The sequence below is a fragment of the Microcoleus sp. bin38.metabat.b11b12b14.051 genome, from assembly GCF_013299165.1.
In the GTDB taxonomy this organism is placed as follows: domain Bacteria; phylum Cyanobacteriota; class Cyanobacteriia; order Cyanobacteriales; family Microcoleaceae; genus Microcoleus.
The window spans coordinates 1-40502 of the sequence record NZ_JAAFKD010000045.1; the positions used below are offsets into that span (position 1 = coordinate 1).

The 40502-nt window shown below is 47.1% G+C and carries 28 protein-coding genes; 14 read left to right on the top strand and 14 right to left on the bottom strand.

The annotated features are described in order from the left end of the window. Positions 1-136: 136 nt before the first annotated feature. Both QZW47_RS28305 and QZW47_RS28310 read right to left on the bottom strand, forming a co-directional pair. A complete protein-coding gene (locus QZW47_RS28305) occupies positions 137-1357 on the bottom strand; it encodes an anhydro-N-acetylmuramic acid kinase (RefSeq protein ID WP_293135189.1) in 1221 nt (406 codons plus the stop codon). Between the two features lie 92 nt (positions 1358-1449). Beyond that, entirely contained in the window at positions 1450-2181 is a 732-nt protein-coding gene (locus QZW47_RS28310; protein ID WP_293135192.1) for a PP2C family serine/threonine-protein phosphatase, read from the bottom strand. Positions 2182-2926: 745 nt separating this feature from the next. On the opposite strand from QZW47_RS28310, the gene QZW47_RS28315 reads away from it, so the two are divergent. From QZW47_RS28315 to QZW47_RS28320, 3 genes are all read left to right on the top strand, one after another. Continuing rightward, a complete protein-coding gene (locus QZW47_RS28315) occupies positions 2927-4153 on the top strand; it encodes an RNA-guided endonuclease TnpB family protein (RefSeq protein WP_293135269.1) in 1227 nt (408 codons plus the stop codon). Between the two features lie 6 nt (positions 4154-4159). Beyond that, positions 4160-4318, top strand: coding sequence for a helix-turn-helix domain-containing protein (locus QZW47_RS30275; RefSeq protein WP_366930941.1), 159 nt, complete (start codon positions 4160-4162; stop codon positions 4316-4318). Positions 4319-5373: 1055 nt separating this feature from the next. Further along, positions 5374-12732, top strand: coding sequence for a hypothetical protein (locus QZW47_RS28320; RefSeq protein WP_293135195.1), 7359 nt, complete (start codon positions 5374-5376; stop codon positions 12730-12732). Positions 12733-12776: 44 nt separating this feature from the next. Here QZW47_RS28320 and QZW47_RS28325 read toward each other — a convergent pair whose 3' ends face one another. The 7 genes from QZW47_RS28325 to QZW47_RS28355 form a co-directional block, all read right to left on the bottom strand. After that, entirely contained in the window at positions 12777-14054 is a 1278-nt protein-coding gene (locus tag QZW47_RS28325; RefSeq protein WP_293135198.1) for a transposase, read from the bottom strand. Between the two features lie 1097 nt (positions 14055-15151). Further along, on the bottom strand, positions 15152-16918 hold the full coding sequence (locus QZW47_RS28330) for an AarF/ABC1/UbiB kinase family protein (RefSeq protein WP_293135201.1): 1767 nt from the start codon (positions 16916-16918) through the stop codon (positions 15152-15154). Positions 16919-17073: 155 nt separating this feature from the next. Continuing rightward, positions 17074-17409, bottom strand: a complete 336-nt coding sequence (locus QZW47_RS28335) for a DUF6825 family protein (protein ID WP_293135204.1) — start codon at positions 17407-17409, stop codon at positions 17074-17076. A 649-nt stretch (positions 17410-18058) separates the two neighbouring features. Beyond that, positions 18059-19630 (bottom strand): serine/threonine protein kinase, encoded by a 1572-nt coding sequence (locus QZW47_RS28340; RefSeq protein ID WP_293135207.1) that lies wholly within the window; start codon positions 19628-19630, stop codon positions 18059-18061. A 499-nt stretch (positions 19631-20129) separates the two neighbouring features. After that, positions 20130-20264, bottom strand: coding sequence for a hypothetical protein (locus QZW47_RS28345; protein ID WP_293135211.1), 135 nt, complete (start codon positions 20262-20264; stop codon positions 20130-20132). Between the two features lie 341 nt (positions 20265-20605). Then, entirely contained in the window at positions 20606-21061 is a 456-nt protein-coding gene (locus tag QZW47_RS28350; protein WP_293135214.1) for a DUF2127 domain-containing protein, read from the bottom strand. Between the two features lie 156 nt (positions 21062-21217). Further along, positions 21218-24103: a CBS domain-containing protein gene (locus QZW47_RS28355; protein WP_293135217.1), complete on the bottom strand. Its 2886-nt coding sequence runs from the start codon at positions 24101-24103 to the stop codon at positions 21218-21220. Positions 24104-24777: 674 nt separating this feature from the next. Between QZW47_RS28355 and psbZ the strand changes: the two genes are divergently transcribed. The 5 genes from psbZ to QZW47_RS28380 all read left to right on the top strand — a co-directional run bounded on the left by psbZ (position 24778) and on the right by QZW47_RS28380 (position 30457). Continuing rightward, a complete protein-coding gene (gene psbZ, locus QZW47_RS28360) occupies positions 24778-24969 on the top strand; it encodes a photosystem II reaction center protein PsbZ (RefSeq protein ID WP_293135220.1) in 192 nt (63 codons plus the stop codon). A gap of 210 nt (positions 24970-25179) precedes the next feature. Next, the gene (ribH, locus tag QZW47_RS28365; RefSeq protein ID WP_293135223.1) at positions 25180-25767 is read left to right on the top strand and encodes a 6,7-dimethyl-8-ribityllumazine synthase; all 588 of its coding nucleotides are present in this window, start codon (positions 25180-25182) and stop codon (positions 25765-25767) included. Between the two features lie 524 nt (positions 25768-26291). Beyond that, positions 26292-27614: a 30S ribosomal protein S12 methylthiotransferase RimO gene (gene rimO / locus QZW47_RS28370; RefSeq protein ID WP_293135226.1), complete on the top strand. Its 1323-nt coding sequence runs from the start codon at positions 26292-26294 to the stop codon at positions 27612-27614. Between the two features lie 986 nt (positions 27615-28600). Continuing rightward, positions 28601-30073, top strand: coding sequence for a DEAD/DEAH box helicase (locus QZW47_RS28375; protein WP_293135229.1), 1473 nt, complete (start codon positions 28601-28603; stop codon positions 30071-30073). 162 nt (positions 30074-30235) lie between these two features. Next, on the top strand, positions 30236-30457 hold the full coding sequence (locus QZW47_RS28380; RefSeq protein WP_293135232.1) for a hypothetical protein: 222 nt from the start codon (positions 30236-30238) through the stop codon (positions 30455-30457). A 501-nt stretch (positions 30458-30958) separates the two neighbouring features. Here QZW47_RS28380 and QZW47_RS28385 read toward each other — a convergent pair. After that, entirely contained in the window at positions 30959-31519 is a 561-nt protein-coding gene (locus tag QZW47_RS28385) for a hypothetical protein (RefSeq protein WP_293135235.1), read from the bottom strand. Between the two features lie 136 nt (positions 31520-31655). Beyond that, on the bottom strand, positions 31656-31823 hold the full coding sequence (locus tag QZW47_RS28390) for a hypothetical protein (protein WP_293135238.1): 168 nt from the start codon (positions 31821-31823) through the stop codon (positions 31656-31658). Between the two features lie 16 nt (positions 31824-31839). Here QZW47_RS28390 and QZW47_RS28395 point away from each other — a divergent pair, with 16 nt between their 5' ends. After that, complete coding sequence (locus QZW47_RS28395; RefSeq protein ID WP_293135241.1) at positions 31840-33042, top strand: Coenzyme F420 hydrogenase/dehydrogenase, beta subunit C-terminal domain; 1203 nt, start codon at positions 31840-31842, stop codon at positions 33040-33042. Between the two features lie 509 nt (positions 33043-33551). Here the strand turns inward: QZW47_RS28395 and QZW47_RS28400 are convergent. Next, entirely contained in the window at positions 33552-33923 is a 372-nt protein-coding gene (locus QZW47_RS28400; protein ID WP_293135244.1) for a DUF2237 domain-containing protein, read from the bottom strand. A gap of 53 nt (positions 33924-33976) precedes the next feature. Next, complete coding sequence (locus tag QZW47_RS28405; RefSeq protein ID WP_293135247.1) at positions 33977-34438, bottom strand: GNAT family N-acetyltransferase; 462 nt, start codon at positions 34436-34438, stop codon at positions 33977-33979. A gap of 328 nt (positions 34439-34766) precedes the next feature. Here QZW47_RS28405 and QZW47_RS28410 point away from each other — a divergent pair, with 328 nt between their 5' ends. From QZW47_RS28410 to QZW47_RS28430, 5 genes are all read left to right on the top strand, one after another. Then, on the top strand, positions 34767-35351 hold the full coding sequence (locus QZW47_RS28410) for a TetR/AcrR family transcriptional regulator (RefSeq protein ID WP_293135250.1): 585 nt from the start codon (positions 34767-34769) through the stop codon (positions 35349-35351). A gap of 7 nt (positions 35352-35358) precedes the next feature. Beyond that, positions 35359-36861, top strand: a complete 1503-nt coding sequence (locus tag QZW47_RS28415) for an HlyD family efflux transporter periplasmic adaptor subunit (protein ID WP_293135253.1) — start codon at positions 35359-35361, stop codon at positions 36859-36861. Positions 36862-36874: 13 nt separating this feature from the next. Continuing rightward, positions 36875-37513 carry a Vat family streptogramin A O-acetyltransferase gene (locus QZW47_RS28420; RefSeq protein WP_293135256.1) on the top strand — a complete coding sequence of 213 codons (639 nt, stop codon included), beginning with the start codon at positions 36875-36877 and terminating at the stop codon, positions 37511-37513. A gap of 71 nt (positions 37514-37584) precedes the next feature. After that, the gene (gene devC, locus QZW47_RS28425; RefSeq protein ID WP_293135259.1) at positions 37585-38739 is read left to right on the top strand and encodes an ABC transporter permease DevC; all 1155 of its coding nucleotides are present in this window, start codon (positions 37585-37587) and stop codon (positions 38737-38739) included. Positions 38740-38924: 185 nt separating this feature from the next. Next, on the top strand, positions 38925-39662 hold the full coding sequence (locus QZW47_RS28430; protein ID WP_293135262.1) for a DevA family ABC transporter ATP-binding protein: 738 nt from the start codon (positions 38925-38927) through the stop codon (positions 39660-39662). 136 nt (positions 39663-39798) lie between these two features. On the opposite strand, the gene QZW47_RS28435 is transcribed toward QZW47_RS28430, so the two are convergent. Further along, on the bottom strand, positions 39799-40502 hold a 704-nt coding region (locus QZW47_RS28435; protein WP_293135266.1), incomplete at its 5' end, for a methionine gamma-lyase family protein.

A 40502-nucleotide genomic window follows, 5' to 3' on the forward strand; every position in this document is an offset into this window, starting at 1 on the left:
ATCCAACTTCCTTCGAGCGTCCATTGGCCAGATTCCATTAAAAACGTGTGAGCCACAGTGCTGTTCCTATGCTTTTCCTGCTGGCTACAATGCTGGTGCAACAACGCACAGCCGTTGTCCCTCAGAGTCTATGCTATCACGCCAAACTGTGCCAACAAGAGTTAATTTCTCCTAAAAGTACCGGAGCGATCGCACCAGTAACTTGAGGCAGATTGCCGGGAATGCCCCGCACCCGCCATTCGGCTAAAACCGCGAAAGCGATCGCCTCTTTAAAATCTACACTCAAGCCTGCCTCAGAAGTAGTCAACACTTGCACAGGATGCAATTGAGATTGCAATCGGCGTTTTAAGTAGATATTGTGGCTGCCGCCCCCGCACAGTAAAACTCGATCGGGCATAGCCGGCAAAAAATTTTGGTAACTGTTCACTATCGAGACAACAGTCAGTTCTGTCAAAGTAGCCAGGACATCAGCAGGACTGAGGTTGTAAGGCTTGGCCTCAAGCAAACACCGGTCAAAATAGTCTACACCAAATAACTCTCGCCCTGTAGATTTTGGAGGTGGTTGAGCAAAAAAATCTTGAGAAAGCCAAGTTTCGACCAAAGCTTCACAGGGAGTACCCGTTGATGCCCAAGATCCACCAGAGTCGATCGCCAAAGTGTCGCCCGAGAAGTGCTGCACTGCCAAATCTAACAGAGAATTTGCCGGGCCTGTATCCCACCCCAAGATCCCTTCTCCCAGAGTGTAAATCTCAGATTCGTCATGATTTCCCTGCTTTCGAGTAGCTGGGAGATAGGTAACATTGCCAATACCACCGAGATTTTGGATGCAGAGGCTGCGGTTGGGTTCTGCCAGCAGGCAGGCATCAACTATTGGCACTAAGGGCGCTCCTTGACCCCCTGCTGCAATGTCGGCGGGTCTAAAGTTGCTGACAGTAGTAATGCCTGTCAACTGGGCAATTAGGGCTCCCCGCCCGAGTTGCAAGCTGTAGCCCATCAACGATTTGGGGAACGGTGTTGCGCCCTCTCTGCTGTTTTCCGTATTCCGCGGGGGTCGGTGGTAGACAGTTTGGCCGTGAGAGCCGATTAATTCTGCTCGATCGTGTTCCGCTTGAATTGTCAAGGCCGCCGTCGCAAACTCTTGGGCGATCGAGTCATCTAATTCGGCGAGTTCAGCCATTGACAAAGGTGAGCCGCTGCAAACCGAGAGAATTTGCGATCGCAAAGCAGGCGGATAAGGGAAAGTCTTACCCGCCACCAAATTCACTTTCAAGTCTGTTTGGGAACCTACCACATCCACCAACGCAGCATCAATGCCATCCACTGAGGTGCCGCTGATCAAGCCGATAACGCGAACCATTCGATTTTAGATTTTAGATTTTAGATTTGAGATTTTTGGATTGGGAGATTGGGAGATTGAGAGATTTTTAGGTGTGCCAGGAGGCGAGGATATTATTTGAGGTCGATCGTCACGATCACCACCGTAATATTATCGCGTCCGCCTTTATCCTTAGCAGCTTCAATCAAAGCTGTGGTGGCGCCCTCGCAGGCGCGAATCGACTTGAGAGGCGAAGCAATCAAAGGATCGGAAAGTTCCTCAGTCAAGCCGTCACTGCACAGCAGCAAGCGATCCCCGGGCTTCACATCCACCGGCAAAATATCTATTTCGCGCAAATCGTCGCGGCCCAAACACTGAGACAAAACGTGACGCCAAGGATGAGTGCGAGCCTGTTCCGGAGTCAGCGCCTTTCGTTTGACAGCCTGAGCCACCCAAGTCTGGTCTTCAGTAATCTGCTCCAAGCGAGATCCGTGGAGGCGGTACAAGCGAGAGTCTCCGATATTAGCGCACCAAGGTCTGCCCTCATCCCTAAAGATGAGAACCACAGCCGTAGTCCCCATATCAGCACGCTCGGGGTGCTTGAGCTGATCCGTCAAAATCGCTTGATTAGCAATTAAAAAAGCCTTTTCCAATAACAGCGGAGAATCCTCCGGTTCTTCCCAATGTTCGATTAAATAAGATTGAATAGCTTGAGTCGCAATCCGACTGGCTTCTTGACCTCCGGCGTGTCCTCCCATACCGTCGGCAACTATGAAAAATCGCCCGTCAGAGTCTATGTAGTACGAATCCTGATTTACGGAACGAACTAGCCCTGTGTCTGTCTTGCCTGCGAAAGAGCGTTTCATAGATTGGGTGATTTGACTCATCGAACTTGAAAGCTTGATTTAACACGTGCAAAGTTTTCTTGCCAAACTTAACTCACGAACCGGAGTTGACATTTCTGCCGCCGACGATCGCCCGTTTGGGAAAAATTGCAGTTACTTGATCTTATATTGTAGATCGTCTGATGGTAATCCCATCTAAAAATTTCCCTAAATCAAGGATATTAAGCAGCACCTGCAAAAAACGGGATTTCGACACAAAAATCAGAGGTTGAGCAGGCGAGAAATAAACAGCAGGCTGGTTTTTAGTTAAGAGCGCGCCGCTGGTGGTGGTGTAAATTTTAGCTAAACTGCTGTTCATCCCTAGCGCCATAGAACTTTGAGGTTGGCGCGCGGATGAAAAGCAAGTGAGGCGAGGATTACACTCACCCAGTTGTCCGACAATCGCAGATATTGGCAAGTGGTGGGTGGATGGCGAGACAAACAAAATCCCTTAGCTGCTCTTGGTATTTGTGAGATTTATAGGGCGATTACTTTCGTGGTGTTAAAAGCAGTCAAAGTTAGCTAAACAGACGGGAATCCCCACACCATACCGTACTCGGTTGGTGTGGGATGAAAGGCGAGCGAAGCGACGATTCCACCCGACCAGAATCTGACAAGCGACGCTCTCAGCAAGCGGTCGGGTGGATGAGGAGATGAGCAAATCTTCACCCTTGCCTAGTTTTCGCGCCTGTGTTATCAGGGTTCTATTGGCGTGATAAAAAACATTGTGTTGAAGGCAGTCAAAGTCAGAATCTATCCCAGCGAAGAACAACAAAGCCATCTAGCGCAAGCATTTGGCTGTGTTCGGTGGGTGTGGAATCAATCATTGGCTACCATGTCCCAGACCTACAAAGAAACTGGGAAAGGAATCTCTGCCCTCACAATGAAGAAACAGATTCCGGTCTGGAAAACTGAGTTTGAATGGCTTAAAGAGTGTTACTCTCAGTGCCTTCAGTCCTCGGTACTGAATTTGTCTCAGGCGTTTATCAACTTCTTTGATGGTCGCGCCCTTTATCCAACTTTCAAGAAACGCCACGGAAAACAGTCGATTCAATTTCCGCAGAACGTTAAAGTTTTGGGCGATGATCAGATTAAGTTCCCTGGCAATCTTGGAGTAGTTAGGGCTAAAATTCATCGTGAATTGGTGGGTAGCGTGAAAACTGTTACGGTATCTAAGATGCCTGATGGTCGTTACTACGCATCGCTGTTGATGGATGATGGGGCTGATAAACCAGCCATAAAGGAGGATGGTAAGGCAATCGGTCTAGATATAGGTCTACTCGACTTTGTTGTCACATCTGAAGGCTCTAAATACCAAAATCCTCGACATCTTAAAAAGCATGAGCGGAACCTGAAACGCAAACAACGTAAGTTATCTCGCAAAAAAGATAAGACAACCGCTAAACGCCGCAAGGCTAAATTGGCTGTAGCCAAAGTCCACTCGAAAATTGCTAGAGTTCGTGAAGATTTCCGACATAAACTATCCCGTAAGATAGTCGATGAAAACCAAATCATTGTCGTAGAAAATCTGGCGGTAAAGAACATGGTGAAGAATCATTGTTTGGCTAAATCGATATCTGATGCTGGCTGGGGAATGTTCTGTACAATGCTCAAATACAAAGCAGAAGCCGAGGGTAAAGTTTACCTAGAGGTAGGTCGATTTTTTCCGTCATCACATCTTTGCTCTGAGACTTTACTGTTGCTGCCAAAAATGGATCTGTCTGTGCGTGAGTTCAATTGTCCCCACTGCTCTAAGCGGCACGACAGAGACATTAACGCAGCCATCAATATCAGAAATGAAGGCTTACGTTTATTGGCGTTGGGAACCAGCGTTACTGCCCTTGGAGGCAATGTAAGACCAAAACAGTATGGGCGTAAGTCTACTGCTGTGGCGGCGGTTGCCCTTGAATTGGGAAGCCACCAGCATATCGGTACTCCGATTGCTGGCGGGTAGTTCACAATGTATCCCAGCCAAAAACAAGAAAGTCATGTAGCGCCAGCTTGCGATCGTGTCCGTTGGGTATGGAATCAGTCATTTGCTATTATTTCCTCAACCTACAAAGAGGCTGGGAAAAGTATTTCTGCTTTCCGTTGTAATGTCTTGAGTCGATGGTTCTAAAGACCAAAACCCTTCTCGGTGAGAGGCACTAAACCGCAGCGGCAAACTTGTTCAGTGCTTCCACGCAGTCTTTACAAAGCTTTACCAAAAAAAAGTTGAGTTTTGCATAAAACTACCGAGTCGCCCTGATAAGTAAATGAGGACTGACGCACCAAGCTCAAGAAACCGGGTTTTTAGCCTAATCTCTTGGTAACAGCGAATAATTTTCGTAAAAACCCGGTTTCTGGCCACCCGCGCATCAGTCCTAACCTCTGTTTCGATGCTTTCACGGAGTCTTTACAAAGCTTTACCAAAAAAAAGTTGAGTTTTGCATAAAACTACCGAGTCCGCCCTGATAAGTAAATGAGGACTGACGCACCAAGCTCAAGAAACCGGGTTTTTAGCCTAATCTCCTGCTAACAGCGAATAATTTTCGTAAAAACCCGGTTTCTGGCCACCCGCGCATCAGTCCTAACCTCTGTTTCTGTGCTTCCACGGAGTCTTTACAAAGCTTTACCAAAAAAAAGTTGAGTTTTGCATAAAACTACCGAGTCAGCCCTGATAAGTAAATGTAAGCAACAGTTAGGCGGTTGCGGCGATCGCCCTTCAACTCCCAAAACAGCTCTTTTCGGTGCTTTCACGGAGTCTTTGCAGAACTTTCTCAAAATAAATTGAGATTTTGCATAAAACTACGGAGTCAGCCCTGATAAGTAAATGTAAGCGACAGTTAGGCGGTTGGGGCGATCGCGCTTCAACATTGAATTTATTAATTTCGGGGGTGTTTTGGGTATGTTTGACGATTTTTCGATGTTTTTCGATGTTTACGCACGAGCACTCAGTATGTTTTGCGTAGATATACGGGTTTTAAGCTAATCCGGTTTTAGCGGTTGTCTGCGGTTGTTGCGGGCGATCGAGCTTTTTAACAATACCTTAACTGACTTGAAATGACTTGAAGGGCGATCGACCCTAATTTTCAGGCGAGCAAATTCGGTAAATGTGACACGTCTGTGCGTGTCGGCGGAGTCTTTTTGTCAATTTTCAGCACACTTTGTATCTACTACGAGAGGACAATAATCATGGCTACTAATTCAAACGATTACACCTGGAATGCTGATGCGGTTTTGAAAAATCTTATTGAGGAACGTGGGAAAACAAGAGTTTACTTTGTTAATGGTATATGGACAGATGCAGATGGTTTCAAAAAGCAAAAAAACAACGTATCTAACACCTTTTCTCTAGACTATTTAAATCTAGGCATCCCCAGTTCAATTGATAATTATGTAGCAACACATAATAATACCAAAGACCAAGTAACAGATGGATGGGATCAAGGCGTGGATGAAGTTTTAGATAATTTTCAGAATTTGAGAAACGTTCTCTCGCCAATTTTATATGATACCGCTCTTCAAGGTTTTAGAAGTTTTTGGGATTCTTTACCTCCTATAAATGGTAAAAAGCCTTCTATAGACGACGACCCATTCCTTGGTGTTGGTTACAATGCTCCTGATTTTGCAGCACATCACAATATCTCAGATTCATATGAAGGCTATAAAGGAGTAAAATTTCTTAATGAGGATGGTAAAAATTTAACTCTCCTTAACGGGAATACTATTGCTCCCATAGCAGATTTTCTGAATCTTTATGGAAAGCTGGATGACTTAGTTACAAGGTTAGGCAAAGATCCAGCTAGCGATCTCGCTGAAGCTCTTAGCCAATTCTGGGAAGATAAAAAGGACTCTCCAGCTAGTCCCAAGGTCAACGAATTATGGTTAGATAATGTCGGAACTCTAACAGGTGCAACTAATTGGTTAGGAAATAATAACCAATCAGTAATATTTGTTGGCCACTCTCAGGGTAACTTTTTTATTGAGGATGGGCTGCGTAATTTAAACCAAGAGAAGGTAAGAATTATTTCCCTTGGATCGCCAACCAACTATTCATCCTTGTCTTTAGGAAACAACAAAATTGCTCCGTTTATTGAAGGTCAAGATCCAATTACCGATTTGCAATACAATTCTGGGCTATCAAATCGGGATAAAATGAAGAAAATATTGGATACTTTCCAGCTTGGGAACTTGAGGTCTATTGGCGACCACGACCTCAGTAAAAAATATTTGCCTAACCCGGATGTCAAAAAGAGCTTTGAGGATTTTTTCTATCAACTGCATCCCGAAGGATTTTACTTTTCTGGTCAAATCATTAATGATGGGCAATCAGGTGTGCTTATAGGCACGGATAAAGGTGATTTTCTGAAAGGGCTTTCAACTGATGATTTGTTAATTGGCAATGAAAAAAATGATGTTTTACACGGAGAATCAGGCTTAGATACTTTAGTTGGTGGCTCTGGTTACGACTTTTTGGATGGTGGATTTGGATCAGATATTGCTGATTACTCAGAAGACCCTAAAGCAATTAATGTAAGTGCAGGGACTGTAGGTGGTTCCGCTGTTTACCGGGTCACAGATGGTTATGGAAATCAAGATGTTTTAGTTGATGTTGAGGCGATCTTTGGAACCAATCATGAATCTTCCCCTTTTGTAGGGCCAGTAGCACCAGGAACCCAACGATATGCTGATACAATGCGTGGCGGTGCAGGCAATGACTACTTTTATGGACTAGGAGGTTCAGACCTTTTAGTTGGTAACGCAGGCAAAGATTATTTAGATGGCGGCAATGGTAATGACTTTATCGAAGGGGGTGATAATGAAGACACCATAATTGGAGGCGAAGGTAAAGACACGATAAATGGAGGTGAAGGTAAAGACATAATTTATTCACAAGACGGAGATGATAGCATTCACGGCGGTAACGATGACGACATCATCTATGCTGGCAAAGGCAAAGACTGGGTTTCCGGCGATAGTGGTTACGGTCACGACACCATTTACGGCGAACAGGGTGAAGATACACTCTACGGTCAAGGTGGAAGCGACATCATCTACGGTGGTGATGACAACGATATCCTCAGCGGTGGAAATGATGACGATATTCTCGATGGCGGTACAGGCGATGACATCCTAAATGGCGATGCTGGCAACGACAAACTCTACGGCCAAGCTGGCAACGACTTCATCCAAGGCAACGAAGGCGAAGACTACGCCGAAGGTGGCAGCGGCCGCGACTTAATCCAAGGCAACGAAGGCGATGACATCCTCTACGGCGGCGACGGTAGCGACACCCAACAAGGAAACACCGGCGACGATTTCATTGATGGCGGCAACGGCCAAGACTACCTCCAAGGCAACGAAGGCGATGACGAAATCTACGGACAAGCCGGCAGCGACTTAATCGAAGGCAACACCGGCAACGACTGGCTGGAAGGTGGCAATGACCAAGACACGATTTTTGGCGGGGCCGACGATGACGATATTTTCGGACAAGCTGGCGATGACTCCCTGTTTGGCGAAGACGGCAAAGACTTGATCGATGGTGGCGATGGCAAAGATACTCTGTTTGGCGGGGCCGATGACGACGTACTTTTAGGTCAAGCTGGCGAAGATACTCTCAATGGCAATGCTGGCAACGACGAACTTTACGGCGGTACTGGCAATGACTTCTTAACAGCAGAAGCAGGCGATGATTTAATTGATGGCGGTGAAGGAGTCGATCGAGTTAACTACGATAACTCACCAAACGGAGTCATTGTCAACATCGATGAAAGCCAAACCTACGAACACAACAAAAGACAACGGGCGAGACAAGCCGTAAATCCAGCCAACCCCGACCAATTTTACACCGACCTAGAACGCGACTTTGAAATCGACTCCGGCGCAGCCAAAGACGGTTTCGGCAACACGGACAAGCTAACCAATTTAGAAGACATCACTGGTACACGCTTTGATGACATCCTGATTGGCAACAGCAAAGACAATCAAATCAAAGCCTTAGCCGGAAATGACATCCTCATCGGCCACCAAGGAAATGACAGCTTTGATGGCGGAGAAGGCATAGATATTGTCAGCTACCGCCGCGACTTCAACGGTGTCACCGTCAACCTCGAAACAGGTACAGCCACCGACGGTTCCGGTGCAAATGATGCCATTACCGGAGTCGAAAACGTTGTCGGTTCCGAATTCAACGACGACATTACAGGCGACAAAAACGCCAACACTCTCACTGGCGGTAGCGGCGACGATAAAATCAAGGGCCTCGACGGCAACGACCAACTTTACGGCGAATTCGGCAATGACGAAATTTCCGGCGGTACAGGTAGCGACAGGATTTTTGGCAATCAGGGAGAAGACTCTCTCTACGGTGAAGCCGGCAACGACTTTGTGTACGGCGGCGACGGCAGCGACTTCGTAGACGCAGGTACTGGCGATGATTTTGTCTCCGGCGACAGCGGCAGCAACGACAGCAGCTACGGCAACGACACCATCTACGGCAATGCTGGCAACGACCAACTCTACGGACGCGCAGGCAATGACAACATCTACGGCGGCGAAGACAAAGACACCATCTACGGGGAAAGCGACAACGACAAACTCTACGGAGAAGGAGACACCGACCTCATATACGGTGGCACCGGCGACGACGAAATGTTCGGCGGCGACGACAAAGACACTCTCATCGGCGAAGCGGGCAACGACACCCTCAGCGGCGATGCAGGCGACGACACCCTAGATGCAGGCATCGGCAACGACTACCTCTACGGCGGCACCGGCAAAGACACCCTCAACGCAGGCCTCGGCAATGACGAACTCTACGGCGGCGACGATGCCGACATCCTCCTCGGTAAAGAAGGCGACGACAACCTCTACGGCGAAGCGGGCGACGACTCCCTCGATGCAGCAGAAGGTAACGACAAACTCTACGGTGGCGACGGCAAAGACTTCCTTGATGCTGGCATTGGTAACGACCTACTTTATGGAGGTCAAGGCGATGACACTTTACTCGGCAAAGCCGGCGATGACAACCTGTTTGGGGAAGGCGGCAACGACTCCCTCAATGCAGCAGAAGGCAATGACAATCTCTACGGTGGCGACGGCAAAGATATCCTTGATGCGGGTATTGGCAACGACCAACTTTGGGGTGGTCAAGATGATGACACTTTATTAGCCCAAGCTGGCGATGACAACCTATTTGGGGAAGCGGGCAATGACATCCTGAATGCAGGCGATGGCAATGACAGTCTCTACGGGGCCGATGGCAAAGACTTTCTTGATGCGGGCAGCGGTAATGACTTACTTTATGGTGGTCAAGACGAGGACACTTTACTCGGTAAAGCTGGCGACGACAAACTGTTTGGGGAATCTGGCAATGACATCCTGGATGCAGCCGAAGGTAATGACAGTCTCTACGGTGGCGACGGTAAAGATTTACTTGATGCTGGCAGTGGCAACGACCTACTTTATGGTGGTCAAGACAATGACACCTTATTCGCCCAAGCTGGCGATGACTACCTCTACGGCGAAAACGGCGATGACATCCTGAATGCAGGCGATGGCAATGACAGTCTCTACGGCGGGAACGATCGCGATACATTATACGGTCAAGCTGGCAGCGACTTACTAGAAGGCGGTTCCGGCGATGATTCCCTGCTGGGCGGCGAAGGAAACGATACCCTTCTCGGTCAATCTGACAGCGATACTCTCTACGGTAGCGGTGGCGATGACATCCTCGAAGGCAACTCAGGAACTGACCGACTTTTCGGCGAACTCGGTAACGACTCCCTCGATGGCGGTAGCGAAAATGACACCCTCGAAGGCGGCGATGGTAACGACTTCCTAGACGGTGGCGACAATAACGATAGTTTGTTCGGACAAGCTGGTGACGATACGGTTCTCGGCAGTCGCGGCGACGATATTGTCGATGGCGGTTTGGGGAATGATTTGCTACAGGGCAATGAAGGAAGCGATCGCCTCTACGGACAAGCAGGCCTCGATACCATCCTCGGTGGCAACGACAGCGACACTCTCTGGGGAGGCGACGACGGCGACAGTTTGCTAGGAGAATCCGGCAGCGATACCCTGTTCGGCGGCACCGGCGACGACATTCTCGATGGTGGTAATGATAGCGACAACGTTTACGGTGAAGCGGGTAAAGACACTCTCTCCGGCGGTAGCGGTGACGACATGGTTGACGGCGGTACTGAAAACGATACTCTGTTCGGCAACGACGGCCGCGATAAATTGTACGGCCGCGCAGGCGATGACCTTTTAGAAGGCAATGCCGATAATGACGAACTCTGGGGCGGTGACAACAACGATACGCTGTTGGGACAAACCGGAGATGACGTTCTCTGGGGTGAAGCCGGCAATGACAGTCTGGATGGTGGCGAAGGGGACGATCGACTTTTCGGTCAAATCGGTACTGATACCCTCTTTGGTAACAACGGAGACGACTACCTAGAAGGCAACGCAGGCGATGATAGCTTGAGTGGTGGCGCAGGGCGCGATCGACTTTACGGCAACGACGGCAACGATTTCGCCGAAGGTAACAGCGGTGACGACTTCATCGATGGCGGCGCAAACAACGATACCTTGTCTGGTGGTGAAGGAGTCGATCGAATTTTCGGTCAATCCGGCAACGACAGCATCCAAGGAAACGAAGACAACGACTTCATCGACAGCGGAACCGGCAACGACACCGTATTTGGCAACGACGGCGACGACGAAATCTACGGCCGCGAAGACCGAGATTTCATCGATGGCGGCCGCGGCAACGACGAAATTTACGGCGGCGACAACATTGACACCATCTTCGGACAAACCGGCAACGACAACATCGATGCCGGAAGTGGCGACGACTCGGTATTCGGCGGCGACGGCAACGACAACATTTGGGGTCAAGCCGGCAACGACTTCATCAACGCCAACGCAGGCAACGACAACGTTTGGGGCAACGAAGACGACGACAAAATTTTCGGAGAAGCAGGCGACGACAAAATCGACGGCGGTTCCGGCTACGACACCATCGACGGCGGCGCCGGCAACGACGAACTCTTCGGCGGTACAGGGAACGACCAATTACTGGGAGGGGCTGGCGACGACAAAATCGACGGCAGCATCGATGATGACAAACTGTTCGGAGGCGCTGGAAATGACCAAATTTCCGGCAGTGAAGGGCAAGACACGATTTTCGGCGAAGTTGGCGAAGACACCCTCTACGGCGGTGATGAAACTGACTTGATGGATGGCGGCGCCAGCAACGACTTAGTTTACGGCGACTCCGGCGACGACACCCTGACAGGCGATTCTGGCAACGATACGCTGTTCGGTGGTTTTGGGAACGACTTCATGGGAGGAGGTGCCGGCAACGACTTATTACTCGGTCAATGCGACGATGACACCATGCTGGGAGGTGCTGGCCGCGACACCCTCGATGGCGGTTGTGGCAACGACTTGCTAAGTGGAGAAGTTGGAAACGACTACCTGTTCGGCGATTTAGGCGATGACAGTCTTGATGCTGGTACCGGTGACGACATCCTGAATGGCGGGGGCGGCAACGACTTGTTAAATGGCAGTAGCGGCAACGATACCTTGAACGGTAACGACGGCAATGACCTCCTCTATGGTGGCGAAGGTAACAACGTCCTCAACGGCGAAAATGGCGAAGATACGCTGTTTGGAGGCATCACTAGCGATTTGTTTGTCATCGGGCCAAATGCCGGAGTAGATCAGATTTTCTCCTTCCAAGTCGATCGAGATTATCTCGGACTCAACGGCAATCTCACCTTTGACCAAATCAAGATTTCCCAAGGTGCGAACGGTTTTACCAACGATTCTTTGATTACCATTGCAGACAGTGGCGAACAATTAGCCGTCTTAAAAGACGTTCAATTCACTCAAATTGACAGTTCTCGTTTTGTCTCCTACAGCTACAACGGCGCCCTACCTCAAGCCTTCAATACTCCATCAAATATCGATCCGTTAACAGGTGTTTCTGTTGATGCTGACGATTCGATGACTGGCAGTATTAATCCGAACTTGCCCGGTGTGCAAAACAATACTGTTCCTGCATCAGCAACTCCAACTTCCAATCAGTCACCAGCAGGTACTAGCGCCAGCATTCTGACAGCAACTACTGCCAACAATCCTGTGACACCAGCAGGTACTAGCACCAGCATTTTGACAGCAACTAACACTAATGCTGTCCAATTACCAGCAGGTACTAGCGCCAGCATTCTCGCCCCAACTACCACGAAGACGAACCCTAGCGATCCATTAATCAATGGCGGTTCCATTTCTAGTATGATGAACTTTGGTGGTCAAACCGATGATGACATACTCATCTACGGTAATAACGGTTTCTTTGCTCCTCTAAGTCTCAGTACAACTCAATCAGTTACTGGTGTTAAGACGGCAAGCAGTGTTAATAATATTGTTCCCGATGCCAGCCTTGCTGCTATGGACAAGAACCTGTTAGTTACTTCTCTTACCAGCCCAGCTAATCCACTCACAAGTAATGGCGTTACTACCACGAAACTACTGTAGTTGACGACTCCCTGGCATAAATGCACAGGGATTCTCAAAGGATGTTACGAAGCGGGCTGAAGCCGCGCTTCGTAACCCTTCTTCCTGTCTCTTTGGCTCTTAACTAGACTGTTACCAGTCCCCGTCAGACCGCCTCCACAGGCAACTTCTTTTATGTCCACGATGCGTCCCACCGCAGACAGGCTCTCTACACCCCGATTACGAATCACTTGCGCTGCTGCTACATCCCGATGGGTGGTGTATCCACACTCCGGGCAAGCATGAAGCCTATCGCTCAAGTCCTTCTTCCCCGTGTGAGCATCACAATTAGGGCAAACTTGCGAGGTGTAATCCTTGTTCACTTTGGCAAAATAAACACCCCGTTTCCAACACACCCATTCCAGGATTGAAACAAATTGCCCAAACCCAGCATCTAAGGTATGTTTGCCCAGCATCCCTTTTGCCCAGGAGATGAAGTTGATATCTTCGACCAACAGCATTCCAGCATCGTCACAAAGCTTGTGAGCCAACTTAAAATGCCAATCCTTGCGAGTATCCGATATCTGCTGATGCAACCTGGCAATTTTCTGATTCAGCTTATGGCGATTGTTAGAACCCTTCTTCTTGTTTCTCAGTCTGCGTTGTAGCAATTTAAGCTCACGTTGCAGAGTCTTGAGAAACCGAGGACGATCAATCAATTCACCATCAGAGGTCGCCGCAAACTTATCTAGACCCAAATCAATCCCGCGTGGATGCCCCCAAGGAACGGGATCAGGCACACTCACATCAGATTCCAGCGTCAGCATCCCTGAGTACCCCGAAGCCTTGGGCACAACCCGAACTTGCTTCACCACGAAGCCATCGGGTATCTCACGCGACTTGACATAATCCACCCATCCCAACTGCGGTAACTTGATCTGATTCCCTTTCAAGAATTGAGCTTTACCCAATTGCGGATAAACAAATGACCGCAGCCGATAACGGTTCTTGAACCGAGGAAACCCCATGCCTTTACGCTTCATATCCACAAACGCAGTCTCCAGTTTTCTCAAAACCTGTTGCAACACTTGCGCGTTGACAGTCTTAAGTTCTGGATATTGCGTTTTGGCGCGAGTTAACGTATTGGCTTGCTCATAGTAGTTTGGGTAGGGTGCGTCCGCAGGAATGATGTATTCCGAAGTAATTGAACAAGCGTTGATCGGGCACTTACGAGAATTAATCCAGTCTTTGCGCTCACGCAGGGCAAAATTCCACACTTTTCGACAAACCGTTAAAGTCTGCTCGATGAGCTGAACTTGCTCCCCCGTGGGCATTGCCTTATACTCGTAAGTTAAACTCAACATGGTTCAATCACCTCCTACAAAATTATATAGCGTTTTGTAGGTGTATTCCCCGAAGAGTGCAAAATCTTGACTCGCAGCTTAAAAGCTGCCACTAGCTTTCATCCCCGGCTTGAAAGACCGGGGTTCTCAGCATGATTTCTATAGATTGAAATCTATCCCATAGATTAGATCAAAACCCGGTTTCTTCTCGAAAGAAGCCGGGTTTTTGGCGATCGCACCAAAACTGATAATATTTTCACTTTTCATTGGTCATGTCATTAAATATACAACTTGGCACTTAGGAATGAAAATTCAATAATTTAATTGATTTTACTGTTACCAGGAATAACCGGATAACTAATATTTTTAGAAATAGCCTAGTTTTATAGCAGTTGACAGTTGACAGCTTGCCCGAAGAGCGAAGTCGAAGAGTGGACAGTTGACAGTTGCATAACCCGAATCAAACCATTGATGACTCACGGGTATCAGCTCTATTCATGAAGTTATTTATGTCCTCACCGACGTGGCGGTTGCTATACATCGCAGCTTATAGGAAAAAGGATTATATGAGGTGTTTAAATTATTAAATTTTGGTTCCTTACCTGATGTAGAATCGGAAATCTAGTTTCTTAACAAAATATAGAGGTTGTAACTCGCAAATACCGGATGTTATGCTTTAACATCCTATTTATTCCAAGGTTTAAACAGTTGGTTAATCAAGGATGCGAGCAAAGCACTTAACCCTCGACATCTTAGAAAACACGAAGGAAACCTGAAGCGCAAATAATGCAAATTATATCGCCAACAATATCAGGCTACAAAATAGCGACGCCAAGCTAAACTGGCTGTTGCCAAAATCAATTCAAAAATCCCTAAACATCGAGAAGATTTCCGGCTTAAACTATCATATCGGGTCGATTGACCGCAATAATTAAGGTTTGTAGTGCGGACTTTAGTCCGCTCCAAGGCTGCGGACTAAAGTCCGCACTACGAACTTTCATTGTTATGCTAATCGAGCTGACAAATCTGTGGTTGGCCAGCCAAAACTGAACGTTCACTTTTCAAATTTTGGCTGGTGAGAAATCTCAAATTAAAATTGCTAATTTGACATTGCAAAATTATGACATCCTGTCCAAACGATCGATCCGCTTGAAGACGCGCACCATAGCCAACCCCGCACCAGCCGCCAGCACTGCCAAACCCGCAGCCGGCCAGACTAGATTGCTGACAAACATAATTGTTGCCGAGACAGTAAAAGCACTCATCAACATAGCGTAATTCGTGCTGACTTGAGCGCTGCTCATGCGGCGGAGCAAGCGCTCTGTTTCGGCGGAACGGACGCGAATTCGCAAATCACCCTGTTCGAGCTTGTCAATCGTCTCCTCAATCCGGCGCGGCAAACCCAAAGCAGTCGAACTCACCTGAGCCGCCTGACGGCCGATTTCGTTAAAAATGCTGCCACTAGCGTCATAGCCATTTCCATTACTCATAAGCTGCATGGCAAAAGGTTGTGCCACCTCCATAAAATTAAACTCTGGATCTAAGCCTCTGCCCACCCCTTCGATGGTGGAAAAAGCTCGCATCACAAAGGTAAAAGTAGCTGGGAAGCGAAAAGGTTGGTTGTAGGCAATATCGTAAAGGTCGTCTGTAATGGCGCCCACGGACTGATTTTCAAAAGGCTTGTCCATGAAGTTATCCAGCATATACTGGATCGATCGGCGCACCGGACTCATATCACCCGTAGGCACCAAAGCACCTAATTCGATCAGAGAATCCATAATCCTCTGTCCGTCCTTAGAAGCAATGCCGTAGAGAGTCTCCATCAGTCCTTGGCGGACGTTGGACTGAATTTGACCCATCATGCCAAAATCGTAGAAAATCAGACAGCCGTCAGCACTAACAGCGATATTGCCGGGGTGGGGGTCAGCGTGAAAAAAGCCGTCGTTGAGCAACTGCTGCAAATAAGCTTTGGCGCCCAACTGAGCGATTAACTTGCGATCGATCCCGGCCGCTTCGAGAGCCTCGTAGTGGCTGATTTTAATTCCCGGCAGGTATTCCAAAGTCAGGACTCGCGGAGCCGCGTAGCGCCAGTAAACCCTAGGCACCCGCACCCAGTCGCAGTCGCTAAAATTGCGCCGAAAAGTATCAGCATTGCGGCCTTCATGGAGATAGTCAATTTCCAGCCAGAGAATGCGACAGCATTCCTCATAAATCCCGAGCCAATCTCGGCCGCGGCCCCACTTAGGATGGTTTTGAAAATAGCGGGCAATTCCCTTAAGAATTTGCAAATCGATCTCGAACAGCTTTCGCAGTCCAGGCCGCTGTACCTTAACCACTACTTCATGGCCTGAATGCAGTTGAGCTTTGTGTACCTGACCCAAACTGGCAGCGGCCAGGGGTACGGGGTCAAAGCTGCGGTAGAGTTCCCCAACAGTCTTGCCCAAATCTTGTTCGACAATTACCTCTAACTGCTCGTAGCTGAAAGCAGGCACTTTATCTTGGAGTTTAGAAAGTTCCTCAACAAATTCTGCTGGAAACAAGTCAGCGCGGGTGGAAAATAGTTGTCCAACTTTTATGAAAGTCGGGCCCAAATCCAGTAGGGTTTCTCGCACCCAGATTGCTTGAAAGCGCCGTCTGGCAACTTTCTTTTCTTCAGTCACGCCTCCCCAGTAGCTCCAGTTTTTGCTGTCGAGCCACAGCGAAGACAGCCACAACAGGACAAAGGCCCAAATGTCGAAGAAGCGCCGCTGCCGGGAGTATTTTTCGCGATTCCAGCGATAAGCTTTACTTTTGTAGGATTTACTAGCAGTTTTCGGCTCATCGGCCTCGGCAGCCTGCTTGAGGGAGCGCTGGCGATTAACAGAGTCATCAAGGAGAGCAGACACTTGGGTTCCCAAATTGCTTATTTTAAGTTGTTTTGATGGCAGGAAGGAAGGAGCGCAGGAGCGCATCGCTTTGCGCTCGCATAGAAATCAGTCAATAGTTGGTTGTTGCGATCGTTGTGAAGCGCAGCTATCCCTTGTGGGGAGTCGGCGGCGCGTTAGGGCAAACTGCTGCGGTAGCGCTGTAATTCCGATCGCACCAATGCCACTTCGGCGCGCAGCTCGTCAATAGTCGCTTGCAGCTCGCCCGGATGGATGTCTTCTATGGTAGTGCTGGTAGTTGCAGTGCCAGTTCTAGTCTGGGTAGCCTCATCGGCTGCTCGATTCGCCCGTTCCACAACTCGATCGGTGAACTGCCGCAGGCGTTCTCTTTGCTCGGCGTCAAATTTGCCGAGTTCTGAGAAAGCGTTGGTTGCTGCGCTTTCTAATTGCTCGTACAGTGCTTCGGCAAGTGCTCTGCCTACAAAAAAGGCATGAACGGGGGGTTTACTCATAAAAAAAATCTCTGTGCGCTTCCGCCACAAATTATAACTTGCTTATCCCCGATGGTGCTTGTTCCCAAAGACAGGAAGTTTGGGAAAAATGATGCGCTGCCCTGGCCGCGTGCGAAACAAACAACTTTTTTCAGGGGGCGCGATCGAACGATCCCGGGCCCCACCGAGACAACGGGTTGGATTCTCAGCTTTGGTCTAGCTAGGTTGTCTCGGTGGCCTCGGGCGAGCGACATATAGATTTAATTTCCTCAAATATATACCCGAGTCTCAAAAATGTGAGGTACAGGTTATGCGATTTTAGATTTGGTGATTTGGTGATTTCGTGATTGAGGGATTAATTGGTCAATACCCGATATGATATCTCGAACTGCTTTAGCATCCAAAAAATTATCTATTTTCCGAATAGCAGGGGTTTTGATTGTCGCCCCTATCGGGTAAATAGCGATTGATAATTAGGCAATTTTTACGGTGTAGTTCACCATATTAAAAATTACTATTAACCACAATTTCTGTATAAAAAAATGCCAATTTTATCGAGTATGAACGATAGTATGTGGGTTAAAAAAACAGTGTTTTCTGGATAATAAATGGATTTCGATGAGTCATAAAACCAAGTATCGATCGGTACATTTAAGAAACCCAAACAATCCTAATTTGTAGTCGGTTCTGGAACAGGAACAGTCGGTTCTGGAACAGGAGGCGGCGAGTAAGGCGCGATCGAACTATCGGAATTGCTGCCGCTGCGGCTCGGTATCGCAGGTTCAGGGGAGGCGGGTATTGGCGGGGCTGGCGGGGAAGATTCCGACGGCGACAGGGTGTCAGCAGTGTTAGCAGCAGGCGGTGCGGGTGTGGGGGACGAGTAGCTGGGAGATTCGGGGGGCAGGGGTGCAACGGAGGGTACCGGTGCGGGAGCTGGTTTGGGTGCTGGCTCGATTTGGGTGTTCGCTTCGGGAATGGGGGACTCAGAAAGCTGCTGTTCGGGATCGGGAGTCGGAGATGCCGAAGGTGACGCTGACGGCTCTGCGGCGTTCGTTTCTGGGCTTGGAGACTCAGAAACTCGATCGCTAGCGGCTGGGGACTCGATCGGTTCTGGAATGTTGCTGCTGTCTGAGGTTGGTTTGGGACGTTTGTTGAGTACGAGCGGCGGCACAGGGCTGCTTTCGACTGAGGGCTCGCCAAACATCGGCGCTGACATATCTTGGGATTTGAGTAAATCTTCCAGGGATGGGAAAGATTGAGTTTTGGGGCCATTGCTGCTGACACTGCTGCTGTTGTAGCGCCATGCGAGGTCAAAACCCATCCACCCTGCAATTGCAGCCGTCACCACAAATGCTAGCAAAGTCAACTGCGGCGGGGGAGGTGCGGGCAATCGCAGACTTTGCTTGCTGGTTCTCTCTGCTGGTACTCGCTCTTTTTGTTGCAGCATGGTAAGCCAATTTTCTACTGTCTGAGGGCGTTTGTCGGGGTCGGTTTCGAGTCCCTGAAGGATTGCTCGCTCGATTTGGGGGCTGAGGTTGGGTTGAAATTGTCGCAACTGAGCTAGCCCAATTCGATCGCGCAGGGGTGCTGCTACGGGTGGCACGCCGCAGAGCAAGTAATATAGGGTGGCTGCGATCGCATAGATGTCTGTGGCGGGCGTACATTTACCGTCATAGAGGTATTGTTCGATCGGCGCGTAACCCGGACACAGTAAGTTAGTGTGCGCTTGTTTGGTGCCGGCGCTAAAGTCGCGAGCAACGCCGAAGTCTATCAACATTACTAGATGAGAATCGGCTCGCCGGATAATATTTGCTGGCTTGATGTCTCCGTGCAACAATCCGCTGTCATGAACTTTACTTACCGCTGAGGCTATCTGCCTGATGTAGTGCAGGGCCTGGGCTTCTGGCAGCGGTTGACCGGTTTCGACTATCTGGGCGAGAGTTTTGCCCGGAATGTAGTCCATCGCGATAAAAGATTGTCCAGCTTCTTCAAAAAAATCCACGATCCTGACGATGTTGGAATGCTGACATCGAGACAGGCGTCGGGCTTCGGCAAGAAATTGCTGCTGAAACTGCGCCGATGCTGGGTGTTGGCGCAGACTTTCGTTGAGGGTTTTGAGTACGACGGTTTGGTTTAAACGGGTGTGGACAGCTCGGTAAGTAATGCCGAACCCTCCTATGCCTAAAGTCGCGTTAATTTGATATTTGCCCTGTTGCAGGGCTGTTGCTGGCGCTAAGTTCATCTTTAGTTGATGCCGGTTCCCAAACTATGCTACCGCCTTTGGGTCATTTCGCTCCTTGAGGCTCCCTATTCGATCGACCTGCGCCCTAGTTTTGGGTTTTAGTCGGAGTTTTTGGAGAGCGGGCGATCGTGTTCTGGGAATTTTTCACCAATACTTGTCAGGGCTTGAAGTATCTTTCTATACCAACCCTGTTAAATCTTAATACAATATTTTGGCAATAAAAATCCCGCTCTTGTGGAACGGGAAAGCCATCAGGGTGCATCTATATGCTCTTAATATAAATCATGGGGGGTATCACCCCTTTTTTGTTTAGCAAATCTTTACAAAACTTCCATGATTGTAAAGATTTAAAATCTTAGTTGACTTATTAACAGAATTGTGAGTTAAGATAATTGGCGATTGTTAAGACAATTGAGAGTTGACAGTTGACAGAAGAGCCTGAAGAGCGCGGTAGTTGGGTTGACAGTTGAGGGCGACTTCTATAGAACCCATTTGAGATCTATTCTGCGTAAATCTCAGAAACCGGGTTTCTAGGAGTATTTCTCGTCACCCAACCCAAAAACTCGTAGAAACCCGGTTTCTTGCCCCGGGTGTAAATCTCAGAAACCGAGTTAATCTCGGTATTTCTCGTCACCCAACCCAAAAACTCAAAGATGTCAAATGGGTTCTATAGCAGTGGACAGTTGACCGCTTGACAGAAGAGCGCGAAAAGCGACTTGCCCGCCCGCGAAGTCGAGGGGAGTCGAAGAGTGGACAGCTTGCGCGCTCGCGAAGTCGAAGAGTTGCTTCGTCAAGGAAATCAAACGGTTTCTGCTATGGGATATCGGCTCTATTCATGAGGTTATTTATGTCCTCACCGCTGTATTGATTGCTATAGCTGCAAGGGAGATGCTTTAAACAAATTCTTTTACAAGCTCTGTACGGGCAAAAAACGTTAAGAATCGGGTATGGGGCGATCGCTAACTGCGGTCAAATTTAAGCTTTTTTGCCGTGTGTCGGCAAATGGTGCAGCAAGTACCACAGCACAGCCACATTTAAGATGAATGCCACTAATTTAAGTACGGTGACACCATGAAATAACTCATATATTTCTGGTGGTATACTAATTCCTACCAGCACTACCACTAAGATGGTTGCCCAGCCTTTTTCGTACCACAAACCAATGGCTTCTACAGCAGTTATAATTGCATACAGTCCGGCGGCAACCCCGCTAAATAGTAAGGTATTTTGCTTAAGACTTAGAATTTTATCTAATAAATATTCGACTATTTTTAGTTTGGTTTCTAAGAAAAAAGACTCGGAAAAATCTTCCAAAGCTTCATGATTTTTAAGTGCCAAAAGCAAGGCTATCGAAGTTACTGTCAGCAGGGAAGCAACAAAACTTTTGTAAAGGACAATTGCGATTAAAGCAGGGGGGCGCTGGGTTTTCACGTTAATTATGAGAATATTTATAATGTGCGACGATGGCTTGTGAATAAACAAGGAAAAAGTTCGGCGTTGGATACAGTCACCGCAGATTTAAGGCAGATGAACACAGATGCAGCGCAGATAATTGCAAGATCGTGGTGGAATGAGTGCAATGCAAGTCTATTGAGGATAATGTTGTGCTAAGAAAGAGATAGCAGCAGCCCGATCGCCCAAATCGCCATTCAACCTCGCCGCCAACAAATCATCCAACATCAGTTTAAACCCAGGCCCGGGCTTGTAACCCAAAGCCTTCAAATCGTTGCCATTTAAAGGAGACTCAACATTTTTCCAGCGGGTGAGGTATTCCCAAATCTGGCGGCGCGCACTTCGGGGGCTTTGGAGGGCGATCGCAATTAACAGCGGCAACTCATAATTCCTCAACAGAAAAACCAATTGACTGGGTAAATTACACTTCAGTAAACCCTTTGTTAATTCCTGATTTCCAGCTTCCAAAACTTCCAGCCGCTTAATACTGTCAGTAGGTAACTGAAGATTTGTAGCCACCTTAACTCGATATTCCGGTGCTAAATAAGCGATCGCAACTTCCAGCCGCATCAGCCAATCGGGAATATTGATAACTGGGAATTGGGCATTGGGCATTGGGCATTGGGCATTGGGCATTGTTTCTTCCTTCTTCCCTCTTTCGTCTTCCTTCTTCCCTCTTTCGTCTTCCTTCTTCCCTCTTCCTTCTTCCTTCTTCCTTCTTCCTTCTTCCTTCTTCCTTCTGATAAAACATCGATCGAGTAAACGCAACCGGCGCCACAACGGACGATCCAAATCTAGAGTAGGATGAATGCAGCGCAAAGCCTGCAAATCTCCGAGCATTTGCAAAGCAACCTGCCAGTAAGGAGCTTGCAAGATGTACTTTAACTCACTTTTGAGGCGAGTTTCTAAAGCCGGAGCTCTGCCATTTTCCCCCTGAATGCGGTAATAAATCCCGCTTTCCAAAGCGTGACGGATGTATTTTTCAGTCTGCGACTCAATAGAAAATCCCAGCCGCACCGCAAACCGCACAGCCCGATAAATCCGCGTCGGATCTTCGATAAAACTGTTAGCGTGCAAAACTCGAATTTGTCGCGCTTCCAAGTCTAGCAAACCGCCAAAAAAATCCAACAATTCGCCACTGCGAGGAACACCCAACCGCACAGCCAACGCATTAATTGTAAAATCTCGGCGGTACAAATCTTGACGGATCGAACTCGCTTCAACTTCAGGATTTGCAGCCGGATAAGGATAAAATTCAGTACGAGCAGTAGCGATATCCAACCACAGGGAACCGAAAGCAGAGTCTTTGTGCCACAATAAGGCGGCGGTTTGAAATTGACCGTGAATGTCTAAACGCGAGTCTGGGTAAAGCTTTTGCAGTGCTGAAGCTAATTCGACACCGGCGCCGGAATCGTCTGTGCCGCAATTGCCATCAACTACTAAATCAATGTCTGTGAGCGCCAGTTTATCATCCTTCGCTAACAGTAAATCTCGGACTGCTCCACCGACAATATAAAGTTGCCAGCCGCGCTCTCGTGCAATGTTGGCCGCGATCGACAATAATTGCCATAATTCGCTACTAATGCCCGATCGCAACAATTGCTCAACCGACTCAGATACAGGATAATCGGACAATTGAGAATTACTACTCGTATCGCGGGCTTTTTGCTGGTGCAATTCCCGCAACACATCAGTGCGAGTCACAATTCCTACCAGTTTGCCGTTTTCCAACACCGGCAAACGCCCGATATCGTATGTCACCATTAAACCTTCAATTTCTGGTAACAAGGTATCCGGGGCGATGGTTTTGAGCTGCGGAGTCATGTAACCCTTAACTGGGGCGTGACTGAAACCGTGGTGTAGCGCAATATCAATGTCGCGACGGGAGATAATACCCGCCAGTCGATCGCCCGTATCGACCACCGATAACCCCGAATGTCCGTAGCGTAGGAGGGTACGGTGAGCCTCTGCTACGGAGGTTTCCGGGCGAATGCTCCGCACTGGGGATGACATTAATTCGCGGGCGGTTGGTGGGTGGGGGATTTGAGCTTTGAGTTGGTCGGTTAATTGATTTAAAGTCAGTAGGGCGTCAACATCGCGGGTGGCGAGGGAGGCGGCGCGGGCGTGCCCTCCACCGCCGAAAGGTTTGAACAATTCGCTGAGGTTTGTGCCTTCGATGCGCGATCGACCGATAATAGCTAAGCGGTTGGAAACTGCGGATTCAGCGATGTTGCGATTGCTGTCGTTTTCGCTCAATTTATAGACATTACCTAAAAGTAGAGCATCGGTTTCAGTTAAATCGAGCAAGCGAGAAGCCAGCGCCGAAAGTCCGGGCACGTAAGATTCAGTCGATAGTAATACTGAAGCTACTGTATAACCATGCAAAGTTTGCGATCGCAAATTTTCCAACGCTTCTCTCAGTAAATCCTGCAATTGCGGAGACAAACCGGGTTCTACATATTCCGAGATTACCCGCAAACTCGCTCCCTGTTCCATCAACCACGCTAAAGCTATTGCATCTCGCGCGGTTGCGCCCTCAAAGGTGAGGGAACCTGTATCGACGTGGATACCGAGGGCCATGACTGTGGCTTCTGAAGGTACCAGGCGGGATGTTATGTCGCCGTTTTCTGCGGCTTTTTTGAGTTTTTCGACAATTAATGTAGTGGTGGCGCCGACTGCTTCAATTTGGGTGACAGTAGCGGGAATGTCCAAATCGGCTTGTAGGTGATGGTCAAAAACCGATATTTCGTTGATGTGTGGTAAGTCTAACCATTCGGCGGCTTTGCCTAAACGATCGCGCCCCGAAGCATCTACTATAGTAATCGATCGAATTTGTTGCGGATTGACCGATCGACGTTCGATCATTGGATACTCATCGCGGTGTAGCGCCAAAAAATCCCTAACCGTCGGGTGACAACCGCCAGTCAGCACGATTCTGCTACCGGGGCGCAGCACGCAAAGTCCCACCGCCGCCCCCAAGCTGTCAAAATCTGCTGTTGTGTGGCACAAAACTAAGTCCATAGCCGAAAATCCCGCATCTCTCAATCCCAGAGTAGCAATTTCTCGTGCTCTGATACGCGATCGGGCGATCGGACTGTAATAGCACTGACGCTGCGGCTAGAAACCGGGTTTCTACGAAAAATTCGCGATGAGGAACGAGAAATCTACAAAGAAACCCGGTTTCTGAGGTCTTTTGTGCACTGTAGCAGGACTGACGTAGGGGGCTAGAAACCGGGTTTCTACGAAAAATTTGCGATGAGGAACGAGAAATCGAGCCAGAAACCCGGTTTCTGAGGTTTAATGCGACCTGGACTGTTTAACTTAAGCTTCAGCCAGTATCGAATCCAGTTTTCTGTGCAGCAGCGAACAATGATAAAATTGGTAAAAATCTCAAGAACCGCTGGCGCCTGTTCGCGCAACGCCCGAATGTCCGGTGGCTCTTTCGTATCCATCCGCTGACAATTTCCAGATTACCATCGGGATACTGTCAGTCAAACGATTTTAGATTTTAGATTTACTCCACAGATCGATCTGGGAGATTCAACTTTGGTCTAAAATTTGGAAATCTCCACGACTTAAGTCGGGGAAGTGAACCAGTTTTTGAGCGGGTCAAAAACTATTATAATCTGGAATGTTTATCCAGATTATCACAAACTATTTCTCAACAACGCACGGCTATATCGAAAGGAGAAAAAATGTTATCAATTCTGTTTCAAGTGGTTTTACTAGCTTTGGTACTGCTGTCTTTTGTGATGGTTGTTGGCGTCCCGGTTGCCTATGCCACTCCCCAAAACTGGAATCAGTCTAAAACACTGATTTATGCTGGTTCAGGTCTCTGGTTTTTGCTGGTTATTGCAGTGGGTGTCTTAAACTTTTTGGTGGTTTAATTTCGCCTCGTACTATTGAAGGAAGAAGGTAAAAGGTAGAAAGCTGAAGGCATTCATCAGCAATCTGAAGATATTCGGCATCCGGTAGAAGCTGAAGATTCCCCATGAAGCCAGAACTTGTCTGTTTTTGCGATCGAGATGTTTCGGCTTTCTAAATTTTGCCTTCTCGCCAACTAAAAAATTAAAATCTAAAATCTAAAGTAGAACATTATGGCAGTTTTCGAGGGAAGTTTTACTCAGACAGAATCTTTACGGTTTGCAATTGTGATCGGTCGTTTTAACGATTTGATTGTCAACAAACTTTTGGCAGGATGTGAAGATTGTTTGAAACGCCACGGGGTTGATATCAATCCTCATGGAAATCAAGTTGATTTTTATTGGGTTCCAGGATGTTTTGAGATTCCTTTGGTGGCCCGCAAAGCTGCTCTTTCTGGCCGCTACGATGCGGTAATCTGTCTGGGTGCGGTAATTCGGGGCCAAACTCCGCATTTCGATTTTGTAGCTGGTGAGGTTTCTAAAGGAATTGCTGCGGCTGCTTTTCAAACTGGTGTGCCGGTGATTTTTGGGGTGGTGACGACTGACACGATGCAGCAAGCTTTGGAAAGGGCCGGAATTAAGAGTAATTTGGGCTGGAATTATGCGATGAGTGCTCTGGAAATGGGCACTTTGATGCGTCAAGTTAATGGTTTGGGCGCAAACTCTTACGGACAATTGGCTGCTGCGTCTGCTACGCAGGTGCTTGCTGGTGACGCTAGTCGGGCGATCGCCCCTGATGTATCCTCGAATCAAATGGTGTAAGTTGGGCCAGAGGTTTCACCAGATACTGTGCGAGGCCGAGAAACCGGGTTTCTATGAGTTTAATCGCCAGCTACGAAAAATCTACGCAGAAACCCGGTTTCTGAGATACTGTGCGAGGCCGAGAAACCGGGTTTCTACGAGTTTAATCGCCAGTTACAAGAAATCTACGCAGAAACCCGGTTTCACCAGATGTGCGCGAGGCCGAGAAACCGGGTTTCTATGAGTTTTGCAACAAGTTACGAAAAATCTACGCAGAAACCCGGTTTCACCAGATGGTGCGCGAGGCCGAGAAACCGGGTTTCTACGAGTTTAATCGCCAGTTACGAGAAATCTACCGATAAACCCGGTTTCTGAGATACTGTGCGAGGCCGAGAAACCGGGTTTCTACGAGTTTAATCGCCAGTTACAAGAAATCTACCGAGAAACCCGGTTTCTGAGACAATAAGACCAAGACCTTGCCAACAGTCAACGTGTGTGATACCATAAAATGTTCTTAGAAATAGCGCAACACTAACTATTACTGCATGGCAACGAAGCCAACGATCGCATTTACGCACCTCGGCTGCGAAAAAAATCGCATTGATACCGAACACATGATTGGCTTGCTGGCTCAAGCGGGCTATGAAGTCGATTCTAATGAAGAATTAGCCGATTATGTTGTAGTCAATACTTGCAGTTTTATCCAAGCTGCGCGAGAAGAGTCAGTCCGCACTTTGGTAGAATTGGCAGAAGCTAATAAAAAAGTAGTCATTACCGGCTGCATGGCACAGCATTTTCAACAACAATTGCTGGACGAATTGCCCGAAGCAGTCGCAATTGTCGGCACGGGCGACTATCATAAAATTGTCGATGTGATGCAAAGGGTCGAAAAGGGCGATCGAGTTTCCCTCGTCTCTAGTGAACCTACTTACATCGCTGACGAAACTACTCCTCGCTATCGCACAACATCGGAAGGTGTCGCTTATCTGCGAATCGCAGAAGGCTGTGACTACCGTTGCGCTTTTTGCATTATCCCGCACTTGCGCGGAAATCAACGATCGCGCACGATCGAATCTATTGTGGCCGAAGCTAAGCAATTGGCGTCCGAAGGTGTCAAAGAAATTATCTTAATTTCTCAAATTACCACTAACTACGGCAAAGATATCTATGGTGAACCGAAATTAGCCGAACTACTTCGCGCTTTGGGTGAAGTAAATGTGCCTTGGATTCGGATGCACTACGCCTATCCTACAGGTTTGACTCCCCAAGTTGTCGCGGCAATCTGCGAAACGCCCAACGTTTTGCCTTATTTGGATTTACCCCTGCAACATTCGCACCCGGAAATTCTGCGGGCGATGAATCGACCTTTTCAAGCTGGGATTAATGATGCTATAGTCGATAGGCTCAAAGCAGCAATTCCCAACGCCGTGATGCGGACAACTTTTATAGTTGGCTTTCCGGGCGAAACCGACGAACACGCAGCACACTTGCTGGAATTTGTCAAGCGCCACGAATTCGATCACGTCGGAGTATTCGTATTTTCGCCCGAAGAAGGCACCCCAGCCTTCAGCTTGCCCCAGCAAATACCAGCAGAAATCATGGAAATGCGCCGCAATTCGGTAATGGCGGCACAACAACCTATATCATTGAAAAAGAATCAAGAGTCTGTCGGTCAGGTAGTTGATGTCCTGATAGAACAAGAACAGCCAGAGACAGGCGAGTTGATTGGTAGATCCGCCCGGTTTTCCCCAGAAGTAGATGGACTCGTCTATGTGACAGGAGAAGCACGCCTGGGATCGATCGTACCTGTGAAAATTACGAGTTCAGATGTCTACGACCTCTACGGTCAAGTAAATTTTGGATTTTAGATTTTGGATTTTAGATTGAAGAATTGACTTCACCGAAAAATGTGGGGGTGGAACTTTAGTCTAAAATTTGAGGATTGACCCTCATGAGTGTCCAAGGCTTGTATCCGTTTTTGGCCGGGGTCAAGTCAAGCGTGTTACTATAGCGATCGCCTGAGACCGTGTGGCGAAAAAAACCGGACACCAGCCACAAATAATTAGCTGATTCTGCAAGAAAAGTAACAATTAGTGCCAGATTGTGCAAAGATATGTAGAAAAGGGGCTTTAACAGTTGACAGTTGACAGTTGACAGTTGACAGCGAAGTTTTTAGGCAGGGGATTTAACCCCCTATGCTTTGGTAAACTTTTTTACCCCCTCTCTGGCAATCGACCCGCCCCGTCGGGGTGAGGTTATCTCTACAGAACGATCGGAGAATTTTAACGAATTTAATGTTTTGTTTCTGAATGTAAAGAGTTATGATGATAGCAAGCCAGAAATAAGCGGGGAGAATTTGAGATTGCTTCGCCGTCCGCCCTACACCACAACGGTATCCCGAAAGAGTGTTGAGATGGATAGGCGGTAACGGTCGCTGCACCCCCTGTTGAATCCCGCAGGCGACGGATTGCGGGATAGCGCCTGAACCAACAAAACTGTAACTACCATGCAGGTAGTAAAGTGGGGCTGGTCATGATCCTCACTATAAAAAGCCCGCGTAGGGAAAGCTTGCAAGTACCTCAAAGGAAGTCCAATGTACTATTTTAAGAATGTTGGAAGCCGATAACTCGATCGCTGGCGGTTGGTATCGGTGATGTCACAAAATCAAAGACGGCTGTCGAATCGGTAAATTTAGTCACCATCGACGGAGCTGCCCTATACTCGATTGCTATTTAAAAAGGTGCGCGCAGGCGCAGCACCGTACAGAACTCATAGATGAGTTCCTGCCCTAGAGCAGAAATCCGCATCCGAGTTGGGCGACTTAGAAGGCTAAGACTCGTTATTAGGAGCATTAATGAATTTATTGTTTGAAGGCTTGGGTCTTTCGGAAGAACTCGTTCTCCATCTGGAAACACTCGGCTTTACAGAACCTACTCCCATCCAAGTACAAGCAATTCCGCACCTGCTAGCAGGCCGCGACGTTGTAGGACAAGCCCAAACTGGAACGGGCAAAACAGCAGCATTCTCGTTGCCCATCTTGGAGCGGATTGATTTAGATGTAACTGCGGTACAAGCATTGGTACTGACGCCGACTCGCGAATTGGCGATGCAGGTAACTGAAGCTATCCGCGATTTGAGCGGGATCAGCAGCGACGGCCCGGTAAAAGTGGGTCGCTCCTTGCAAGTTCTGACGGTATACGGCGGTCAATCGATCGATCGCCAAATGCAGCGTTTGAAGCGCGGCGTTCACATCGTTGTCGGTACACCCGGACGCATCTTAGATATGCTCAGCCGCGGCAGCCTGAAACTAGACAAGGTACAGTGGCTAGTTTTGGACGAAGCTGACGAAATGCTGAGCATGGGCTTTATCCAAGATGTGGAAAAAATCTTGGATGCTGCACCAAAAGACCGTCAAACAGCATTTTTCTCGGCGACGATGGAAGCTTCCATTCGGAAATTGGTAGCGCGGCATTTGCGTAACCCAGTCAACGTCACCGTAGAACAGCCAAAAGCAACACCGAAGCGCATCAGCCAAGGCGTGTACATGATTCCCCGCGGCTGGTCGAAAGCAAGAGCTTTGCAGCCAATTCTAGAAATGGAAGACCCAGAATCTGCATTGATTTTTGTGCGGACGCGGCAGTCGGCGGCGGAACTTACCAGCCAACTGCAAGCAGCAGGCCACAGCGTTGATGAGTATCACGGTAATTTGAATCAGGCACAGCGGGAACGCTTGCTGCATCGGTTCCGTCAATGTCAAGTCCGCTGGGTAGTGGCGACTGATATTGCGGCACGAGGTTTGGACGTGGATCACTTGACTCACGTAATTAACTACGATTTGCCCGATAGCGTAGAAAGCTACGTTCACCGGATCGGACGCACGGGCCGCGCTGGCCGCGAAGGAACTGCGATCACGCTGATTCAACCAGTCGATCGTCGCAAATTGCGCTTGATTGAACGCCACGTGCGATCGAGCTTGACTGTACGAAACATTCCGACACGCGCGCAAATTGAAGCGCGTCAGTTGGAAAAGATGCAGGGTAAAGTTCGCGAAGCTTTGGCTGGCGAACGGATGGCATCTTTCTTACCTCTGGTGTCTCAGTTGTCCGAAGAGTACGACGCCCACGCGATCGCGGCTGCTGCTTTGCAAATGGCCTTCGATCAAAGCCGTCCGGCTTGGATGGGTGCTGATTACGCTCAACAAGAAGATCCCCCGATTGGTGGAGAAAACAGCGTCAAGCCAATCTTGATCAAGAAGCGGGCTAAGACTGGTGCCCCGACCAATTCTGTGGGTTCGAGCGTTCCTGCTCCCGTTCCTCAGAACAGCTAATTTGTAGGGTGCGCTTCGGCGCACTTTACTTTGGAATATGTGTAGAGATGCGAGATCGCGTCTCTACTTTGTTTTGTTGATCTCTCTCTTCTATTCCTCTGTGTACTCTGCGCTCTCTGCGGTTAAATCATCCAAAAACAACCGTAAACGATATAAATAAAGATGCAAGTTAGCGATCGGACAATTTCTGTCACTAATTCTACGCTGAGTACGTTAATTGAAGAATTGGGTACTGAGTGTCAAAATGTTATTACTTTAATCCATCAGCTTCAGTTACCTTGTTTGAGCGATCGACAAAAAGCTGAAATTATAGCAGAGTTTCTGAGTGCTGCAATTCACCTGAACGTGCATTGCGGAGAGGATTTTTCAGACACAAATTGCTGAGAAAATGGCAAAATTGTCGGATGATGATGAAGAGGATTAGGAGGATTTGGGCGATCGCACACCAGTATCTGTAGGGTGTGTCGCCCTCTGAAATCTCTAAACGCGAGCGAAAATCTAATAGCGACGCACCTTACACATTGAATGAACAGAACAAACCCAACAATTGTTATGTAGCAAGATTTTTCCTAAACGGTATTACTATGAAAATTCTCAGAAATAAGAAGGACTGAAGTCCTCACTACGAACCTGAAGTAAGAAGGACTGAAGTCCTCACTACGAACCTGAAGTAAGAAGGACTGAAGTCCTCACTACGAACCTGAAGTAAGAAGGACTGAAGTCCTCACTACAAACCTGAAGTAAGAAGGACTGAAGTCCTCACTACAAACCTGAAGTAAGAAGGACTGAAGTCCTCACTACGAACCTGAAGTAAGAAGGACTGAAGTCCTCACTACGAACCTGAAGTAAGAAGGACTGAAGTCCTCACTACAAACCTCTAATATTTTAGTTGAGCTGGGTGCCGACAATAATCTTTTGCACGCGATCGCCTTTAAGTTCAACAACCAAATTAGAAGCCTTTTGGTTGTTACTGTAAGTCCACTTAGTGATTCCTTTCTCGACAGATTGCGAACCGTAACTGTAAGTTTTAAGGACTTTTTGGCTCTTATCTCCTACCTTAATACTATTAAGTGTCGCGAACTTGGGATTTGTAGTAGAAATTAAATAAACTTTGCCTTCCCAAGCTGCTACTGTCAATTTCGAGTAGGTTAGAGTCCGAATCTTGCCGCCGATCGCCTTACTGCCCGGTTTAGTTTCGTCACGCTCCGGTTTGCCCAACTTGCGTTTCGCCTCTTCCACAGACATCCCCAAGCGCACCCCGCCAATCCCCAAGCGCGAATAGTCGATCGCCGCCGGCTTTTGTGTGGCGTTCAGCATTTTTTCTAGGGCGACAACAGTTTGATTCATACCAGCAACAGGGCGAACCAAAGCAGCAAATCCAAAGCTCGAAATCGCGATATTCAGCATGATGCCAGCGACGGCTGTTGTCACAAACAATCTTACCATTTTTCTATACCTTTATTTTGCAGTTTATTCCTGCAATACCCCGTTATATCCGGATCAATACTAATGATTGCGGGCGAATAAAATTCGCTCCTATACAGCCAAACTCCGCCTGCGAGGACTCAAGGAGTAAGGATATTTATCTCCCAAAATATAACATAGAGAAACTCGCTTTCAGCAGGGGGGCTAGCCCAGCGATCGCCCTAATTTTGGGTTTTCTGAATACCAACACCATTTTACGTTTAATTAGCGCAAATACTTCATCACCGGAATGGGTGTGATATCCTAACAAAAGCCGTTTTTCCATAAAATCCGCAATTTAGATGACCGCAACAGATTCGACTAAACACCAAAAATCTAAAGCCCTGAAACCGGGCAGCCGCCGCCCCGCGAAAGAACTTTGCAGCGAGTGCGGTTTGTGCGATACATATTACATCCATTATGTCAAGAAAGCTTGCGCTTTCTTAACTCAGCATATTGCAGAACTAGAAGAAGAGATTCACGGGCGATCGCGCAATCTCGACAATCCCGATGATTGGTACTTCGGCGTCAGTCAAAATATGATGGCTGCTAAGAAAAAAGAACCCATTGAGGGCGCTCAGTGGACGGGAATTGTCAGCTCAATCGCGATCGAAATGCTAGAAAAAGGCATTGTTGAAGGTGTTGTCTGCGTCCAAAATACTAAAGAAGACCGCTTTCAACCGATGCCAATAATTGCCAGAAACCGCGAAGAAATTCTCGCAGCAAAAGTCAACAAACCAACTCTATCTCCCAACCTTTCAGTATTGGAACAAATCGAAAAGTCGGGGATGAAGCGGCTGTTAGTGATTGGCGTCGGCTGTCAAATTCAAGCCTTGCGTACAGTCGAAAAAGAACTGGGTTTAGAAAAACTCTATGTTCTCGGAACTCCCTGTGTCGATAATGTCAGCCGCGCGGGCTTGCAGAAATTCCTAGATACGACTAGCCGTTCTCCTGAAACGGTGGTGTCTTACGAGTTTATGCAAGACTTCAACGTTCACTTCAAACACGAAGATGGTTCTACGGAAAAAGTGCCATTTTTCGGATTGAATACTAAGGAATTGAAAGATGTTTTTGCTCCTTCTTGTTTGAGCTGTTTTGATTATGTTAATTCCTTAGCAGATTTAGTTGTGGGCTACATGGGCGCACCTTTTGGCTGGCAGTGGATTGTGGTACGCAATGACACCGGGCAAGAGATGTTAGACTTGGTAACGGATCAGCTAAACACTCAGCCGGTGATGTCTCAGGGAAATAGAAAAGAGGCTGTTCAGCAAAGTATTCCGGCTTATGAAAAAGGTGTGACTTTGCCGATGTGGGCGGCGAAGTTGATGGGGGTTTTTATTGAGAGAATTGGGCCGAAGGGTTTGGAATATGCCCGTTTTTCGATTGATTCTCATTTCACTCGCAATTATTTGTATGTGAAGCGGAATTACCCGGAGAAGTTGGAGGCTCATGTGCCGGAATATGCTAAGCGGATTGTGGGACAATATAAGTTACCAGATGTGTAAACTTGTTGTAGGGCGAATCATATCGTATCCTGTCAATTACCATTAATAAAAAATGTTTGTAGTGAGGACTTTAGTCCTTTCTTGGATGCGGACTAAAGTCCTCACTACAAACATTTTTTATCGTTGTAGCTAATGACTAAATGACGCACCCTACGAGTCGGCGATCAAAATTTTGTAGGGTGCGTCAGTCAGATCAATTACCATTAATAAAAAATGTTTGTAGTGAGGACTTTAGTCCTTTCTTGGATGCGGACTAAAGTCCTCACTACAAACCAATTTTATCGTTGTAGCTAATGACTAAATGACGCACCCTACGAGTCGGCGATCAAAGTTTTGTAGGGTGCGTCAGTCAGAAGCTGTTGAATTATTGAACAAATAATGTTACTGACGCACCCTACGAGTCGGCGAGTCGGCGATCAAAGTTTTGTAGGGTGCGTCAGTCAGAAGCTGTTGAATTATTGAACAAATAATGTTACTGACGCACCCTACGAGTCGGCGATCGCACATTCCTACAAATCAGCAGCGTGTTCCTTCAATTCGTCCAAAGAAACGTATTCCAAAGTTAAGACATGAGTCGCCGACAAAACCACACGGGGCGCACATCCAGCATCCATTGCTTCCTTCCAGCGCGAAGCACACAAACACCAACAATCTCCTGGTTTCAAGCCCGGAAATTTAAAATCTGGAACGGGGGTACTCAAATCGTTTCCCATTCTTTTTGTGTACTTCAAAAACTCTTCTGTCACTTGCGCGCAAACGGTGTGAGCGCCCAAATCGCCGCCGCCCGTATTGCATTTACCGTCCCGATAATATCCTGTCATCGGTGATGTGCAGCAGGTTTCTAATTTTCCGCCCAGCACATTTGTCGCTTCCGTCACCATCGCAGTTCCTCCACACAACTCTGCATTCTAATTTTACACAAAAGATGGTTTGTTTATATATTTTTTCCCATTGCAAAGTTGATAAATTTTTGCCCTCTCCGTTCTACTTCTTGCTTCTTAATCACCATAAATCCCTGGGATTCAAAAAAAGATCGAGCTGTAATGCTGGCTTCGGTAAATAACTTTTTAAGTCCTAACTCTTGGGCTTTTGACTCAATTTGTGTTAAAATTAGCTTACCAATTCCTTGTCTTTGAAAGTCTTTGTGGCAGTAAAAGCGATCGATATGGCCGTTTGTTTCTAATTCTCCAAAACCTGCGATTGTATCCCCTTCTTCGGCGACAAAGGTACATTTATTGCTTAAACTTTGCATCCAAATTTGAATATCGGCCTCTGCTGGCGCCCAAGCCTCTACTTGGGCTGTGGTGTAATCGCGGATATTTACTTCGTGTACGGTGTCGTAGAAAAGTTTCACAATTTTTTCGGTGTCGCCGATTTCGTAGGTTCGGATTTTCATGAGATTTAATGTGCAGATTCCCACGATCGATTAGGGGCTTTTGTCTGGAGATTGATTGCCGGTATTTTATATTTTGGGCTAAATTTGCCCCGAAAAATCGAGTTTAAACATAATTTTACTGCACCCCTTGACAAGCTCTGCTAGTCTGTGCAACATTAATTATAACAACTGTTCGATATACCTAATTTTGGCAAGCTCAACCGCCAAAAGCTATTTTGTGTAGTGTTTTATACTATATCGGATGTTCGATATAGGAATATTTGGTCGATCGCCCTTAAATCTCGGATAACCTAGGATCTAGAGTCCACCATACCAGATCGATCGACCCATGCCAAAGATAGTTGACCGCGAATTGTACCGCAAAGAACTGCTGAACAAAAGTTTTGAACTCTTTGCCGAAAAAGGCTATTCCTCCGTAACAATGCGCGAAATTGCCTTGGGAATCGGAGTTTCTACAGGCACGCTTTACCACTATTTCCCGAGTAAAGAAAGTCTGTTCGAGCAGTTAATTGAATACTTGAGTTACGAAGATACCAAAGAAGAAGCCCTGGCAGAATTCGGAAATCCACCAACATTAGGAGAAAAAATCGATAAACTGATGGAATATCTCTGTAAAAAAGAGGATTATATGCTCAAGGATATGTTGATTACTTTTGATTTCTGTAAGCACAAAACCCGCAAAGAGATTGAGAATAATCAGGCACTTCAGCAAGCAGGAAAGCGTTATAAAGAAGCCGTTTTTTGCTACTTGGGTATCGCAGATCCAGCAGTGGCTGTATTTATTATCAACTATATTGATGGATTGGTAGCAAGAAGGTTCTATCAAGGTGAAAGTATATCTTTTTCAGAACAATCAACATTATTAAAAGAAATGCTGCTGGCTTATTTAGAAAAAAAACAAGGTCAAATTTAGGAGAAATATGAATTTTCAATTTTTCATTAAGCCTAAAAATAAATTGGTCATCGGATTGGTAATTGCTGGTGCTGCGATTAGTGTCGGTACAAGTCTTTACGGGATTTCTCAGTTTGGATCTTTAGCTAAAAATGCTGAACCTTTGCCCGTAGAAACGCCACCGCCCAGGAAAATCACGGCATTGGGAAGATTGGAACCGGTGGGCGAAGTGATACGGTTGGGCGTTTCGCAGGCGTTGGATGGCGATCGCGTGGCGAAGCTGTTAGTCAAAGAGGGCGATCGCGTCAAAGCGGGGCAGTCGATCGCGATTTTGGATGCGGGCGATCGGCTAAAATCTGCTTTAGACGAAGCCAAAGAAAAAGTCAAAGTTGCTGAAGCCAATTTAGCCAAGGTAAAAGCCGGGGCGAAGTCGGGAGAACTTGCAGCACAATCTGCCACAATTGGCAAGCTAAAGGCGGAATTTCAAGGAAATCAAGCGGCGCAACAAGCAACAGTCGATCGACTGCAAGCGCAGTGGGAAGGCGAAAAAACCGCACAGCAAGCAACCATCAATAGAATAACCGCACAATGGCAAGGCGAAAGGAAAGCGCAAACAGCAACAATCAGCAGAATAACTGCACAGTGGCAAGGAGAAAAAACAGGACAAACCGCCGCAATCAACAAATTAAAAGCCGAGTCGAATAATGCGGAAACCGAATATTTGCGGCACAAAGAACTTGTTGCCGAAGGCGCAATTTCTCAATCGGTAATGGACAGCAAACGACTGGCATTAGAAACAACTCGCCAGCAAGTTAAAGAATCCGAAGCCAATCTCAGCCGCATCAACAATACAGCCAAACAGCAGCTAGAAGAAGCCGAAGCAAATCTTGCCAGAATTAACAGTACAGCAATCCAGCAACTCAACGAAGCCGAAGCAAATCTTGCCCGCATTAACAGTACAGCCAAGCAGCAACTTAACGAAGCCGAAGCAAATCTCGATCGCATCAAAAATAGCGGCAGCGAACAACTGAAAGAAGCCCAAGCAACTCTTGACAAAATAGGCGAAGTACGCCCAGTAGATATCCAAGCAGCGCAAACCGAAATCAACAGCGCCATCGCCCAAGTCAAGCGCGCCCAAACCGAATTAAATCAAGCTTACATCCGCACTCCCAACCCCGGAAAGATTCTCAAAATTCATACCCGCGCCGGGGAAAAAATCAGCGATGACGGCATTGCAGACGTGGGAGAAACCCAGCAAATGGTAGTCGTCGCCGAAGTTTATCAAACTGACATCAGCAAAATTAAGCTGGGGCAAAAAGCAACCGTTACCAGCCAAGCCTTTGTAGGAGAATTGCCGGGAACAGTTCAAGAAATTGGGTTAAAAGTCAGCAAGCAAAACGTGTTTAGCAACCAGCCCGGAGAAAACTTGGACAGCCGAGTTGTGGAAGTAAAAATTCATCTGAATGCTGAAGCTAGCAAACAAGTTGCGGGATTGACAAATTTGCAGGTACAAGTAGCAATTAAAAATTAAGGAGATTGAGAAAATGGGAGAATTGGGGCCAGATCCAAACCTACCTTATCCGATGGCACACCAGCGCCGGGTTTGCTTTATCAAAAACTTTGTGAAATCGCCCAATATTATGGTAGGTGATTACTCTTACTATGACGATCCAATTGACCCGGAAAACTTCGAGAAAAACGTACTTTACAATTACGGGAGTGAAAAATTAATTATTGGTAAATTTTGTGCGATCGCCACCAACGTCAAATTTATCATGAACGGTGCCAACCACAAACTCGATGGCATTTCTACCTATCCATTCCCTGTCTTTGGCAACGGCTGGGAAACGGCAATTAATCTATTAATCGAACTGCCAAGTAAAGGCGATACCGTCATCGGTAATGATGTTTGGATCGGTTACGAATCGGTGATTATGCCGGGAGTTAAAATCGGTGACGGTGCGATTATCGCTGCTAAATCTGTTGTAGTAAAGGATGTTCCCGCTTATACCGTTGTTGGTGGAAATCCCGCAAGTGTAATCAAGCAGCGTTTCAACGATGCTGAGGTTGCACAACTGTTAGCAATTCGCTGGTGGGATTGGGAAATTGATAAAATTTCGCGCAACATTAACTTAATTATGCAATCTGATATTCCAGCGCTGAGTAATGCCGATCGGACTTAGCCACTCACCGACAAAGAAACCTACTTTAAAATTACCCATTACCCATTACCCATTACCCATTACCAAAAATTATGTTTCGCAAAACACCCCTTGCTTGGTTGCAAGTAACTAGAGAAAAAACTCGTCTTGCTGTAGCTATCGCCGGAATTGCCTTTGCAGATATTCTGATTTTTGTGCAACTGGGATTTCAAGAAGCACTCTTCGACTCTGCTGTTAAACCACACGAAAGTTTACAGACAGATTTAGTGTTAATCAATCCTCAATTTGAAACTTTTGCTGCGGTAAAACAGTTTAACAGAGAGCGACTTTACCAAGCGCAAGGAGTTGCAGGAGTTAAATCTGTAACTTCACTATATATTGGGATGGGACAGTGGCGAAATCCCACAAACCGGACTACGCGAGCAATTTTAATTTTTGGCATAGATCCGGGATCTATAACATTTAATTTGCCAGATGTCAATCAGAATTTGGCTCAGCTTCAAATGTTCAATAATGTGTTATTTGACCAAGCTTCTAGACCTGAGTATGGGGAGATTGCAAATATTTTTAACAAACAATCTACCCTCGAAACTGAACTAAACAAGCGCAATATTCAAGTGGGAGGAGTTTTCACTATGGGTACATCCTTCGTGGCGGATGGCAATGTAATCGCTAGCGATTCTACTTTCATGAACTTATTTCCTGAACGTAAACCGGATCAAATTGATGTGGGTTTAATTCAGTTGCAACCAGGGGCAGATATTCTGAAAGCTCAGTCTATGTTGAAAGGAATTTTGCCGGATGATGTCAAGGTTCTGACATTAGCGGAATTTGCAGAAATTGAAAAAGCTTATTGGGGAAATGCGACTCCGATCGGCTTTATTTTCGGATTTGGTACAATTATCGGATTCATTGTTGGTTTGATTATTGTTTACCAAATCCTTTATTCGGATGTTTCCGATCACTTGGCTGAGTACGCGACTTTAAAAGCAATGGGATATAGCGATCGCTATTTAGTAGGTGTCTTAGTTCAGGAAGCTTTACTATTAGCTGTTTTGGGTTTTATGCCGGGAATTGTTTTGGCTAACGGGCTGTATTCTTTGGCACAATCTGCTACTTTGCTGCCAATTGCGATGACGGCAAGTCGAGCGACTACTGTTTTGGGTTTGACGATTGTGATGTGTACTGGTTCTGGGGCGCTTGCTTTGCGGAAATTGCGATCGGCAGATCCAGCAGATATTTTCTAGAATTCAAAAAAAGCCTGCCTCACACCCAAAATTAGGTTCGTAGTGAGGACTTTAGTCCGCATCCAAGAGAGGACTTAAATCCCCACTACAAACCTCATTGCTCGGGTTTGTAATGAGGACTTTAGTCCGCAGAAAAGAAAGGACTGAAGTCCTCACTACAAACATAAAAAAAAAAACAAATTACTATGCAAACCCTAAATTATTCCGCCAATTTCGACGAAACTATCACAAATCTACCTGTAATCTCAGTCAAAAATCTCAACCATTATTTCGGTAAAGGTAGCCTGAAAAAACAAGCTTTATTTGACATTAATCTGGATATCAATTCTGGGGAAATAGTAATTATGACGGGGCCTTCGGGTTCTGGAAAAACAACTTTATTGACGATGTTAGGAGGCTTGCGTTCGGCTCAAGAAGGGAGTCTCAAAATTTTGGGGGAAGAAATACGTGGCGCTAGTAAGAATCAGTTAACTAAGTTGAGAAAGCAAATTGGTTATATTTTTCAAGCGCATAACTTGATGACGTTTTTGACGGCTAAGCAAAATGTGCGGATGTCTTTGGAGCTACACAAGGAAATGTTAAATCAGAATATGGATGCTTTGTCAATATCTATGTTGGAAGCTGTGGGTTTGACCGATCGCGTTAATTATTACCCAGAAAATCTATCGGGAGGACAAAAACAAAGGGTGGCGATCGCCCGGGCGTTAGTCAGCCGCCCTAAAATAGTGTTAGCCGATGAACCTACGGCGGCTTTAGACAAACAATCCGGGCGAGATGTGGTGGAAATCATGCAGAAACTAGCAAAGGAACAAGGCTGTACGATTTTGCTAGTGACGCACGATAACCGGATTCTCGATATTGCCGATCGCATTATCTACATGGAAGACGGGCGTTTAGTCACAAATTTAGCCGATCGACCTTAATTGACATATTCACTAGACAAGATTGCAAAAGTCCTTTTTATCAAATTTTGGGACGGGCTCTCCGGCCCATCCCACAACAAAAGACAATATTGTGGGACGGGCCGGAGAGCCCGTCCTAATTATTTTTGTAAAATGTTCATGACTTAGCTGGGCCCACAGCCTCGATCGCAGCTTCTAGGGCGATCGAAACATGAGTCCAATGAGTTCCCCCTTGACAAAAAGCCACATATGGTTCTCTCAGAGGCCCATCCGCGGAAAACTCCGACGTACTCCCATCAATAAAAGTACCCCCAGCCATCACCAACTGACTCTCATACCCCGGCATCGGGGCCGGTACGGGGTCTAAATAGGAGCCTACGGGGGAATTTTGCTGCACCGCCCGACAAAAAGCAATTAACTTATCAGGCGAACCAAATTCGATCGCCTGAATCACATCGCGTCTTTTCGCCAAAGGAATCGGATTCACCCGATAACCCAACTTATAAAAAACATAAGCCGTCAAATGATTGCCCTTCATCGCCTCGCCCACAAACCCGGGGGCGAGGAACAAACCCTGAAACAGCAAGCGATTCAAATCAAAAGTAGCGCCCCCGCTGCTGCCGATTCCCGGCGCCGTCAAGCGACAAGTTGCCTGCGACACCAAATCGGCACGGCCAGCCACGTAACCACCCGCAGGGACGATCGTACCCCCGGGATTTTTGATCAAAGAACCAGCCATCAGATCTGCACCCACAGCAGTAGGTTCGCAATCATCAACAAACTCGCCGTAACAATTATCAACAAAGCAAATTGTGTTAGGATTCTGATGTTTGACTAGATCGACGATTTTTTTAATCTCAG

Bases quoted from the DNA above. Each gene is read 5' to 3' on its own strand.
- QZW47_RS28400 (WP_293135244.1), bottom strand. From the start codon at position 33,923: ATGGTGACGGAAGCGACAAATGTGCTGGGCGGAAAATTAGAAACCTGC.
- QZW47_RS28395 (WP_293135241.1), top strand. From the start codon at position 31,840: ATGACCGCAACAGATTCGACTAAACACCAAAAATCTAAAGCCCTGAAA.
- QZW47_RS28325 (WP_293135198.1), bottom strand. From the start codon at position 14,054: ATGTTGAGTTTAACTTACGAGTATAAGGCAATGCCCACGGGGGAGCAA.
- QZW47_RS28405 (WP_293135247.1), bottom strand. From the start codon at position 34,438: ATGAAAATCCGAACCTACGAAATCGGCGACACCGAAAAAATTGTGAAA.
- QZW47_RS28390 (WP_293135238.1), bottom strand. From the start codon at position 31,823: ATGGAAAAACGGCTTTTGTTAGGATATCACACCCATTCCGGTGATGAA.
- QZW47_RS28375 (WP_293135229.1), top strand. From the start codon at position 28,601: ATGAATTTATTGTTTGAAGGCTTGGGTCTTTCGGAAGAACTCGTTCTC.
- QZW47_RS28310 (WP_293135192.1), bottom strand. From the start codon at position 2,181: ATGAAACGCTCTTTCGCAGGCAAGACAGACACAGGGCTAGTTCGTTCC.
- QZW47_RS28320 (WP_293135195.1), top strand. From the start codon at position 5,374: ATGGCTACTAATTCAAACGATTACACCTGGAATGCTGATGCGGTTTTG.
- QZW47_RS28385 (WP_293135235.1), bottom strand. From the start codon at position 31,519: ATGGTAAGATTGTTTGTGACAACAGCCGTCGCTGGCATCATGCTGAAT.
- QZW47_RS28340 (WP_293135207.1), bottom strand. From the start codon at position 19,630: ATGAACTTAGCGCCAGCAACAGCCCTGCAACAGGGCAAATATCAAATT.
- psbZ (WP_293135220.1), top strand. From the start codon at position 24,778: ATGTTATCAATTCTGTTTCAAGTGGTTTTACTAGCTTTGGTACTGCTG.
- QZW47_RS28410 (WP_293135250.1), top strand. From the start codon at position 34,767: ATGCCAAAGATAGTTGACCGCGAATTGTACCGCAAAGAACTGCTGAAC.
- QZW47_RS28420 (WP_293135256.1), top strand. From the start codon at position 36,875: ATGGGAGAATTGGGGCCAGATCCAAACCTACCTTATCCGATGGCACAC.
- ribH (WP_293135223.1), top strand. From the start codon at position 25,180: ATGGCAGTTTTCGAGGGAAGTTTTACTCAGACAGAATCTTTACGGTTT.
- QZW47_RS28355 (WP_293135217.1), bottom strand. From the start codon at position 24,103: ATGGACTTAGTTTTGTGCCACACAACAGCAGATTTTGACAGCTTGGGG.
- QZW47_RS30275 (WP_366930941.1), top strand. From the start codon at position 4,160: ATGTATCCCAGCCAAAAACAAGAAAGTCATGTAGCGCCAGCTTGCGAT.
- QZW47_RS28415 (WP_293135253.1), top strand. From the start codon at position 35,359: ATGAATTTTCAATTTTTCATTAAGCCTAAAAATAAATTGGTCATCGGA.
- QZW47_RS28380 (WP_293135232.1), top strand. From the start codon at position 30,236: ATGCAAGTTAGCGATCGGACAATTTCTGTCACTAATTCTACGCTGAGT.
- rimO (WP_293135226.1), top strand. From the start codon at position 26,292: ATGGCAACGAAGCCAACGATCGCATTTACGCACCTCGGCTGCGAAAAA.
- QZW47_RS28430 (WP_293135262.1), top strand. From the start codon at position 38,925: ATGCAAACCCTAAATTATTCCGCCAATTTCGACGAAACTATCACAAAT.
- QZW47_RS28335 (WP_293135204.1), bottom strand. From the start codon at position 17,409: ATGAGTAAACCCCCCGTTCATGCCTTTTTTGTAGGCAGAGCACTTGCC.
- devC (WP_293135259.1), top strand. From the start codon at position 37,585: ATGTTTCGCAAAACACCCCTTGCTTGGTTGCAAGTAACTAGAGAAAAA.
- QZW47_RS28305 (WP_293135189.1), bottom strand. From the start codon at position 1,357: ATGGTTCGCGTTATCGGCTTGATCAGCGGCACCTCAGTGGATGGCATT.